Below are 57671 nucleotides of genomic sequence, written 5' to 3'. Positions count from 1 at the left end.
TTTTAGATTAAATTTATTTTTATTGTTATTGCGTAAACAGTTCATGGTTTTCACTATGGTCTGGCAATTTATACCAAACAACATGACAACACCCAAAGGCCAGATTCCACAGGCCGAATATTGCCCACCGCCTCAAAGCCAGCCACAAAAAAAAATGTTCAATCTGACTTTGTGCGACATTCTGCCACATCATGCGACATAATGGTCGCATGATTGGAAATGCGCCACAGACTGAGAAAAACATCAGTTAAACCAAGGTTTTCTGCCTTCACTCACCAAGGCTCCCGAACGCAGTAAGCAGCCCCTCCAGATTTCGTGATATATTTACAACATCAGGAAAAATAGCAGTCCATTTTTGGTCATCCGATCAAAAAAACACGGAAAACCACGGTTTTCCCTCATTTCCACAGCGATCTTTGTGTTGCCGTTCCGAAACAAAACAGCTAGCTTCGAAATATCGGAGCACCCGAACCAAATTTTGGATAAAACCCCAGTATCTGTTGAGAGAAGATTTTCTTTCAGCCGTTTCGTGGGCAACGCCAAAGCGAGGCAGAAGGTTCCTGGCCAAACTCTGAAACCGGGAAAGGTTGATAAACGTGCATAAAGTTGTGAAGCAACAACGGAAACTGAAGCTGGCCCTTTGCATTGGCACTCTGTTTACAATCGTGCCATCCGCTGTCTTCGCGCAGATACCGGATCAGCCACTGAACGATGCGGAACGCCCGTTGGTGTCCCTTGCGCCCGCAGAGCAGGACAAGGTTGTGGAAGAACAGGCCCAGACGGGCAACATCTTCAAGCGCAAACCCGGTGCCAAGCACTCCTACTGGGATAACCTCGAAGGCCACCTGACGGTTGAAGCCGGCATCGCAGGTAACCCGTGGACGAAATCTGGCCGAAACTTTGCACAGTTTTATGTCGACCGCGCCAATACCGTACAGCTCAACCAGATTCTTGGCTCGCTCTCTCATCCTGTTGAAGACGTTGGTCACGGATATGGCATTGGCTTTGTCATCGAAGATCTTTACGGCTCGGATGGCCGCTTTGATCCGACGATTGGCATGGGGTCCGGCGCACTCAATGGCCTGTATCAGTGGGTACCCACTCAGGCACACATTGATGTCAAATTTCCTTGGCTCTTCAAAAATGGCATCGATGTCCAGGTTGGGCAGATGTACGGTCTAATTGGCGCGGAAGGCACGCCCGCCTTGGCCCGTCCCTTCTACAGCTTTGGTTATGCATCGGATTATATCGTACCGTTCGAAATGATCGGTGTCGTCGCAACCATGCATATTACAGATCATTATGACTGGATTCTGGGTATCGACGCCGGTGAATCCACGAGCTTTGGTGCCGCCAGCAACAACAGCCGTCCAAAAGGCTGGTTCGGGTTTGCAGCCCACGACCTGATGGGCGGCAAGCTCAATGCCCATCTGATTGGCCATTTTGGTCCTGAGCAGAACAATCGAACCGCTCGCTGCACGGCTGATGGCTCCATGTGCAGCGCAGGTATTGGCAGACAAGCCAATGACTACGTGCAGGAAAACGCTGATGCTATGATCAGCTACAAACTGAACGATAAAATGACCGTCACAGTTGACGGAACATGGGTCCATGATGACTATCTGCGCGCTGATGCCTATGGCGTTACCACGTTCTTTGCATATGACATCAACCCCAACCTGACTTTTAATGCTCGTGGTGAAATTTTTCGCGACAACACCGGAGCGTTCATTACAGAGTATTCAAGCTACACGTCCTTCACCAAGGCAATCAGCAACCAGCCTTATCCCTACTATAACGCACTTCCCACTACCTACGGCGAGCTGACCGTCGGCGTTACTTATCGTCCTGAATTCATCAACAGGAACGTACATTTTGGCCAATTTACGTTCCGGCCGGAAATGCGACTGGATAAGTCCCTGAACGGCACAAACCCCTTCAACCAAGGCTGCTCCAATGGTGCCCAGCAGTGCACCGTCAACAACGGCACAAACAACATGCTGTGGTTCAACGCCGATGCAATCTGGAACTTCTGATCAGCTCAATCTGATCTAATTCCGGACAAAACAGTAAGGCCAGTCTCGGTTGCCCGAGGCTGGCCTTACGTTTTTATAACTTCGAAAAGTGCTCAAGACAGAAAAGCGCCTGCAGGGCTTTCAGTCCGCCTGCAGGGCTTCGCGCTTCATTTCCAGTTCCAGCCAGCGCTCTTCGCAGGCCGCAAGTTCAGCCTCAGCAGCCTGCAACTTTGCTGTGTATTGTTCAAAGCGGGCAGGATCGCGCCCATACAGGGTTGAATCCTGTAGTTTTTCGCGCAAATCAACAATACGCTTTTCAAGCTGCGCCATTTCTTCGGGCAGGCGGTCTAGCGCATACTGATCCTTGTAACTCAGCTTTTTCGCAGCGCCACGCGTCGGCGTTGCCGCCTTCGAACCGGGGGCAGGGGCCGCAGCTACTACGGGTTCTGCCGTCAAAGGCTTCTGCTGCCGTTGCACCAGCATATCGCTGTAACCACCAGCATATTCAATCCACTCGCCGCCGCCCTGCGTGGCCACCACAGATGTTGCGACACGGTCGAGAAAATCACGATCATGGCTGACCAGCAGCACTGTCCCTTCATAAGTGGACAGCATATCCTGAAGGATATCGAGGGTTTCAAGATCGAGATCGTTCGTTGGCTCATCCAGCACCAGCAGGCTGGAGGGCTTGGCTAGCGCGCAAGCCAGCATCAGCCGACCCCGTTCTCCCCCCGACAGAGCACCCACAGGTGTCCGCGCCTGTTCCGGCCGGAACAGAAAGTCCTTCATATAGCCAATGACATGCCGCTTTTCCGAACCCACCAGCACCATATCTCCCCCGCCTTCGGTCAGGGTATCAGCCAAGGTACGTTGTGGATCGAGTGCGCGACGCTGCTGGTCGAGTGTCACCATTTCAAGCGACGGCCCACGCATGATCCGTCCGCTATCAGGCTCTTCATGGCCGGTCAGAAGTCGCAAAAGCGTGGTTTTACCCGCACCATTGGCACCAACAATCCCTAGCCTGTCTCCCCGCAACACCCGTAGATCGAGATTACGGACGACCTGCTTTTCTCCCCAGGCTTTGTTAACCTCTTCGGCTACGGCAACGAGTTTGCTTGACGGGCCGGCCATCTGTGCATTCAGGGTCACGGTACCGGTGGCTCGCACGGTTTCGCGCCGGGTCGCACGCAGGCCTGCGAGTTCGCGCACTCGCCGCACATTACGTTTGCGGCGAGCGGTTACGCCATAACGCATCCAGTCTTCTTCACGCGCGATCTGCCGGTTGAGCTTGTGAGCATCACGCTCTTCCTGCTCAAGCAACTCCTCACGCCATGCCTCGAAACGGGCAAAGCCTTCATCCAACCTCCGGCTGATGCCGCGATCAAGCCAGACAACCGAGCGGGACAGTGTGGCCAACAAGCGCCGGTCATGGCTGATGATCACCAGTGCCGTGCCAAGCTCAAGCAGCTCGCGTTCAAGCCACTCGATGCTGGGCATATCCAGATGGTTGGTCGGCTCATCAAGCAACAACACATCCGGTGCTGCGGCCAGCACACCGGCTATGGCGCAACGGCGTGCCTCACCACCGGAAAGGGTAGGGGTCTTTTCCTCCCCAGTCAGCCCAAGAGCGCCCAGCATGGCGGCTGCACGCCATTCCTGCTGCGGGTCGGATATCTGGGCCAGCACGTAATCGAGAGTTGTCTGGTAAGCGCTCAGATCGGGTTCCTGCGGCAGATAGCTCAGCCGGGCCCCCGGTTGCAGGAAGACCGTGCCGGAATCAGGCTGGATCTGCCCGGCGGCTATTTTCAGCAGAGTTGATTTGCCCGACCCGTTGCGCCCGACAAGGCACAGTCGCTCACCACGCCCCACGGCAAAACCCGCCCCCGCGAGCAACGGCTTGCCACCAAGGGTCAGGGAGATGTCCTGCAAGGACAGAAGAGGAGGAGCCGCCATGAAATATTGCCTGCCGGAAACGGGTGCTGTGACTACATGCCAGCCCGGCCCGGATGTTTCAGCCTGGGTCAGGCTCGCACTGCTTACGGCCTGATAGGTTGCCACGGCAAGGGTCAGCGGATCAAAAGGCTTCGTTATGACAAAGCAGGGCTCCATGGTCTCCCCGGTCAAAAGGCGCTCAGGGTAGGCCGTTACATAAATGACAGGCACCTCAAACCCGGTGGTAATTTCCATTACGGCCGCCATGCCATCGCCGCCAACGCCAAGATTGATATCCGCCAGCACAAGGCCGGGGCGGGTTTTGAGAGCAATCTGCACGGCATCGGCCTGAGTATGCGCAACCCCCGCAACCTTGTGGCCGCATTGCAGCACCAGTTGCTCGATATCCATGGCGATAATCGGCTCATCCTCGATAATCAGGACGGATGTCTGCACCCCTTTGTGCAGGAGAGCCTGTGCCTCATCCAGTTCGCTCCGGGCGGTATCGGATGAGATTTCCAGCACCTGAGCCGCGACATCCACTCCAACTTCCTCCAGCGTTGTCAGCAGCAGCAACTGGCGCTGGCGGAGCGAAAGCGCACTGGCATACGGCGCGCGGGCGTGAGATGCCGGTTCATATTGCCGTGAAATGGCCCAATAAAGCTGCTGCAGCGGAGAAAGCCCGGCCATAGGCCGCTGCAAGGAGAGACCGCGCAGGCTCTCCGCAACCAGCAGATCTCCCGCTGGCTGGCTGCCCGTTAGCGCCCGTGCGTAACGTCTGCCATAAGGGAGGGCCTGAATCAGGCCGTCCCGTAGCGACTCTGACATGGCGATTCTCCTGCTGCAAAGGGTCAAGACAGTTATATTCGTTGACGCAATGATGACACGGCAAGCACTCTGCTGAAAGAGGTATCCGCTCTGACACATGACACCACCCCGCCGACAGCGCTCTGTGCACAGGCATTTCGGGCCGAACTGATGACCCTTGTACCGGCGTTAAGGGGCTTTGCGCGTTTTTGCGCGCGTGATCCCGCTCTGGCGGATGATCTGGTGCAGGAAACGGTTTTGCGGGCCCTTTCCAACATGCACAGCTACCAGCCCGGACCGGATAGTCATATGCGCGGCTGGTGCCTTACAATCCTGCGCAATCTTTTCTTGCAGCAGATCCGGCGGGGGAAAAAGGAAAGCGCAGTTTTACAGCATTATGCCCACAACGCCGACACGACCAGCCGACATGAAGAAGAGCGGCAGGCCGATAACGTGAACGAGCTCGAACAGCTTTTATGGCGACTGTCTCCCCTGCTACGCGAGGCTCTGGTGCTGATCGGCGCCCAGGAAATGACCTACGCACAGGCCGCCGAAATCTGCGGAGTTGGGTAGGCACGATGAAGGCCCGTGTCTCACGGGCACGGGCAACGCTGCGCATGCTGCTTGATGAAGGGCGTTCAGGGGGCGAGAAAACGCTTACGGAATAGAGAAACGCACAGCTTTCGAAATATTTTTTATCCGCATGTAACCTTTGCTGCGCGCCGGGCATTTCTTTTCCAGAAGGAACGCATTCCGGAGAACACAACAATGTCGGATACCTTTCACGACCAGATCGTTAATATCTTGCCAAAGCTGCGCGTGCAGGCTTTGGCACTGACCCGCAACCGCGCCATGGCGGAAGACCTTGTGCAGGACGCCGTCTGCAATGCCCTGTCCGCACAGACGAGCTTTATTCCCGGCACGAATTTTGGTGCATGGATGCACCGTATTCTCAGAAACCGCTTTATTTCCGACCTGCGCAAAAAGCGTGAGACAACGGATATTGATGATACCCCTCAGTCCCTGCTGGCCGTAGGCGCACGGCATGATGACCGGCTGGCCCTGCAGGAACTCGATGCCGCACTGGCCCGTCTGCCTGACGACCAGCGTGAAGCGCTGGTACTGGGGGTGCTGGAAGGCATGAGCTATCAGGAACTGGCCGAAATTTCCGGTTGTGCCGTAGGCACGGCGAAAAGCCGGGTTTTCCGTGCGCGGCGTCAGCTTGAGACTTGGCTGACAGCAGACACGCCCTCCGCCAGCCGCCGTGAGAGCGTAAAAAATATTTCAAGAAAAACGCTTTCGCATGAAAAAAATTGCCCCAGCCCCGTGCGAAATGGGCTGAATCATGGCACAGTTGAACAAAACAGATCCCGCGCCGTTGTGGCGGGGGTCTGACATTATGGCCAGAGCAGGACTCCTAACCAGAGAAATTGCGGCATTCTGCTCTCACGGTGCAGAGTGGAGCAATTCGGCGCCACCGGATAAGCACGGGCTGGAGTTCAGGTTGAGAACACGCATGACAGACACGCCACCTCCCCGGAAAACACGGAAAAAACAGGGAGATCAGGCCTTTGATGTCTGGCTGAAACGTGGCCTGCACCAATTGTTTGATGATGTTGTTAATGAGCCCATGCCAGAAGAACTGCTTCGTCTTATTCAGGAAGACCGCGCAAAGCAGGACTGACGGTTCTTGAAAATTTTTCTATGCTTGTTTGTCGCCGTCAGGCACTTCATGCAAAGTATGATGCGATGCCCGGACGGTTTTTTAGCACCACCAGCGCGCGCATGCGCGTGTTGATCTGTCTTTCCGCGGTTCCTGTCATGGTTATTGCCGCCACACTGGCGTTACGCAATTACCGTGAACTCATGACTGGCAGCGCCCAGAGAGCTGTCGATGCTATCCAGAATCTGGATCAGCAGTTTCTGCACGACACGGACAGGCTCCGTAGCGCGCTCGAAACCATCGGCAATATGGATCTGACGCCCGACCAGATCGTACATGCCTTAAAACTGGCCGAAACCATTAGCGGACAGCGCTACTGCTCCCTGTCCATTCTGGATGACGGCGGAAAGCCGATTGCTTCCGTAGCGCCGCAAGGCCCTTCCTGCGCAGATGTCGAGCAACTTGCCCCACCCGGGCCGGTGCACGGCACCCTGCTGGAAGCCGTGCAGAAAAGCGGCAACACGGAAGATAATGGCGCATTTCTGCGCATTACGGTGCCTGCCCAGTTTCTCGATGTGCCTGAATCTCATGGCTACCTCATGGGTATTATCCAGATTTCGCGCCCCAGCACCTATCTAAGAAACAGCTCCGGGTGGGAGGTATTCTCGGACAGCGCCAATCCCGTGCAGGCATGGCTGCTCATGCATAACGGAGAGCTGACCCCCGTGTGCACGGATTGCCGGTGGGAAACCCCGCCACCGGATCTTGTGCATGCGCTACAGGCGCAACTGGAACTCAAGGGCCACGGCACTGTCTCGCTTTCATCGCCACAGGGCGGTTATGCACTCGGTGCTATTGCCGGGGGGGCAGATATTCTCATCGCCACCCAGCGAACCCCGCTGGAAAAAGAAGCCCTGCGCAACATGGTGTTCCAGATTGCGGCCATTCTGTTCGCACTTGCGGCAGGCCTTGTGGGGGTCACACTCGCCGCTAATATCGTGCTGGTCTGGCCATTGCGCAGGCTGACCTACTCGGTGCAGAAATGGCAGGTAGAGGGTGTTTTTGACACGCGCATTACCCGTTCCATGCCGCTGGAACTGCAAAGGCTCGGCCAGGCTTTCACCAGAGCGACGCGCCGCCTTTCAAGGCAGGAAAACCGGCTGAAAAAAGCTGTCGCCCATCAGGCTCTGCTGATGAAAGAAATCCACCACCGGGTTAAAAACAACCTCCAGATTGTCGCATCCCTGCTGAATTTGCAGGCCAACCAGATTTCCAACCCCGAGGCACGGGCAGAGTTTGCCCTTGCGCGCGACAGAATTCGCGCTCTGGCCACGCTGCACCGCACCCTTTACGCGGAAGACACACTCACCAGCCTGAACATGGCGGTCTTTCTCAAAGAGCTATGCGAACAGACTCTACATATCGCCGGCGCTTATGAGGAAGGGCGGGTTACGCTCGATATTGCCTGCGATAATTTCTGGATGGACCCGGATCAGGCTGTGCCGCTGGCCCTTATCGTCACCGAAATTGTTACGAACGCCATAAAATATGCCTTCCCCGATGGACGATGCGGCACCATTACCATGCGCCTGCACCGTGATGAGCATCAGGTCACTCTTTATATAGGGGACGATGGCATTGGGTTTGATTTTAATGAGGAGGCCCATACGCAGGGCATCGGCCTGCGACTGATCCGCGGCTTTGTCCGCCAGCTCCGTGGTGTCATGGAGTATTCAAGCCGGGAAGGGGTACAATTCACTCTCACCATTCCCATGAAAGAGAATGAAAGCACCAACGGTTACGATATGCCGTAAGCCCCATCGCCTCTTTCATACCCCCTTTGCACCGGTTTCTGACATTACGGACTGGTGAGGGCATATCGAGGGCGATATAAAGGCGGCCCATGAGTACTGAAAAAGCAGCATTACGCGGCTGGACACGCGCGCAGACACGGCTTGGCAAGGCTGCTGCACGCCCCGTCGTCTGTTACGGGCTGCTCTCCAGCCTTACAGGCATTGGCCAAATCTGGTGTGTGGCCACCATTCTGGGCCACGCACTGACTGGCTGGCGCACAGGCGCGGCTACAGGGGCTTTCCCTGTCTGGCCGTTTGTTCTGTTCCCTGCACTGGCGCTAACAAGAGCGCTTCTTACGATTCGAATGGATATCGGTGCGGCCCGCGCGGGCATAACGGCCCGCCGCCGCCTACGTGCTTCCGTTCTAGCCTCAGTGCTGACAGGAGGGCCGGCCCTTTTGCGCCGGACATCCAGCGGTGCGCTGGCCATGACTGTCGTGGACCGGATTGAAGCGCTGGACGGGTTTTTCGGCCACTGGATCCCAGCTTCAATACTCTGGATCGTAACGCCACTCGTTATTCTTGTGCCCGTAGGGCTTGTGCAACCGCACGCGGCTCTTGTGCTGGGCCTATGTGGTGCTGTGGTGCCGGTTGGGCAGGCATTGTTTGGCATTGGGGCCGCGGTTGCCTCACGCAACCAGTTTCTGGCCATGACGCGCCTTCAGTCCCGCTTTCTGGATCGCGTGCGCGGTATCGCCACGATTGTGCTGGCTGGCCGTGCGGAGGATGAAAGCCGCAAGCTCGCACAGGCCGCCGAGGAACTGCGGGTGCGCACCATGAAAGTGCTGCGGGTTGCATTCCTGTCCTCCGCCACTATTGACTGCGCCATGGTGGCGGCTCTCATCCTGCTTGCGCTCATCGAGGGCAGGATAGCTCTGAGCATGCAGGCACAGAATTTTACCCCAGCGTTTGAGCACAGTGTCACAGCTGGTTTGTTCGCGCTGCTGGTCGTGCCGGAATTTTTCGCCCCTTTGCGGGCCATGGCCCTGGCCTATCAGGATCGTGCCCATGCACAGGGTGCGGCTTCAGCCATTCTCGATCTGCCTGAAGAACAGGCGGTTCCCGCGCCCGATGGTGCCCGCACCGTTCAGGCCCATGGCGTCATGCTGGCGTTCGACAATGTCAGCTTTACATGGGACCCCGCCCGTGGCCCGGCTCTCCAGCATATCAGCTTTACCGTACCTGCTGGCGAAACCCTTGTGCTTGCGGGCGCATCCGGTTCCGGCAAATCCACCATTATGGAACTGCTGCTCGGCTTTATCGAACCTGATGAAGGCCGCGTGCTGCTGAACGGCGCACCGCTGGCCTCCATCGTGCCGGATGCGCTGTCTCGTATGGTGTCATGGATCGGGCAGAAACCCGTTCTTTTTGCCGGAACCCTTCGTGACAATATCCTGTTCGCCCGCCCCGATGCCGACGAACAGGCCCTGAGTGCCGCGATCCGGGCAGCCTCGGTCGATACATTCATCAAAGACCTGCCAGACGGGCTTGAAACCCGCATAGGGGAGGGCGGTTTCGGTCTTTCCGGCGGTCAGGCGCAACGGATTGCCATTGCCCGAGCCTATCTGAAAAACACCCCCGTTCTGCTGCTGGATGAGCCAACGGCTCATCTGGACCCCGCAACGGAAAAAAATGTCTTTGAAAGCCTGCAACGTCTGGCCGTTGGCCGCACGGTTGTTCTGGCGACACATTCTGCCGTGGCTCACATGTTCAAGGGCAGGCGGATTGACCTGCAACAGGGTCAAATCATCAACAGGCAGGGAGCCGTCAAGGTATGAGCGCGGACAGAAACAGCGCCCCGCGCACCAAGGCGGCCCCACTCTCTGACCGTCAGGCCATTCTGAGCATTTTCCATCTCTGGCGTGGCCAATCCATCCGCCTGCTGGTCGGGTGTGGTCTGGCCCTTATGGGCCTGTTATGCGCTCTGCTGCTCATGCGCGCATCAGGCCTACGCCTAGCCGGATGCGTGCTGGGAGAGGTGATTGTCACGGCGGTTCTGCTCAAATGGGTAGGTGCTGGGCGGGTTATCCTCCGTTATGCCGAGCGCCTTTTTGCCCATGACGCCATGTTTCGCGCGCTTGCAGCCCTGCGTGTGTGGTTTTTCCGCTCACTGGCGCGTGGTGCTGCAGCCGGGCTTGGGTTCCGCCGCGCAGGCGACATGCTCTCGCGCCTTGTTTCCGATATCGGCACGCTTGACGGGCTCTACCTGCGCATTGTCATTCCGTTCACCTGCGCCTGCCTGACACTCCCTGTGCTTGTGGTCATGATCGGGGGCAGCAACCCGGCTCTTGCGGCGGTTATCGGCGTGCTATTTGCCTTTTGTGCCTTTGTGGTGCCTTGGGCCGTTGCCCGGAGCGGTCGCGCGGGAGCCGCGCGCCTGACGCATGATCTCGCACACCTGCGGATATCGGTACTGGATCTGGTATCCGGCCTACGCGAAATTCGGGCTTTCGGGGCAGAAGGGCGGATGCTGGCCCATGTTCAGTCGGCAGATTCCACCCTGCTTAAAAGCCAGATGACACAGGCCCGCCGCATGGCCATGGCCAGTGCCGGGTCCTTTCTGGCATCACAGCTTGCCACGTTCCTTATTCTGCTGGCCATTGCCGGAGTGATCTTTCCCATTTCTCCGCTCAGGGGTGTGGCCGCACTGTTTTTGACGGTGGCAGCTTTTGAAAGTGCTGGCACTCTCACACGCGCGGGCCTGCAGGCTGGCGCCATGGGGGCCGCAGCCCGCCGTGTTGTCGAAGTTGCCTCCACGCTCCGCCCATGCCTGCCGCACAGCAGCGTAACGCCCCGAGCGGCACTGATATCCGCTTTGAAGGCATCCGCTTTCGCTGGAATGATGACCGGCCATGGATTTTTGACGGGCTGACGCTGGATATCCCGGCTGGCAGCCGCATTGCCCTGCTAGGGCCATCCGGGGCAGGCAAATCCAGTCTGGCAGCCCTGCTGCTACGCGCCGCAGCCCCGCAGGAGGGACATATTACGCTCGGCGGTATGGATATCAGCCAGATCAACCGGACTCATTGCGCGCACGCATGGCATGGCTTTCTCAGGCCACGCATCTGTTTGACGATACCATCCGCGCCAATCTGCTGCTGGGTAGGCCGGAAGCTTCAGAGGATGACTTGTGGCAGGCCCTGGAACAGGCGGCCATTGCGACGTAGTCCGCAACCTGCCCGAAGGGCTGGATACGTGGCTAGGTGAGGGCGGCTACGCCTGTCTGGCGGGCAGGGGCGGCGTATCGCTCTGGCCCGCACCCTGCTGACCCGCGCCCCCATTCTTGTGCTTGATGAGCCCGCAACCGGGCTGGATGCACAGACCGAGCAGGAATTCCTGTCCACGCTCAATACGGTCACGACCGGCCGTACCGTTATCCTGATTGCCCACCGGCTGACCGGCGTTGAAAAACTGGACAGAATCTGGCGGCTTTCTGGTGGCGTGGCCAAAGCCGCCGTAGCCTAGGCCACAATTTTGGACGATATCCCCCCCGATTCAGGCACGATAGCGGAAGAGTTGCCCGGCCATGCCGGGCCGTGGCGCGATCGGTTTACCGACAAGACGCCACAGGAAGTCCTGCAGGCAGTTTTTGGCTTCCATGATTTTCGCAGCCTGCAAACACAGGCGGTGGAAAGCGTCATGCACGGCCATGATACGCTAGTGCTCATGCCCACAGGCGGCGGCAAAAGCGTATGCTACCAGATACCCGCCCTGTGTCGCTCCGGTATGGGGCTGGTAATTTCCCCCCTGATCGCGCTGATGGATGATCAGGTAGCCGCCCTGCGCCAGCTCGGCCTGAACGCGGCAGCCCTGCATTCCGAACTTGAAGCCCATGAGGCGACACAGATCCGCGCGGACATGGCAACTGGTCGGCTGGATATCCTCTATATTTCGCCCGAGCGCCTGCTCTCTTCAGGCACGCTGGACAGGCTGACCCGTATTCCCCTGTCTGTCATTGCCATTGACGAGGCGCACTGCATTTCCGCCTGGGGCCATGAGTTCAGGCCTGAATATCGCGCGCTGACAGCACTGCCCCGGCACTTTCCCGCCGTACCCCGCATAGCCTTGACTGCCACGGCAGATGAGCGGACGCGCGAGGATATTCTTACCGCACTGGATATGCCTCATGCCGAGGTTCTGGTTTCCAGCTTTCACAGGCCTAACCTGAATATCGCGGCTCTTCCCAAAGGCTCCGAGGTCAAGCAGCTCATGAGCGTTCTCGAACGCCACAGGGATGCGGCCAGCATTGTCTATTGCGGCAGCCGAGCCCGAACAGAGCGTATTGCCGCGTCACTACAGGAGAAAGGTTGGGCGGCCCTTGCCTATCATGCGGGGCTGTCCCCGCAGGAAAAGCGTGCGGCCCTGCTGCGTTTCCGTTCGGGTGAGCCGCTGGTTATTGTCGCCACCGTCGCCTTTGGCATGGGTATAGACCGGCCGGATGTAAGGTCCGTCATCCATCTGGATATGCCAGCCTCGCCCGAAGCCTATTACCAGCAGATTGGCCGGGCCGGGCGTGACGGCCTGCCCTCCGAAACCGTGCTGCTGTACGGGGGAGAGGACATGGCCCGTGCGCGGTACTGGCTGGATCAGTCCGCGGCCCCTGATTCCGAAAAACGCATCATGAGCGCAAGGCTTGAGGCCATGATCGCGCTGACAGAAACAACCGGCTGCCGCACGCGCGCCCTGCTACACTGCTTTGGCGAGGAACTGGAGCAGCCCTGCGGGCATTGTGACAACTGCCTGCACCCGGTTCTGACCTTCGACGGCACCGAGGCAGCCCGCAAACTGCTCTCTGCCGTATACCGGACAGGCGAATGTTTCGGGGCACTCCATGTCATCAGCGTTCTGCGCGGGCGCATGACGGAGGCCGTGCAGAAACATGGCCATGACAAGCTCTCGGTCTGGGGCATAGGCAACAAAGAGAGTGAAATATACTGGCGCAGCATTACACGCCAGTTGATCGCCAGAGGTGCGCTGAAAACCGAAGGCCGCTTTGGTGGTCTGACCCTGAACCAGCCCGTTGCCCGGCCCATCCTGCGTGGAGAGGAAGCCATTCACCTGCGGGCAGACCCCCTGCGCCCCACGGCGGACCAAAACTCCCGGCGTGCGGGTAGTGCGGCAAATGATGGCCCAGTGCTTGAGCCGGAAAGTCAGGAGCTGTTCAACGCCCTGCGCAAATGGCGGCGGGAAGAGGCACAGGAGCAGGAAATTCCGCCCTATGTCATTTTTCACGATTCCGTACTGCGTGATATCGCAATGGAAAAACCGCACGATCTCGATATGCTGGGTGATATAAAAGGCGTAGGCCGCTCCAAACTGGAACGCTATGGCGATGCTGTTCTGGAGGTTCTGGCCACCCATGGGCACTAAGGCCTGACTGACTATGGACGCGTCAGGCCAAACGCCTTATCTCATAGGGTTCTCACGTTTCGCGCCACAACGGGAAACGTTCTGGGCACCAGCCTAAAGGAAAGGGTGTCATCATCATGCGTTGTCCCTTTTGCGGGCACCACGACAGCCAGGTCAAGGACAGCCGCCCCAACGAGGAAGGCTCGGCCATTCGGCGCAGACGGGCCTGCCTGTCTTGCGGGCAGCGTTTCAGCACGGTTGAACGCGTGCAACTGCGCGAGCTTGTCATTGTCAAACATGACGGGCGGCGCACCCCGTTCGAGCGGGAAAAAATTGTCCGCTCCATCCATATTGCCCTGCGCAAGCGCCCCGTCTCTGAAGAGCAGATCGAACAGATTGTAACGGGCATTGTCCGCCAGCTTGAAGCCAGCGGTGAGACCGAAGTGACGACCGCTCAGGTCGGCAAACTGGCCATGGATGCCCTCAAGGAAGTGGACAGTGTCGGATATGTCCGCTTTGCCAGTGTTTACAGGGATTTTCGTGAAGCGCGGGATTTCTCTGAAATTCTGAACCTGATGGAAACCCATCCGCAGCATGACGCAGAAAAAAGCTAGACCTTGCTGCATAAAAGCGCCATGAAACGCACCCACGCGGCAGGAGATACGGATGACAGGATTACAGGACCAACCCCGGCTGACACCAGCCAGCAGGCCACGCACCGCCGCGCGGCTGGCGGCTGTGCAGGCGCTGTTCCAGATTGAACAGAATGGCGACCGTCCGGATAGCGTCATCGAGCAGTTTCTCCTGCATCGTTTCGGCACGACCATGAGCGGAGCAGGCTACGAGGATGGCTGCATCCCCGAGGCCGATACACGCCTGTTCAGCACCATTGTCCGCGATACGGTTTCCTCCCTTACGAGCCTGACCCAGACAATCAGCGAAACGCTGCCTGCGACATGGCCCATCGAGCGGCTTGACCCCGTGCTGCGCGCCCTGCTGATGGCCGCCATTGCGGAAGCCCGTGCTGGAGATGCCCCGGCTCCCGTGCTGATCAACGAATACATGGATGTTGCACACGGCTTTTTTTCTGGAGACGAACCGCGCCTGATCAATGGGGTGCTGGATACGGTCTTCAAGCAGATGAACGCAGCAGACGGGCATGACACGGCAGCGGACACCCAGCCTGACTGACCTTCCGGGAGAGTTCAGCTTTATCCGGCGCTGCTTTGCAGGCCTTGCCGGACCCGCCGCCCTTGACCTGCGCGATGATGCGGCGCTGTACACGCCGCCATCAGGGCGCGAGTTGGTTATGGCGGCTGATGCGATGGTTGAAAACGTGCATTTTCTACCATCGGACCCTCCGGATACGATTGGTGGCAAGCTGCTGCGCTGCAACCTGTCCGATCTGGCCGCCATGGGTGCCCGCCCCGAAGGCTGGCTGCTGACGCTAGCCCGCCCACCCCATATTACCGATGACTGGTTTGAAGCATTCAGCCGCGGGCTAAAAGCGGATCAGGAACAGTTCGGACTCACCCTGATGGGGGGAGACACGACTTCAACCACCGGGCCACTCGTTCTTTCTTTAACGATTATCGGCTCTGTCATACCCGGACAGGCGGTGCAGCGGCGTGGTGCTCAGGCAGGTGACGGGCTGTGGGTTAGCGGCACGATTGGCGATGGGGCTCTTGGCCTGCAAGCGCTGCAGGGCGCTATTCCCGATCCTGACGGCTGGCTGGCCCGACGCTACCACACACCGCAGCCACGCATTGGCCTGCCGCTTTATGGGCTAGCCTCCGCCGCAATGGATGTTTCTGACGGGCTGGTGCAGGATGCCGGGCACCTAGCACGTGAAAACAATCTATGCGTGACCATCCGGGCGGCTGATGTACCCCTTTCGGACGCGGCGCGCGCAACAGGCCCCGCATGGCTGGAAACCTGCCTGACAGGCGGCGATGATTACGAAATTCTCATGGCCATTCCAGCCGAGCGCGAACCCGCAGGGCAGGGGCACACCATCATGCAAACACTGCATGGGCCGGTTCCCCTGACACGTATTGGTGAATTCACGGCCCCCACACATGAGCAGCCGGGGGTGCGGGTTGTCGATGCCGCAGGTACTCCCATGCGTTCAGCCGAGGAGGGTGGAGCCACCTTTAACAGGCGGCTCCATATTTTTGAGCAACGGGCCTCTAGGCCAGCAGCTTTTCATACATCCGATGACGCTTGTAAGGCTGCGGCGCAATGCGTTCAATCAGGGCGCGCAGGCCTTCATGACTTTCCAGCACCCAGCCCAGTTCAATGGTACGATAGGGCAGGGCATGGCCCCGGCGCATCAGCTCATCAATAATCAGAACGGGCAGCATGGCACGCAATGCGGTGCCAAGATATTTCTTGCGCACACCCAGCAGCACCACACGGGCTGAGGTGAACTCATGACGGGCAACGCGGGTACCAGTTGCAGCCAGCCCAGCGGTGAGGGCGCACCACCCAGATCACCCGCAACGTCGAACATATTCGGCACAACGAGTGCAATGGCCGCTGGCTCACCGTCCACTTCGGCCAACACATACTGCTCTGAGCGCAAAATGGGTTTGAGTGCTTTGAGCAGACCCTGTACCTCGCGCTGGGTCAAAGGCACATTGCCCCATGTATCTGACCAAGCATCGTTATAGATATCGCGCAGGATTTCGGCGTCTTCGTTGATATGGTCCATCCGCAGGCCACGCATGCGGATATTACCCATCCGGTCACGCAGGCGCGGCGGCAACTGGTTGGCCTGCTCCGCCGCCGGGCCGGTTTCCATCCGGTAGGACAGCAGATCCATGGCGCGGGCATATCCGGCCTTTTCCACCGCATCGCCCAGCATGGTGGGGTGCCACGGCGTGCTGATCATGGGGATTTCGTTCTGACCTTCCACCATGATACCGGACTGACCGTTGCTGTTCAGGCTCCATGGTCCGCGAATACGCTCGACCTGACGGGTTTTAAGCCATGCTTCCGCCGCCTCAAGCAGTGGGGCAACACACTCAGGGTCAACCGTATCCAGTGCGCCAAAAAAGCCGGTGCGCGGGCCGGGCTGACGCAGCACCAGCGCATCAACCTGAGCGGAAATACGCCCAACCGGCACACCATCGCGCCATGCCAGAAAATAACAACCAAACCCATGGTCGTAAAATGCCGACTTGCGCGGAGAGAGCAGGTCGCGCTCTTCCATGTCGAGCGGCGGCACATAACCGGGCAGGCCATCGTAAAGTCGGCGCGGAAGCTTTATAAAGGTCGAAAGCTGACGAGATCCCGAAACAGGAGATACGGTGATCTGAATCGGGGAAGACATTGCCACTCCGTCATCTGCGGGTAAAAACCACAGGGGTGATGCCTTATTCCGCCTCGATGGGAAAGGAAAAAATATTGAAATCCGATACAACTGCGCCTTATGCCCCCCGCACGATCCTGATTACAGGCGCTTCTGGCGGCATTGGGGCCGAGCTTGCCCGCCTCTACGCGGCACCGGGCCGCACGCTCATTCTATGGGGGCGTAACGCGCAGAAACTGGGTGAACTTGCCACGCTCTGCGGCGGCATGGGAGCCAGCGTCCAGACCAGACAGGTGGATTTGTGCGATGGGCAGGCCGCGCTGAACGCCTATCGTGAGGACGATGCTGCAAGCCAACCGGATCTGGTCATTCTCGGTGCCGGGCTTTCGGATATTCAAACCCCCGGCAGCACAACGGAAAGCCCTGACAAGGTTCTGCAACTGGCTCAGGTCAATTATTCCACACCGGTTGCTCTCGCTACGGCGGCGGCTCAGGGCATGGCGGAGCGTGGGGGCGGACGGATCGCATTCTTTGGTTCAGTCGCTGCCTTTTACGAAATGCCCTTTGCTGCATCCTATAGCAGTTCCAAGGCAGGGCTCGCATTCTTTGCAAAGGCTGCGGGGCTGGGCTGGCGGCAGCATAATATTGCCGTAACGCTGATTGCCCCCGGCTTTGTGGATACGCCCATGAGCCAGCGGCTTGAAGGGCCTCGGCCTTTCCTTGTTTCCGCCAAAAAGGCCGCCCGGCTCTGCGCGCGTGCCATTGAGCGTAAACAGGCCGTGTGCGTGTTCCCGTGGCCTTTCCGTGTGCTGGAAGTGCTCACACGACTGGTACCGCAGGCGCTGCGTGAGCGTATTCTGCTCTCTCTGGCGGTCGGGCAGAAAGACACGCACTGAAAACAGGCATGCTGCACGGGCCGGGTAGCCTTATCCCCGGTCGCGTGCGCTTTCCTGTGCCTCACGCACATACTGGGCATCCTGCGCTGGGGGACGGCCGAACATGCGCCGATATTCCCGACTGAACTGCGATGGACTTTCGTAGCCAACAGCAAAGGCTGCCCCAGCGGCATCGATATGTTCGCTCACCATACGCCGCCGCGCCTCCTGCAAGCGCCGCTGCGTGCGGTATTGCAGGGGGCTCATATTGGTCGCTGCCCTGAAATGCCGATGAAACGTGGAAAGGCTCATACCCGCAATACCCGCCACACTAGCGATATCAAACGGCTCGGAATAATGCTGCGACATCCAGTGTATGGCGCGGCTGATCTGTGACAGCGCACTGCCTGCGGTCGCGATCTGCTTGAGCGCACAGCCCTGATCACCCTGCAAAATCCGGTAAAGCAGTTCGCGCATGATCATGGGCTTGAGGATAGAAATATCCTCAGGCTGGTCGAGCAGACGTAGCAGGCGCAGGAGCGGGTCGGTGATGTTGCTGTTCAACGGGCTCAGCCCCATACCCATGATACAGGCCTGATACGGGTCAACCTGCCTGTCATTGACAACCAACAGCAGTTCCGCGATCTGCGCGGGGTCAAGGGCCAGACACAGCGCCAGATAAGGGCTTTCTGGCGTGGCCTGCGTAATGCAGCCCGCCACGGGCAGATCAACCGCCGTTACCAGATAATGGCTGGCATCGTAGTCGAACACCTTGTCTCGCAGCATGACTTGCTGACGGCCCTGCACAATCACATAGACTTGCGGCTCTGAAACAAAGGTCAGGGGTTCGCTCACAGCCTCGGCGCTGTAGAGAGTCAGTTCAGGAATGGCCGTTGCAACCTGATGCTGCTGGCAATGCCGCCTGACAAGAGACTGCAATGCAGCCAGATTATCCGTCATGCCCTGTCCCTTTTGCCACGGCCTGTCGGGCCACCAGCCATTGATTGCCTGAATCGCGCATATTCTCAAAGCTCAGATATAATAAGGCAACGGTGTGGCGTAAAATCAAACGGATTTTACCGGCTAAAACTCTCCCCCATGACAGGATCAGGCAATAACGGAGCAGAATTTGCCATACCTCATCGGGCGTGAGTGTCGCATGGTGCCAAGGCGTTTACAAAACGGAGAAAAACATCATGGCTTACGCCACAACAAACCCCTACACAGGCGAAACCCTCAAGGTTTTCCCGATGCGACTGATCAGGAAGTGCAGGCTGCACTGGATGGTGCCTACGCCGCTTTTCTGAACTGGCGCGAGACTTCTTTTGCCGAACGGGCAAAGGTCATGACCGCGGCTGCCACCATCCTGCGTGACAATCTGGATGAGTATGCCCGCCTGCTCACCCTTGAAATGGGCAAGCTGCTGACCGAAGCCCGGGCGGAAGTCATCCTTTCAGCCGAAATATTTGAATATTATGCGGAACACGCCGAGCGGCTGCTGAAAAGCGAAGCCCTGCCGGTCAAGAACCCTGAAGAAGGCAAGGCCATACTGGTGCATGAGCCGCAGGGTATTGTTCTGGCCATCGAACCTTGGAACTTCCCTTACTACCAGATCGCCCGCATCATCGCGCCGCAGCTTTCGGCTGGCAACACGGTTCTGCTCAAGCACGCTTCCAACGTGCCGCAGTGCGCTGCCATTTTCGATGATCTGATGAAAAAGGCGGGGCTGCCGGACGGTGCCTTCCGCAACCTGTATCTGGCCCGCCACCACACGGAAACCGTGCTGAACGACCCGCGCGTATGCGGTGTTGCTCTCACCGGCTCCGAAGGCGCAGGCTCCATCGTCGCGGCAACGGCTGGCAAGGCGCTGAAGAAAGCGACCATGGAACTGGGTGGGGCAGATGCCTTCATCGTTCTGGAAGATGCCGACCTTGAAAAAGCCGTCAAATGGGCTGTTTTCGGGCGTCACTGGAACGCTGGGCAGGTTTGCGTTTCCGCCAAGCGCCTGATCGTAGCTGACGCGATCTATGACCGCTTTGTTGAGCTTTACAAGAAAGGCGTTGCCGAACTGCGCGCGGGCGATCCGCTGTCTCCCGAAACCACGCTGGCCCCGCTTTCCTCGCAAAAAGCTGCGGACGACCTGCGCAATCAGGTGGAAGAAGCCCGCAAGCTGGGCGCCACGGTTGAAGTGATCGGCGCACCGGTACCCGAACAGGGGGCGTTCTTCCAGCCGCTTCTGGTCACGGGGCTTGAAAACAACGCCGCGCGCCACTGGGAATTCTTTGGTCCCGTCACCCAGCTTTACCGGGCCAAGGACGAAAACGACGCGATCAGAATCGCCAATGATTCGCCCTACGGCCTCGGTGGGTCTGTCTTTACCCGTGATACCGAGCGCGGCGTGGCCGTTGCCCGGCGCATCTATACGGGCATGGTGTTCATCAACCATCCCACCATGGTCAAGGCTGACCTGCCGTTCGGCGGTGTGGCCCGCTCCGGCCATGGGCGCGAACTGATCGGCCTTGGTATCAAGGAATTCGTCAACCACAAGCTGATTGACGTTGTGGATATCGACGCACCGTTCTGAGCATCTGCTCATGGGGCCGCCCCGCAAGAGGCGGCCCCAAATGATTCGTATTCCCTGAAAGCAGGGATAAAACACAAAATCAGACATCCACCGCTTATGTCGGTGGCAATATCTGTTTTGTAATTTTTGAAGAATGCCTTGCACCGTGGCCTGTCGCCACAACAGTTAAAACCATTTCCATTGAGAAAATGGAGGTCCGGGCGGGAATCGAACCCACATACGCGGATTTGCAGTCCGCTACATCACCATTCTGCCACCGGACCATGGTGCAGTGAGTGCCTTATCCACTGTTCCGCCTGATTGGTCAAGACGTTGTGTTGTGCGTTTTTTTTTCCATTATGTCACATAGTCGTTGCTTCATACCGGCCACCGGGGTTGGATGAAACCGCACAGACCAGAAGGGGCCGCCCATGACGTTACCCGCCGCCACAAGGATTGACCCAGCCGCCAGCACGCAGGATTGGGACGAGGCGCGTAACCTGATGGTGGATGACCAGCTCCGCCCGTCTGAAATCAGCAATCCGCGCGTTCTCAAAGCCATGCGGCTCCTTGCCCGTCAGGCCTGCGTTCCCGCAGCCCAGCAGGCGCTGGCCTATGCGGATGTCAGCCTGCCACTGGGCGCGGGCAGGGTACTGCTGCAACCCTTACTGACAGCCCGGCTTTTGCAGGCTGCCAACCCGCTCCCCGGCCAACATGCGCTGGTTGTCGGAGCCGGCACAGGATACAGCGCAGCACTTCTGGCGTCGCTGGGGCTTACAGTCACGGCGGTGGAATCGGATACGGCCCTTTGCAAGCAGGGGCAGGACTTCTGCGCGGCTCTGCCTGCCGTTCACTGGGTCTGCGGCTCTTTGCAGCAGGGGGACGAAACCCGCGCCCCCTATGACCTGATCTATTTCGATGGCGCCATTACAGCGCTACCTACGTTCTGCCATACCCAGCTTGCAGCGGGGGGCCGGGTCGTCGGGCTGATACACAAGGCGGGCGATCTTTCCGAACTGTTCGTGGCCACTGCTGCCACGGGTGGGGCCGACGGGTTTGTCCTGACACGCCTTTCAGAAGCCCGGTGCCCGCTTTTGCCTGAATTCACCCCCACCCGCAGCTTTGCCCTGTAAGACAGGGCTTACGGTGCCTGCCTGAGTGAACACAAAACCACGCGCCATGGAGCGGGCACCTGAATCATCGCACGGGATGGTGACAAGCCACACGCTCTCACGGTAAAAGACAGCCATCATGTTCGGGTGCAGGTAATCGTTCCCGCAGCCTGAAACACAGGCTGATGACAGGAGCCGGGGCGCGATACCCCTGCCAGACAGATGGCAGGGTAATGTGCTCAGGCAAGAGAATGACAGTCCTGCATGGCGGGGGCAGTACATGCCTGCCGCCTTTTTTACGTGGCTTATGGTTGGATGAAGATGCTCAACAAGACCTTTGAACCCGCTCAGACCGAAAAACGCCTTTACGACCTGTGGGAGAGCCGTAAGGCGTTTTCGGCGCAGCCGGGCAGCGACAGGCAGCCCTTCACCATCATGATCCCGCCGCCCAATGTGACCGGCACCCTGCATATGGGCCATGCACTGACCATGACCCTGCAGGATACCCTTATCCGCTGGAAGCGCATGCAGGGGTTCGATACGCTCTGGCAGCCGGGCACCGACCACGCAGGCATTGCCACACAGATGGTGGTTGAACGCGCCGTTGGTGCGGAAGGCTCATCCAGACAGGCCATGGGGCGCGAGGCTTTTGTCGAGCGCGTATGGAAGTGGAAAGAAGAATCCGGCGGGGGCATTACCCGCCAGCTCCGCAGGCTCGGGGCCTCGCTCGACTGGCCGCGTGAGCGCTTTACCATGGATGAAGGGCTGTCCCGCTCGGTGCGGGAGGTTTTTGTCAGCCTGTTCCGTGATGGCCTGATTTACCGCGACCGCCGTCTGGTAAACTGGGATCCGGTGTTCCGCTCCGCCATTTCCGACCTTGAAGTGGAAAGCAAGGATGTAGCGGGCAACCTGTGGTATATCCGCTACCCCGTGGACGGTCTGGACGATGTGACCATCACGGTTGCAACCACCCGGCCTGAAACCATGCTGGGCGATACGGCTGTAGCCGTTCACCCCGAAGATGAACGCTACACGGCACTCATTGGCCGCTTTGTGCGCCTGCCGTTGACCGGACGCCTTATCCCCATCGTGGCGGATGAACACTCAGACCCAGAAAAGGGGAGTGGCGCGGTCAAGATCACCCCTGCGCATGACTTCAACGATTTTGAGGTCGGCCGTCGGCACGCGCTGCCCATGCTCTCCATTCTGGACGATCAGGCGCGCGTCATTCTTGACGAAATCGATGCTGAACTCACCGCGCAGGACGGGCTGGCCGATCCGGCTTTTGTCCGCTCCCTGTCGGGCCTGCCGCGTGAGGAAGCCCGCAAGGCCATTGTGGCCAAGCTGGAAGAAACCGGCTGGCTGGAAAAAATCGAGCCCCACCGCCATCAGGTGCCTCATGCTGAGCGCGGTGGCGCCGTTATCGAACCGCGCCTGACAACACAGTGGTACTGCGATGCCGGCAAACTGGCTGGCCCGGCCATGGAAGCGGTTACCTCCGGCAAAACGGAATTTGTGCCCAAACAGTGGGAAAACACCTTTTTTGCCTGGATGCGCGATATCCAGCCTTGGTGCATTTCCCGCCAACTCTGGTGGGGGCATCGTATTCCCGCATGGTACGGCCCGGATGAGCATGTTTTTGTCGCACATGACGAAGCCGAAGCACAAAAACTGGCCACACAGCATTACGGAGAAGCCCAGCCCCTGCGCCAGGATGAAGACGTGCTGGACACGTGGTTCTCCTCCGCGCTGTGGCCGTTCTCGACACTGGGCTGGCCCGAACAGACCCCGGAACTCAACCGTTACTACCCGACCGATGTGCTGGTAACGGGCTTTGACATCATCTTTTTCTGGGTCGCCCGGATGATGATGATGGGCCAGCACTTCATGAAGGATGTGCCTTTCCGGCATGTTTTCATCCATGGGCTGGTGCGCGATGAGCACGGACAGAAAATGTCCAAGAGCAAAGGCAATGGTATCGATCCGCTTGAGCTGATCGACGATTACGGTGCCGATGCCATGCGCTTTACCATCTGCGCCCTTACGGGGATCGGTCGCGATGTCAAACTAGGCCGCAAGCGGGTGGAAGACTACCGCGCGTTCATGACCAAGCTGTGGAACGCCGCACGTTTCTGCGAAATGAACGGCGTGGCCCCGCAGCCCGGTTTCGACCCCCATGCAGTGCGCTCACCACTGGGCCGCTGGATCATTGCCGAGGCCGAGACCGCCGTCATCGAGGCCACAAACGCCCTTCAGGCCTATCGTTTCGATGAATATGCCCAGAGCGCGTACCGTTTTGTCTGGAACCGCTTCTGCGACTGGTTCCTTGAATTCGCCAAGCCGGTCTTTACCTCTGACAATGCGGACGAAGCCGCAGAAATCAGGGCCGTAGCGGCTCATGTTCTGGGCATGATCCTGCGTCTGCTCCAGCCTGTGGTGCCGTTCATTACCGACACGCTGTGGCATGAATTCGGCTTTGGTGAAGAAGGCAGCCTGATCAACGCTCCATGGCCGCTGCCCGCACAGCCGCTTGAAGCACAGGATGCCCAGCGCGAATGTGACCATATCATCCGCCTGATTACCGAAATCCGTACCGTGCGTTCAGAAATGAACATTCCGCCTTCGCTTCTGGCGCCGGTGCTGTTCAAGGATGCCAGCGCGGAAACGATGGACCGCGTTAACCGCTGGGCAGACTCAGTCCGCCGTATGGCCCGCATTTCCGAGATCACCACCCTTGAGGGCGAAATCCCTAAGGGTGCGGCCCAGATGATTGTGGATGAAGCCACGCTCATTCTGCCGCTGGAAGGGCTGATAGACCTGAGCGTGGAAAAGGCGCGTCTGACCAAGGATCTGGCCAAGGCGGAAGATGAGGTTTCCAAAACCGACAAGAAACTCGGCAATGAAAACTTCGTCAGCCGCGCCAAGCCCGAAATCGTGCAGGAAATGCGCGAAAGGCTGGAAGTCCAGCAGGGCGAATGCACGCGCCTGCGTGCGGCTCTGGCACGGATTGGCTGAACAGAGACACAACCTTCCATCCCGCATGGCGTTAAGCTCCATGCCCTTCCATGCGGGATGGAACAGGAGTGAAAATGATGGAAACGGCAGTTCTGGGTGGTGGATGCTTCTGGTGTCTGGAGGCTTCTTTTCAGGGGTTGAAAGGCCTTAAAAGCGTTACCCCCGGCTATGCAGGCGGCACTGTCGATCACCCAACCTATGAGCAGGTCTGCTCAGGGCAGACAGGCCATGCCGAAGTCATCCGGCTGGAATGGGACCCCGCCGTGCTTTCTTTTGAAACACTGCTGCGTCTGTTCTTTGTCGTGCATGACCCGACAACCCTGAACAGGCAGGGCAACGATGTCGGCACCCAGTATCGCTCCGCTATTTTCTACCAGACAGCCGAGCAGCAGCAGACAGCCCGCGCAGTCATGGACGAAATCACGCGTGATAACCTGTGGGGGAGGCCCCCTGTTACAGAGGTCGTGCCTGCCGTTACATTCTGGCCTGCCGAAGAAAAGCACCACAACTATTACGCCCGCAACCCGCAGGCGGGCTACTGTCAGGTTGTGATCGCCCCCAAGGTAGCCAAAGCCCGTACCGTATTCGGCTCACTCTTTCGTTGAACTGACCATGCCCCCCAGCACCGAGGGGGCGGCCCGTTATTCCCCGGCTTCATCTTCCAGAAAGAAGCGGTCGCTTTCCTCATCATAATCGAACAGTTCGGCAAAGCGCGCCCAGCCGATAATGGTCTGGAGCGTCTGCCTCGCATAGTCGGGCGACATACTGGCTTCCAGCTCATCCCGAAAGCGCTCGGCCTTGACCGCATGGTTCGGCCGTTCATCCAGCGTGGAGCAGATTGTCTTGACCAGCGGCACGTAATGCCGCAACGCATGACCCATGATGGCCTTGCGTTCCTCTAGGTCACTCAGAACAAAATGCACACCTTCATTGGTCAGCAGGATATCGCCATCTTCAAGCTCGGCCAGAGCCAGAAGCTCAAGCGATTCTCCCAGCGGGAACAGGTCATCCAGCTCTAGCTGGAGCTTTTCCGCCAGAACAGGCAGATCGGCCCGCCCATTCAGAGGGGATGCCGCCAGCGCTTCCATCATCCCGATCATCATCGTAATGGACACGGGCACCAGCGCCCTGAACGAGGGCGCAAGCGGAGCAGCCTGCGCACCACCGGCCAGATCAGCCTCGGAAATAATCGGGGCGCGCTGGGTCATCAGGGCATAAATATGGTCCACCAACTGCCGGAAAGCGGTGTCCTCACGGTTGCGAGGGTGTGCAAAGGGCACATGCAGCACATGCGCAACCCGCCCCGGGTTGGAAGAAGCAATCACGATCCGATCACACATCAGAACCGCTTCTTCGATATTGTGGGTCACGATCAGCATGCTCTGAACCGGCAGTTTTTTCTCTGACCAAAGCTCGATCAGATCCGTGCGCAGGTTTTCGGCTGTCAGCACATCAAGGGCTGAAAACGGTTCATCCATCAACAGCAGGGCAGGGCGCACGACCAGCGCCCGCGCCAGCCCCACACGCTGCTGCATGCCGCCTGACAATTCCTTGGGCCACGCATTTTCGTAACCACCCAGACCGATCAGGCTGATCGCGTTTTCAACCAGCACGTCCCGCTCCGACGCAGGCACACCGTTGGCGTCCAGCCCGAGCGCCACGTTTTCTTCAACGGTCATCCACGGAAACAGCGCGAACGACTGGAACACGACCGCAATTTCGGTAATGGGGCCGGCCAGTTTCTGTCCCTTCCACAACACCTCGCCCGAAGTCGGGGGGAGCAGGCCCGCCAGAATACGCAGCAGGGTCGATTTGCCAGAGCCAGAACGCCCCAGAAGCCCTACGATTTCGCCCGCGTGCAGTGTCAGGTTTACATCGTCCAGCACCTGCACGTCTGCGGCACTATCCTTATGATAGAACTGCCGGACATGCCTGGCTTCCGCCAGAACCGTTCCTTCAGGCATGGCCTGGCTTGGTTGGGTCAGAAACTCCATGGCGTGTACGATCCGGTCAGTTGAGTTTGAGACGCCGTGCCGCGAAATCGGACAACGGTCGCCAGAACAGCGTGTTCAGCAGCATGACCAGCACGCACATGATAACCGTGCCAAGCCCGATCTGGTTGATGTCACCACGCAGGGTTGCCTGCGCAATATAGGCCCCGAGCCCATGGGCCACGAGCGTGACATCGCCCCACTGCGCCATTTCAGAAGCAATGGCGGCATTCCACGCGCCACCTGCCGCTGCTACAGCCCCAACCAGATAGTAAGGCATGATACCGGGCAGCAGTACCCTGCGCCACCAGAACCACCCCCGTACATTCAGGCTGCGACAGACTTCCAGCAGTTCCGCCGGAAGGGATGAGGCCCCGGCAATAACATTGAACAGGATGTACCACTGCGCCCCCAGAATCATCAGGGGCGTGAGCCACACATCCGGCACCAGATTGAAATGTACAATCCCCACCACAAAGACCGGGAAAAACAGGTTGGCGGGAAACGCTGCGCAATATTGCGCCGCCAGTTGCGCCCGCCGTGCCCGCACCGGGTCAAGACCCAGCCACACACCCAACGGCACCCAGATCACAGAAGCCAGCAGCAGCATGCTCATGACACGCAGCATGGTAATGCCGCCCAGCACGAACACATGCCCCACTTCCGCCATAGCATAGGTTTCATAAGTATAGCGGCCGACAAGGAACAGGGCGGCAAGAAAGACCACCACCAGAAAACCCCGCCACAGCCACTCGGATACACCTCTGCCAGAGGATGAAGACGGACGCGCAACCCCCACGGCACGGCCCAGTTTCAGATAGCTGATTTTTCGGGCAGCAAGAAACAGGGCATCCCCAAAGCTGCTGATCAGCCGCGTGCGGCGCAGAAACCGCAAAAACCACGGTTCCACAACCTGCACACCACCATCTCCTCCACCCAGCCGAAAGCGCGTGGCCCATGCCGCCAGCGGGCGGAACAGCAACTGGTCGTAAAGCAGGATAACCGCCATCATGGCGGCTATGGCGGCCCCTATGGCGGCGATGTCTTTCTGATCAATCGCCCGCCCTACGTATGAGCCAATACCGGGCAGAACCACCTCTGTATTCCCGACAGAGATGCTCTCCGAATACACAACCATGAACCAGCCACCGGCCATGGACATCATGGCATTCCACACCAGAGAGGGCACGGCGCAGGGCACATCAAGCCGCCAAAATTTCTGCCATGATGTCAGGCCAAAGCAGCGGGCGCCTCATCCAGTTCGGATGGCACGGCACGCAGGCTCTGATACATGCCCAGCGTCATGTTCCATGCCTGACTGGTGAAAATGGTGAAAATGGCCGCAAGCTCGCCGCCCAGAATACGACCCGGGAAAAGAGCGAGAAAAAACGTAACCGTAAATGCCAGAAATCCGAGAATAGGCACGGATTGCAGGACATCCAGCAAAGGAATGAGTATCTGCCGTGCGCGCGCACTCCGCGCAGCCAGCGTTGCGTAACAGAAGGTAAAAACCAGCGACACGCCCAAAGCAGCGAACATCCGCAACGTCGTGCGCAGGGCATAGCCGGCAGGTAGCTGAACTCGAGATGCACAGGGGTGGCCGTAACCGCCGCCAACGGGCCAAGCATGTGGCGCACGGCTGCCCCTGCGGCAATCGCGCAGGCCGCGACACAGACAAGCAGCAGAACATCCGCACTGTTTACATAACGCTGGCCCAGCGATGAAAACAGCTCCGGTTGCGATGGAAAACCCTGCTGCCGGTCATTCATGAAGAGCGCGTTCCCGTACTGCCAAACCCACCTTCGCCCCGCGCGGTTTCATCCAGACTGGTGCTTTCGCTCCAGACTGCCCGCACGACAGGGGCAACCACCCCCTGAGCGATACGCATGCCGCGCTCCACTATAAAGGGCTCGGCTCCGGCATTCATGACAATAATACCAATTTCTCCACGGTAATCCTCGTCAATCGTGCCCGGTGCATTGGGCAGGACAATACCGTGTTTGAGCGCCAACCCCGAACGCGGGCGTATCTGGAGTTCATACCCCGGCGGCAGAGCGATTTTCAGCCCCGTAGGCACCAGCCCGCGCGCGCCCGGTGCAATAACCATCGGCTGTTCCACCGCCGCCAGAAAATCCATGCCAGCGGCCCCTGATGTCGCATAGGAAGGCAGCGGCAAACCGGCACTATGGGCAAGACACTGAACCTGCACCTGAACATTGCTGCCTGGAGCGATCTCACTATTGCCGGAAAGAGGCATGACTGTTTTTTCCTGTTATCATAAAATTTCACTCGCACCGGGGCTAACGGACATCACGCCACCAACCAGCAACACGCCCGGCCAGTTTTTTGGCAACGTCGTGCTTGCTCATGCGAGGCCATGTTTCCACACCATCAGCAGTAATGAGCATGATCTCATTCTCATCACCGCCCATAATGCCGGTCTGGGGGCTTACATCATTCGCCACAAGCCAGTCACAGCCCTTGCGCGCACGCTTAGCCTGCGCATGCGCCTGCACGGTTTCCGTCTCGGCAGCAAAGCCAATGACAAGACCGGGTCGCCCTGTGCCAAGGGCACAAAGCTGCGCCAGAATATCGGGGTTAGGCACCAGTGTCAGAGCCGGGGGGCGCATATCGCCAGTTTTTTTGATTTTCTGGGAGGCCTCTGTTTCAGGGCGCCAATCCGCTACGGCCGCGGTGCAGATCGCCACATCGCATGGCATGGCCTGCATAACATGTGCCTGCATTTCCTGCGCCGTTTCACACCGCACAAGGCGAACACCCACCGGAGCCGCAAGCGTTACCGGGCCACTGACCAGCGTTACATCCGCCCCCTGTTCGGCCAGAGCCTGAGCAATGGCATAACCCTGTCGGCCAGATGAGCGATTGGCCAGATACCGAACCGGGTCGAGTGGTTCATGCGTAGGGCCTGCCGTCACCAATGCACGCAAGCCCGCCAATGGGCCACTTTTTCGCTCTCTGCGTAGAAAAAAAGCCAGAACAGCGTCCCGTATGGCGGCAGGTGAGGGCAGGCGGCCTGCGCCGAACTCACCACACGCCATCGCGCCCGTATCAGGAGGCAGGATTTCCACCCCGCGTTCGGCCAATACCGCCATGTTCTGCCGGGTTGCGGGGTGCTCCCACATTCTGACATTCATGGCCGGTGCCACCATAACAGGCGCATCGGTGGCCAGCAGCAATGTGCTGGCCAGATCTTCGGCCAGGCCACCAGCCATACGGGCCAGAAGATTGGCCGATGCCGGGCAGACCAGCACCAGATCAGCCAGCGGGATAGGGCGATATGCCCCATTTCCTGTTCTTCAGTCAGGGAGAACAGGTCCTGCGCTACGGTTTCCCCTGTCAGAGCCTGAAGCGTAAGGGGAGTAACAAACTGGCTGCCCCCCTTACTCAACACGCAGCGCACCCTCATGCCTTCGGCCTGAAGCAGCCGGATCAGCTCGGGAGCCTTGTAAGCGGCAATACTGCCGCTAATGACAAGCAGAACGGAGCGGAGCGTGTCAGGCCGTGCCATGGCAGGTCAGATACGCCAGCCTGAATGAATGGCTGCAATCCCGCCCGAGAGTGACTGGTAACGCACATGCGACAGCCCGGCCTCGCGGAACATGCTCGCCAGCGTTTCCTGATCGGGGAACATGCGGATGCTCTCGGCCAGATACTGGTAGCTATCCCTGTCCTTGGCCACCATACCCCCCATGGCGGGCAGCACATTGAAGGACCACGCATCGTAAATGGGGGCGAGCGCTGCGACCTGCACCTTGGAAAATTCCAGACACATGAATCGGCCACCCGGCCGCAAGACCCGGCGCGCCTCACGGATAACAGCCAGCTTGTCCGTGCAGTTACGCAGGCCGAATGCGATGGAAACCCGGTCCACGGACATATCGCGCAGGGGAATAGCCTCGGCATCGACCACGCAGAAAGACAGATCAGACACCAGCCCCTGATTGATGGCCCGATCCCGCCCGACAGACAGCATGCTGCTGTTGATGTCGGTCATGATCGCGGGGCCACCACCACCCTTGAGCCAGCCGAACGTGATATCACCCGTGCCGCCAGCGAGATCAAGCAGGCGCAGGCCCGGCTGGGGGCCCAGCTCGGTCACGAAAATCCGCTTCCAGACCCGATGGATACCGAGAGACATGATGTCGTTCATGACGTCGTATTTGCCAGCAACGCTGTCAAATACCGAGCGAACGAGGTTTTTCTTTTCTTCCTTCCTGACGGAGCGGAAGCCAAAATCCGTTTCTTCCGCCATTACGTCGGCAGAAACAGGGGAGGGCGCATGAGAGTTGTCGGTCATGGGTTTCCTCTATACCCTGCTTTGTAGCCATGCCGGAACTCCCTGAAGTCGAAACGGTGATGCGCGGCATGTCCAATGCGCTGCAAAACCGTGTCATCCAACACGCAACCGTCCATCGCCATGACCTAAGATGGCGGATTCCCGCCAGTTTTTCGCAAACTGTCAGCGGTCGCCGCATTATGGGCTTCCGGCGGCGGGGAAAGTATATTCTTGTCCGACTGTCGGGCGAGGTCTCGATCCTGCTGCATCTAGCATGTCAGGTAAGATCGTTCTCGATTCTGAATCCGCCCCCGCGCCGCACGAACATGTGACCTTTCTCATGCACGAAGGCGACCGCGTGGCCTATGTCGACCCCCGTCGTTTCGGCGCGCTGGGCTGGTGGAAACAGCCGCAGAGGACACACACCCGCTGTTATGCGGCATGGGGCCGGAACCTCTGGAGCCACAGTTTACCGCCGCCACACTGCTGGCGGCCTGTGCAGACCGTAAGGCACCACTCAAATCAATGCTGCTGGACCAGAAAATCGTAGCGGGGCTTGGCAACATCTATGTGGCCGAAGCCCTCTACCGGGCTGACTTGCACCCGGCATTACCGGCAGCCTCCCTCACGCGCCCTGCTGCGGGCAAGCTGGTACGGGCCATACGCGCGGTCCTTAATGAAGCGGTGGAGGCCGGTGGGTCCAGTCTACGTGATTATGTGCGCCCCGAGGGAGATATGGGGTATTTCCAGCACGCATGGCGGGTATACGGGCGTGCAGGCGAACCCTGTCCACGCTGCCCCGGCCCACCTGCCTGCGCGGGCGTGGAACGCATGACCCAGTCAGGCCGCTCAAGTTTCTTCTGTCCACGTCATCAGAAAAGCTGATGAAAGTGTGCTGGCGCACCGAACACGCTTGACGTGACATGCCTGCCTGCATTACAGAGCCGCTTACTCTTGTGGCCGACATGATTGGCCGCCTTCTTTTATATTCAGTGCTGGACAGAACAGAAACTCATGGCGAACATCGCTTCGGCGCGTAAGCGCATCAGACAGACCGCGAAGCGGACTGCACGCAACACGGCCCGTAAATCCCGCATGCGTACCTTCATCAAGAAGGTTGAGACGGCAATCGCCGCTGGCGACCATGACAGCGCGCGTGAAGCCCTGCGCGTTGCACAGCCTGAAATCCAGCGCGCCGCCACCAAAGGTGTGATCCACCACAACACCGTGGCACGCAAGATTTCCCGCCTGTCCGCTCGCGTGAAGGCTCTGGCAACCGCCTGAGCCAACATGGCGGGCCAATAGGCCGGCATGCTTGAGATGCACAGCAAAGCCGAATCATCACATGATGATTCGGCTTTGTTTTTTCTCAAACACCCTTGGGCGCATTCTCCCCAAAAAGGGGCCAGTTTTTCGTTGCCCGAGGCTGCACCGCCGCCTATTCTGGCTGAATGTTTTTTCGGTTACAGGGACACTCCGCGCTGGCGTGGCCGCGCTGGTAAATACCCCCCAGAACCGTTGACCTGAACACCGCGCCGCAACCGGCGTGTTCTATCACCCTTGAACACGCGCGGGATTCGCGCCCCTTACACTGCTCGGGAGCAAAAATGACAATCGGGGTGGACGATGACGAAAGCGCCTTTTCCGGACTGCACAGTGGCGAAGGACTTGAGGAATCGTGCTGCGTATCTGCGCCCGCCTGAAGGATGAGGTTGGTGAAGTCGAATACCGGACATGGCTGACCAAAATTGCCCTTGGCCCTGTCGATGGTGACGAAATCACGCTGCTGCTGCCAACCCGCTTCCTGCGCGACTGGGTGCGTAGCCAGTATGGTGACCGGCTGAGCGACCTGTGGCACCAGGAAGTGCCTTTCCTGCGCCGGGTTGAGCTACAGGTTACCCGTGCGGGCGACCCGGCAGCCCCCACACCGCCCGCAACCCATCTCAGCTCCCCGACGCAGCCCGAAGACAGCGCCCCCGCGCGCCCGGCCGCACCGGATAACCGTAGTGATCTGGTAACCGCACTCGACAGCCGCTTTACCTTCGATACCTTCGTGGTGGGTAAACCGAACGAGTTCGCCTATGCCTGCGCCCGGCGCGTGGCGGAAAAGCCTTCCAGTGCTGGTTTTAACCCGCTCTTTCTTTACGGCGGCGTCGGCCTAGGCAAAACGCATCTGATGCACGCCATCGGCACGGAGCTTCTCAAAACCGGGCAGGTCTCGGTGGCCTATATGTCGGCCGAAAAGTTCATGTACCGCTTTATCGCGGCCATTCGCTCGCAATCCACCATCGAGTTCAAAGAGCAGCTCCGCTCCGTTGACGTTCTGATGATCGACGATCTTCAGTTCCTCATCGGCAAGGACAATACGCAGGAAGAGTTCTTCCACACGTTTAACGCGCTGGTAGATGCCGGGCGCCAGATCGTTGTCTCAGCCGACAAGTCCCCCTCTGATCTCTCAGGGCTGGAAGACAGGCTACGGACACGACTGGGCTGCGGCATGGTGGCGGATATTCATGCCACCACGTTTGAGCTGCGTATTTCCATTCTTGAATCCAAGGCGGCATCGTCTGGCGTGGTCGTGCCCGCCAAGGTGCTGGAATTTCTGGCGCATAAGATCACATCCAACGTCCGTGAACTGGAAGGCGCGCTCAACCGGCTGATCGCCCACGCCAATCTGTTCGGCCGCCCCGTGACGCTTGAAGCCACGCAGGATGTGCTGCACGACCTCCTCAAGGCGCATGACCGGCGCGTAACCATTGAGGAAATCCAGAAGAAGGTTGCCGAGCACTGGAATATCCGCCTGACCGACATGTCCTCCGCACGGCGCGCGCGCAATGTCGCCCGCCCGCGCCAGGTCGCCATGTATCTGGCCAAGCAGCTTACCAGCCGCTCCCTGCCTGAAATCGGTCGCAAATTCGGTAATCGTGACCACACCACCGTCATGCACGCCGTCAGCCGCGTAAGTGAGCTGATGGAGCGCGATGCGGCTTTTGCGGAAGATGTGGAACTGCTGCGCAGAATGCTGGAAAGCTGAAAAAAACTTCGCCCCCTCAGGGGGATTGACTGATTATTGCCGACTGTTACTTTTTTGTGGGATGATGCCGCGCGCTCCAGCCAGAGAGCGCGCCTATGTGCAGGGAACGAGAACCAGATGAAATTTTCGGCGGAGCGCACGACGCTGCTCAAGGCATTGGCTCATATCCAGAGTGTTGCGGAAAAGCGCAACACCATCCCCATTCTGGCCAATGTTCTTATTCAGGCGGCGCAAGGGCAGCTCAGCCTCAAAGCCACGGATATGGAAATCGAGGTTGTGGAGCACGTGCCGGCCAGTGTCAGCCGGGAAGGGGCCACAACGGCTCCCGCCGCCGTGCTGTACGAAATCGTGCGCAAACTCCCCGATGGTGTGGCCGTTGAACTGGACCAGAACGGCGAGGACGGTCAGCTTAACCTGCGCGCCGGGCGCTACGCCACACGCCTGAACGTGCTGGGAGTGGATGATTTTCCGTCCATGGGGGCAGGGGACTTCCCGCATAGCTTCAATCTGGCTTCCGCCACCCTGCGCGGGCTGATCGACCGGACCCGCTTTGCCATTTCAACCGAAGAAACCCGCTATTACCTGAACGGCATTTACCTGCATGCCACGGATGTCGAGGGCGAAGCCCTGCTGCGTGCGGTGGCAACGGATGGGCACCGCCTGGCCCGCGTGCAGGCACCGCTGCCCGCCGGGGCTTCGGGCATTCCCGGCGTTATCATCCCGCGCAAGACCGTTAGCGAACTACGCAAGCTGCTTGACGAGGCCCCGGAAGAAATCGCCGTAGCCTTGTCCGAAACGCGCATCCAGTTCACGGTCGGGGCGGTTGTTCTGACGTCGAAGCTGATCGATGGCACCTTCCCCGAATATGAGCGGGTCATCCCGCGCAACAACAACCGCGTGCTGCGCGTGGGTAAAAAAGACTTCTCCGACGCCGTGGCCCGTGTGGCGGCCATCAGTCAGGAACGCTCACGCCCGGTCAAACTGGCCCTAGAACCCGGCCTGCTGACCCTGTCGGCCTCCAGTGCCGAGCAGGGCATGGCCAAGGAAGAACTGGACGATAACCGGATTTCCTATACGGCTGAAGCGCTCGAAATCGGCTTTCAGGCCCGTTACCTCAACGATGTGACGGATCAGGTTGAAAAAGAAGTCGAGTTCGTTTTTGCCGATAGTGCATCCCCCACCATCGTGCGTGATGTGGATAGCCCGGCGGCACTCTACGTGCTCATGCCCATGCGCGTGTAAGCCTGAAACGACACAGCACACCCCATATGAGCACCAGCCCATCCATTTCCCATGAATGGGCTGGTACATTCGGGTTCAAGACCAGCGGAAAAGCAGAGCCATGCCAAGGCTCCTGAAACTGGCACTTACGCAGTTCCGCAATTATGAACGCCTGACATGGCAACCCGATAACGCCCTTCTGGTGCTAACTGGCACCAATGGCAGCGGCAAAACCAACCTTCTTGAAGCCATATCCCTCCTCTCGCCCGGACGCGGGCTCCGCGCAGCACCCCTTGCCCAGCTCGGTCGCAATGGCAGCGAGGCATGGGGGGTATCCGCCAGTTTTGAAATTGATGGCAGTCCGGTTGAAATCGGCACAGGCGCACAAGCTGGAGCAGACGGCTCACGCCGCAGCTTTCTGTTCAATGGCAGACAGAGCCGCAGCGCCGCAGGGTGGGAGCAGGCTCCATCTGCCGTATGGATTACCCCGCAGATGGACCGGCTGTTCAGCGAAGGGGCATCGGGCCGCAGGCGCTTTCTGGATAGGCTGGTCATAGCCGTAACCCCTCAGCACGCACGCGAACTCGCTGCATATGACCGCGCCATGAGCCATCGCAACCGCCTACTCCAGACCCGTTTTGGCGAACACTCCTGGCTGGGCGCGCTGGAAGCCACCATGGCGCAACATGCCGTGGCCGTAGCTGCTGCGCGCAATGATGTGGTGCATCTTCTCTCACACTACGCCAGCACGGCACTGGGTGCTTTCCCTGCCATACAACTGCGCATGGACTGCCCGATCAGCGACAGGCTTTTGCAACACCCCGCCCTTGCGGTGGAAGACTGGCTCCGCACCCGGCTGGAAAGCCTTCGCGATCAGGACCGCACACGCGGGCGCACAACGTCTGGCGTGCACCGGAGCGATTTCGTGCTCTCGGACCATCAATCAGGCCAACAGGCAGCACAGGCCAGCACCGGCCAGCAGAAAGCTCTGCTACTGGGGGTTATTCTGGCTCACGCACGTCTGGTGGAAGACCGACGCAATGCAGCGCCCCTGCTGCTGCTGGATGAACCCCTCGTGCATCTGGATGCTGGACGCCGCGCAACCCTGCTCGAAAGTGTGCGCGGCTTCCGCACAACAGTCATTCTGACGGGCACGGACGTAGAACCATTCGCCGAACTGAAATCCCATGCCCGTTTCAGCGTTCTGCAGCAGGGCGCTTTTTTGCCAAGCTGAACAAAAACACGCCGTATGTGCTGGTCGCCACTGGCTGCGCGCGGTATAAGATTTTGCAGGTTTCTGTTCTTTCCTTACGGAGCGTACCGTTCTTATGTCAGATGTCTCTCAGCCTATGCCAGCAGCAGTTTCAGACGATTACGATGCTGCCTCGATCTCCGTGCTGAAGGGACTGGATGCGGTTCGTAAGCGTCCGGGCATGTATATCGGCGATACCGACGACGGCTCTGGCCTGCACCACATGGCGTTTGAAATCATTGATAACGCAGTGGATGAGGCGCAGGCCGGTTTTGCCTCCCGCTGTGTTCTGACCCTGAATGCCGATGGCAGCGTAAGCGTAAGGGACAACGGGCGCGGCATTCCCACCGACATGCACCCCGAGGAAGGCATAAGCGCCGCAGAGGTCGTGCTTACACGCCTACATGCGGGCGGCAAGTTCAACCAGAACTCCTACAAGGTTTCCGGCGGCCTGCACGGCGTGGGTGCCGCGGTGGTCAACGCCCTGTCCGAATGGATGGATGTACGGATCTGGCGTAACGGGCAGGAGCATTTTATCCGCTTCACCCATGGTGAGCGTGTAGCCCCGCTTGAAGTCGTTGGCGCGTCGAGCGAAGAAACCGGCACGGAAGTGACCTTCAAGCCCAGCGGCGAGACCTTTCCCCGCACCGAGTTTGATTTTGCCATCCTCGAACGTCGTCTGCGCGAGTTGGCCTTCCTGAACTCAGGGCTTGAAATCATCCTGCGCGATGCACGCACGGCCACCGTGCGCGAAGAGATTTTCCATTACGAAGGCGGGCTGGAAGCCTTTGTGAACTGGCTCGACCGTTCACGCACATCGCTGATCACCCCGCCCGTTACCGGCAGCCTTGAAAATGCTGAAAACGGCATTAAGGTTGAGTTCGCGCTGAGCTGGAACGACAGCTTTCATGAAACCATGCTGTGTTTCACCAACAATATCCCCCAGCGTGACGGTGGCGCCCATCTGGCAGGCTTCCGGCAGGCCCTGACCCGCGTTGTCGGTAAATATGCTGAAAGCCTTGCCAAAAAAGACGCTCAGTCCCTGCAGGGCGAAGACATGCGCGAAGGCCTGACGGCGGTGCTGTCGGTCAAGGTGCCCGACCCCAAATTCTCGTCACAGACCAAGGACAAGCTGGTTTCTTCCGAGGTTCAGCCGGTCGTTCATTCCGCCGTGGCCGATATTATCGGCCACTGGTTTGAAACCCACCCCAAAGAAGCCAAGACCGTCATCTCCAAGGTGCTGGACGCCGCCTCCGCCCGTGAGGCGCCCGCAAGGCACGCGAACTTACCCGCCGCAAAGGCGTGCTGGACGTGTCCTCCCTACCGGGTAAGCTGGCGGACTGTCAGGCCCGCGACCCTTCCAAGGCCGAACTCTTTCTGGTCGAGGGTGATTCCGCAGGCGGAACCGCCAAGCAGGGACGTGACAGACGCTTTCAGGCCATTCTGCCGCTTAAGGGCAAGATCCTGAATGTGGAACGGGCACGTTTCGACAGAATGCTCGGCTCGGCGGAAATCGGCACCCTGATTACAGCTCTGGGCACAGGTATTGGCCGGGGCGAGCCAGAACAGGGTGGTTTTTCCATCGAAAAGCTCCGCTACCACCGTATCGTCATCATGACCGACGCTGACGTGGACGGCTCGCATATCCGCACCCTGTTGCTGACGTTCTTTTTCCGGCAGATGCCCGAACTCATCGAGCGCGGCTATCTGTACATTGCCCAGCCGCCTCTCTACCGCGCCAAGCGCGGCAATGATGAAACCTACCTGAAGGACGATGCCGCCCTTGAGCGCTACCTGCTCGACAAGGCGCTAAACGGATTCAGTTTCGTTTACTCCAGCGGGCGCACCGTTGCAGGCGATACGCTTGAGGCCGATATTCCCTTTATCCGGCAGGCCAGTCAGGTCATCAACCGTCTTGCAGGTCGTATCCCGGCCTGGATTGTAGAGCAGGCAGCCCTTGCCGGTGCTCTCAATGCCGATCTCTCCATCCTGCAACCTCGCGTTGCCACCCTGCAGGAACGGCTGGACGCAGCATCCCCCGAAGGAGAAAAAGGCTGGAAAGTCACAGCCAGCGCCGACGGACTTGAACTGGCCCGCAATGTGCGCGGTGTTGGGGAAATGTACCGCATCGACCCCACAGCCCTTGGCAGTGCGGATGCCCGCTGGCTCAGCGCACAGAACGACAGACTGCACGAAGACTTTGCCAATGGTGTGCGCCTGAAATCAGAAACGGTGGAGCACGCCCTGTCTGGCCCCGCCGAGCTTTTTGCACGCCTGCTCTCGCAGGGGCGGCGCGGTCTGGCGATCAACCGCTTCAAAGGGCTGGGCGAAATGAACGATGAACAGCTGTGGGAAACCACGCTGGACCCATCCATGCGCACCCTGTTGCAGGTTCGCGTTGGCGATCTGGAAGAAGCAGGAGATGTCTTTACAACCCTGATGGGCGACGTGGTGGAACCCCGCCGTGACTTTATTGTTGGTAACGCCCTCAAGGTGGCCAATCTGGACGTCTAAAACGTAAAAGGCCCGCCTCTTATAAAGGCGGGCCTTTTACGAAAAACCTTATGCGGACAGAAACCGCCACCACTTGATTAATCAGGTGGTGGATTTTATCAGGTCATCAATCTGCCTGAAACGCTGCAAAAGAGCGGGCATGCTGGCTAGCGGCAGCATGTTAGGCCCATCGCTAGGCGCATGGTCCGGGTCCTGATGGGTTTCGATAAACAGGGCGGCGACACCAACTGCCAGTGCCGCCCGCGCAACAACCGGGGCAAATTCACGCTGACCGCCTGAAGCGCCGCCAAGCCCACCCGGCTGCTGCACAGAATGCGTGGCGTCAAACACCACCGGGTAACCATCCTGCGCCATAATCGGCAGGCCACGCATATCATTGACCAGCGTATTATAGCCAAAACTTGTACCGCGTTCGCACAGCATAATGTTGCGGTTGCCCGTAGCCGCAATTTTTGCCGCTACATGGGTCATATCCCACGGAGCCAGAAACTGGCCTTTCTTGACATTGATCGCAGCACCGGTTTCCCCCGCTGCGATCAGCAGATCGGTCTGCCTGCACAAAAACGCCGGGATTTGGAGCACATCGACAGCCTGCGCAACCTGCGCGCACTGCTCAGGAGCGTGCACGTCCGTCAGCACCGGAATACCGTAGGTTTCGCGCACACGGGCAAGGATATCCAGCCCGTCACGCAGGCCAATGCCCCGCTGGCTGCTCAGGCTGGTGCGGTTGGCCTTGTCGTAAGAACTTTTATAAATCAGGCCAATACCGAGACTTTCGCACTGTTCTTTCAGTGCTGCTGCGGTTTCCAGCGCGTGCGCGGCGGATTCAATCTGGCAGGGCCCCGCGATCAGCACAAAAGGCTGATCGTTGCCAATGAGCAGATTGCCGACCTTTACGGGTTGGCCGACAGGAGCCGTCATACCAGACGCGCCTTGTTGAGAGATGCCCCCACAAAACCGGCAAACAGCGGATGCGGCGCAAACGGACGCGACTTCAGTTCAGGATGATACTGCACCGCCACAAACCACGGGTGATCAGTATATTCCACAACTTCAGGCAGAATACCGTCAGGGGAAAGGCCGGAGAACTTCAGCCCGGTTTTTTCAAGCTGTTCGCGGTAATGGATATTCACCTCATACCGATGGCGATGACGCTCACGGATAGCGGTAGCACCATATACCTCGGCTGCCCGGGTACCTGGGACAAGCGCTGCCGGATAAGCACCCAGACGCATGGTGCCACCCAGTTCACCACCTTCGCTCCGGCGCAGGCGCTCATTACCACGCGCCCATTCCGTCATCAGGCCAACAAGGGGTTCATCCGTGCGGCCGAACTCGGTTGACGAAGCATCGGGCAGGCCAGCAAGGTTTCTTGCGCATTCAATAACCGCCATCTGCATGCCAAAGCAGATACCAAGGAAGGGAATACCCTTTTCACGCGCAAAGCGAATGGCCTCAATCTTGCCCTGTGAGCCGCGCTCACCAAAGCCGCCGGGCACGAGAACGCCGTGGACATCGCCCAGAGTTTCTTCCAGAAGAGCCGGGTTTTTCTCGATTTTTTCAGAATCGATCCACTGCAACGTCACTTTGACCCGGTGGGCAATCCCACCGTGTAGCAGCGCTTCGTTCAGCGATTTGTAGCTATCGAGCAGCGCTGTGTATTTGCCGACGACTGCAATACGCACTTCGCTTTCAGGGTGGCGAATAGCATCGACAACGCGGCGCCAGTTTTCGAGGTCGGGCTCGTCCTGATACGGCAGACCGAAGTAACGCAGCACCTCGTTATCCATGCCTTCAGCATGATAGGAGAGGGGGCAGGCGTAAATCGTATCCACATCGCGGGCAGCGATAACCGCTTCGGGCCGGACGTTACAGAAGCTGGCGATCTTGCGCCTTTCCGTGGGGGGAATGGGCCTGTCACACCGGCAGAGCAGGATCTGGGGCTGGATACCCACATTCTGCAGTTCCTTGACCGAATGCTGTGTGGGTTTTGTTTTCAGCTCACCTGCCGATGCAATCCAGGGCAGGAGCGTCAGATGCACAACCATGGTCTGGTCCGTACCCAGATCATTACGCAACTGACGGATGGCCTCAAGGAAAGGCAGGCTTTCAATATCCCCCACCGTGCCGCCGATTTCGACCAGAACAAAGTCCAGATCATCGGTATTGGCAACGACAATATCCTTGATGGCATCGGTAATATGCGGAATGACCTGCACGGTCGCGCCCAGATAATCCCCACGGCGTTCACGCAGGATCACATCGGAATAGATCCGCCCCGTGGTGGTATTATCCTCCTTGCTGGCATTCACTCCGGTAAAGCGCTCGTAATGCCCCAGATCCAGATCGGTCTCGGCGCCATCTTCGGTCACGAACACTTCACCATGCTGGTAAGGGCTCATGGTGCCGGGGTCCACGTTCAGGTAGGGATCAAGCTTGCGCAGACGCACCTTGTAGCCACGCGCCTGCAGCAGGGCGCCCAGAGCGGCGGATGCGATCCCTTTTCCCAGAGAGGACACCACGCCACCGGTAATAAAGACAAAACGTGTCATGAGCGAACTTCCTACACGGACAGGAGTGGGTGGATAATGGCAAACGAGATTCGGCCCCCACATGCACGGATGCACACGGAGACCAGAACCGATAGACTTATACCCCACCCGTGCCAGCAGGTGGAGCACATGTTCAAGACTTCAGGGCTTGGGCGCTGCCGGTGCGGGCTGCGGCGCGGAGACCGCACCCTGCGGCGGCTGTGCCAGAATGTCATGCCCGACGCCACTCACTCCACCGCGGTAGAGCAGGGCGAGTGTCAGGGACAGCAGCATGAACAGCCCGGCCAGCACAGCGGTGGTGCGGGTCAGCAGGTTGGCAGTACCACGACCGGACATGAATGCCCCCATGCCCTGGCTGCTGCCAATACCCAGACCGCCCCCTTCGCTGCGCTGAATCAGCACAACGCCAATCAGAGCTACGGTGACACAGAAATGCAGGATCAGCAGGGCTGTAGTCATATCAGGTTCCAGATTCAGTGCAGCGGGTCAGGAGGCCGAAGCCGCGCCCACGATGGAGAGAAACGCATCCGCGTTCAGGCTGGCGCCACCGACCAGAGCGCCCGCCACCTCGGGAATGGACAGGATGGACGGCGCGTTCCCCGCGTTTACGGACCCTCCATACAGGATTTTGACAGCTTTTCCAGTCTCTCCGAACTGACGAAGCAGTTCAGCACGCAAGAAAGCCATTGTCTGGGCGATCTGCTCCTCTGTTGCAGCCCGTCCCGAGCCAATGGCCCAGACCGGCTCATAGGCCAGAACACCGCTAAAGCCTGCGGGCAGGGAGCCTTCGATTTGCCAGCCCAGAACATCCTCATGCTGCCCGGCATCACGCTGCTCAGCCGTTTCACCAATACAGATGACAGGCACAAGTCCCGCAGCGATGGCAGCTACGGCTTTTTCCCGCACTGTTTCATCGAGTTCGGCATGACCCTGCCGCCGCTCGGAATGGCCGAGGATGACATACGACACCCCAAGATCCGCCAGCATGGGGGCCGAGACATCACCCGTATAAGCTCCGCTGACAGCCTGATGGCAGTCCTGCGCGCCAAGGCCGATGGCAGAGCCTGCCAGCAGGTCAGCCACGGGAGCAAGCTGCGTAAAGGGCGGGCAGATCACCACGTCAGCACTACCCTGCGGCAGCCGGTCAACAAGGCTCGCCACCAGTGCCTGCGCAGCCTGCCGTGTGCCATTCATTTTCCAGTTGCCGACGATCATCTGCCTGCTCATACCCTGCTCCCTGTCGCGCGTTAATTCAGTCATGTCTGTCGTTGCGCCCATATGTGGCATCCGCACAAATGCACGGCCCACGCTGTGGCTATCCCTGACAGAACAGGCCATGAACCACAACCGCCGCATCCTGCGCCACGGTTATGGCTGGTCAAGCGCCACGCCTGCGCTTATGGTGCCGCGCCTGAATATGATAATGGCATAGTGTTTGACAAGCGGTGGATCCCCGAGGCGATGATTTCCTACCTGCGGCGAGTTTTTGTTGAATCGTGGCTGGGCCGTGTGACCGCAGCCTTTGTCTTCCTTGCCTTTGTCGGCTGGGGTGCGGGCGATGTCGTCGGCCATCTGGGTGAAGGCCCCGATGTCGCAGCCCGTGTCGGTAAGCAGACCGTCACTGCGGGGGCACTGGCCTCCGCCCTGCAGGCTGAACTGCCCGCAGCGGCGCGCCAGGCCGGGATGAGCGATCCTTCTCAGCTTTCGCCCATCATGCGCCGCCAGATGGCGCTGCAGATTCTCCAGCGCCTGACTGGCCGGGCCGAGGTGCTGGACGCCGCACGGACAATGGGCCTGATTGTCCCCAACTCAGCCGTGCGGGATGAAATTTTCTCGCTCCCCAATTTCAAAGGGCCAAACGGGCAGTTTGACCGCGCGACCTTCAATACTGTTCTTCAGGAACGCCACCTGAGCGAAGAACATGTGATCCAGCTTGTGCGCGATGACCTGACAGTCCGCGCTGTCCTGCTGCCCATGGCTGAAGGCGCAAGCGTGCCGGACATCATGCTCCAGCGTTTCATCACCTTTGGTGCGCGCACGCATGTGGTGGATTTCATCCGCGTGCCGTTCGCTGCACAGCCAACACTCCCCGCACCAGATGAGGCAGCGCTTCGCCGCTATTACGCCAACCATCCGTGCTATTCCGCGTGCCGGAACTGCGCCACGCCCGGATTGTCGTCCTGTCGCCCCAGACCGTTTCGGATACGCTGACGCTGGACGAAAACCGGATAAAGCAGATCTATGATGAGCAGGCCAGCCGTTTCAACGCACCTGAATCGCGTGATGTTCAGCTCATTACCTTCCCGACACAGGAACAGGCACAGAGCGTCAGCACCGCATGGGCTGCATCCGGTGACTGGGCTGCCGCCCAGAAAGCGGCAGGCAACGCCGCTTCGGTGGCAATGCCGGGCACGCGCGCGGCCGCCATTCCTTCCGAAATCCTGCGCACAGCTATTTTCAGTGCTCCGGCAGACAGCGTCAGCAGCCCTGTGAAGACAGAAGCAGGATGGGCGGTTTTCCGGGTTTCGAACATCAAACCGGCTCAGGTCACGCCTTTTGCCACAGCGCGCGAGCAGATTCTTGATGAGTACCGCAAGGCCGCCACACCTTCGGCCATCAGTGAACGCCTGCGACCTCTGCAAGATGCAATCGCAGCCAAAGGGCTTGATGCCATTCCCGATACGTTGGGGGCTGCAGCCATTTCCGGCACGCTCAACGCGCAGGGCCTGACAGCCGAAGGCACACCCGCACCGATTCCGGCATCAGGCCCCCTACGCAATGCGATCATTCATCAGGTTTTTGCCCAGAAGGAAGGGGCTCCTCCGTTCCTGAACGAAGGGCCTGACAATAGCTGGTTTGCCGTGGCCGTGGATACAGTCAAGCCATCCGCCCCGCTGAGCTTCGAGGAAGCCCGCCCGCAGGTTCTCGCCGCATGGCAAGCTGAAAACCGCCGTCACGCGGCCGATCTGGCGGCTACCGCACTCTATACGGCCGCCAAGGCCAAAGGGGCTCTGGGCACAACGCTATCGCCGGGGCGCAGACTACCCGCGGCGCTTCGTTTGCTCTGGCTGCACCCAACAAGAACATCCCCGCTGAGCTCATGACGGCCCTGCCGAACATGAAACCCGGGCAGGCATTTATGGCGGAAGACGACAATGCATTTTTTGTCGCCGTCGTCACGCGGGTGTTCGTACCCAACCCGCCGGCACCCGAGCAGGCTATTAGCAAGCTGCGTGCGAGCCTCTCGCAGGCCATGGGGGAAGATATCGCAGCAAGCTATATCAATGCCCTGTCGCGCAACACTCCGCCCCGCGTCATTCAAACGGGCGTTAACACCGCTCTGTCGGAAGCCGGGTTTGGCGGCAACACACCATGACCATGAAGCTCCATTCCTCCGACTCTCCATCACGCAAGGCGTGCGAGGCGGCTTGGCATAATGGTCAGGCTTCGGTGGTGTTCTCGGTCGAGGCAGCAGATCTGCTGACGCCGGTTTCCGCCTATATCCGTCTAACCCACCTGCATGCCGGGGCAGGGCGGCACAGCCTGCTGCTTGAAAGCGTGGAAGGCGGCATATCCCGTGGCCGCTATTCCGTTATAGCGCTGATGCCAGACCTGATCTGGACCTGCCATAATGGCTGCGTGAGTGTAGAAGCCGATGGCCACACGACCACAGCGGTTGAGCGCCCTCTGGACAGCTTGCGCCAGCTCATTCAGGAAACCCAGCTTACCCTGCAACCGGGGCTCCCCCCCATGATTGCGGGACTGTTCGGGTATCTTGGCTACGACATGGTGCGTCAGATGGAGCATCTGCCAGATGCCCCGCCTGATGACCTGAACCTACCCGAAGCCGTGCTGATGCGGCCCGGCCTGTTTGCCGTTTTTGATACAGTCACCGACGAGCTTATTCTGGCGGCCCCCGTGCGCCCTGCGGCAGGTGAAACCTGTGGCACCGCATGGGATCGCGCGCATGCCCTGCTGGCCCGCGCGCGCAACTGTCTGGCAGGAGCATTGCCCACACAGCCGCCAACACCTGATGTGCCACCTTACCGCGAGCCGGTTTCAACCTTCACGCATGACGAGTTCTGTGATTCCGTAAGGAAAATACAGGACTATATCGCGGCAGGTGACGCTTTCCAGGTCGTGCCCAGCCAACGCTTTTCCACGGCGTTTCCGCTGCCATCCCTCGACCTTTACCGGGCGTTACGGCGGATCAACCCGGCTCCGTTCCTGTTCCATCTTGATTTTGGCGGCTTTTCGCTCGTTGGCTCATCACCCGAAATTCTGGTGCGTCTGCGCGCAGGCAAAATGACGGTTCGCCCTCTGGCAGGCACACGCCCGCGCGGCGAGACCACAGAAGAAGACCAGCAGCTTGAGCAGGACCTTCTGGCCGATGAAAAGGAAATAGCCGAGCATCTGATGCTCATCGATCTCGGGCGCAACGATGTGGGCAGGGTTAGCCAGCCGGGATCAGTCGCGGTCACGGAACGGTTCGTCATTGAGCGTTTCAGCCACGTCATGCACATTTCCTCCAACGTGGAAGGCACGCTGCGGCCAGAGCTTGATGCGCTCGACGCCCTTGTGGCGGCTTTCCCGGCCGGAACCTGACCGGGGCACCTAAAATCCGCGCTATGGAAATTATTGACGAAATCGAGCGTACGCGCCGCGCCACCTATGCTGGCTGTATCGGCTACTTCGGGGCCGGTGGCGACATGGATACCTGTATCGGCCTGCGCATGGCGGTTATCAAGGATGGTGCAATCCACGTACAGGCTGGCTGCGGCGTGGTGGCGGATAGCCACCCCGAAAGCGAATACGAAGAAACCCGCCACAAGGCACGAGCCGTTTTCAGGGCTGCGCAAACCGCCATGGAGCAGGCGCGCGAAGAGGCGGGCAGGGGATAATACCTCGCCCGTTTCGTGTTAATTGACCGCGGCAGTTTAAAAGGCCATCATTTCACCATGATCCTTCTGATCGACAATTACGATAGTTTTACCTTCAACCTTGTCCATTATCTGGGCGAGCTGGGGGAGACGTGTGACGTTGTTCGCAATGACGCCCTGAGCCCCATGAAGCCCTTGCCCTGAACCCGCAGGCCATCGTTCTTTCCCCCCGGCCCGTGCTCCCCCAACGAGGCTGGAATCTGCTGTGACCTGATTGCTGCTGCCGCTGGTAAAGTGCCTGTTTTCGGTGTCTGCCTTGGGCATCAGGCAATAGGGCAGGTTTTCCGTGCCGAGGTTGTCCGCGCCCCCACCCCCATGCACGGCAAGATCAGCCCGGTCTATCACGAGGGCAAGGACGTGTTCGCGGGCCTTCCCAGTCCTTTCAAGGCCACACGCTATCATAGCCTGACACTGGAACCCGCCAGCATTCCCCCGCATCTGGAAGTCACGGCGTGGACGGAAGATGGCGTGATCATGGGTGTGCGACACCGTGAACTCCCGATATCAGGCGTGCAGTTCCACCCCGAGAGCATTGCCTCTGAATATGGGCATGACCTGCTCCGTAATTTTCTGACCATCGCCCGGGAATGGAATGCCGGACAGGCTCATGTCTGACACTCTGAGCGCGGTTACGGCTGACAGCCACGCCCTGTTTACGGCAGTGCTTGAACGGCTGGCCAAACGAGAATCCCTCAGCGCTACACAGGCCGAAGAGGCTTTTGGCGTAATCATGGACGGCGCGGTTTCATCCGAACGCATTGCCGCCTTTCTAATGGCATTGCGTGTGCGTGGAGAAACGCCCGACGAACTGCTGGGGGCGGTAACCGCCCTGCGGCAGCGCATGAACGCGGTGCCAGACCTGCCAGACAACACCGTGGATGTCTGCGGCACGGGGGGGGACAATTACGGGACGCTGAATGTGTCCACCGCCGTTGCTTTTGTTCTGGCGGCTCTGGGCATTCCTGTTGCCAAGCATGGCAACAGGGCGGTTTCATCGCTTTCCGGCGCATCGGATGTGTTGGGTGCGCTTGGCGTACCCCTTCTGGCGGATGCCGCATCCCTTCGTAGCCAGATGCAGTCACATCGGGCCATTTTCCTTGCGGCCCCCAACCATCACCCGGCCATGCGGCATGCGGCGCAGGCACGCAAGGCGCTGGGGCTGCCCACTCTGTTCAACCTTGTTGGCCCGCTGGTAAACCCCGCCGGGGTCCGGCGGCAGCTGGTAGGGGTGTTTTCTCCTTCATGCTACGGCCCGTGGTGGATGTGCTGGGCAGACTGGGTTCCGAACGAGTATGGGCCGTATGCGGCCTGCCGCGCATAGGTCATGGCGGCATTGATGAAATGACGCTGGCTGGCCCCACGCAGGTTGAAGCCCTTGAAGATGGGCGTGCTTATTCCTTTGCGGTTGAGCCGGAAATGGCGGGGCTTGCATACGCGCCAGTGAGTGCCATACAAGGAGGAAACGCACAGCATAACGCGCAAGCGCTTGATGAGCTGTTGCGTGGTGCGCATGGGGCTTACCGGGACACCGTCCTGTTAAACGCGGCCTGCGCCCTTCATGTCGCGGGGCGGATCAGCCTTCTGCACGAAGGGCGGCTTGACCCGCATGCGCTGAAAAATGGTGTGGCGGAAGCCGCGCGCTCGCTGGATAACGGGGCCGCTCTGGCGGTTCTTGATGGGTTACGCGCGGCCGGGTCTGCCGCTCGACCCGAAAGATAAACAGGACAATCATGAGCGATACACCCAACACGTCCACGGTTGCACCTTCAGACGCCGTTTGCGCCGCCGGAGCCGACGAACTGCCTGATGTTCTGGCCCGTATCTGCGCCAGAACGAAACTGGAAGTCGAACACCGCTCCACCCTGCTGCCCCTGAAGGAAATTTCAGCGAAGGTGCAGGAGCAGAAGGACGCACCCCGTGGCTTTGGACGCGCCCTGAAAGAAAAAGCCGCAGACCGCGCCGTGGGGCTTATCGCCGAAATCAAGAAGGCTTCTCCTTCGGCGGGCATCCTTCAAGAGCATTACGACCCGGCTCAGGTCGCACGTAGCTACGAGCAGGCCGGGGCTGCCTGCCTGTCGGTTCTGACTGAAAGCTCATGCTTTCACGGCTCGAATGACGACCTGATCACAGCACGTGCCGCCTGCGCGCTGCCTGTCCTGCGCAAGGACTTCATTCTCGACCCGTGGCAGGTTTATGAAAGCCGCCTGATCGGTGCTGACTGCATCCTGCTGATCATGAGCATCCTGAGCGACGAAAAAGCGCTGGAACTGGTAGACCATGCCAAAGGACTGGACATGGACGTTCTGGTGGAAGTTCATGACGAGGAAGAACTGAACCGCGCTCTGGCGCTGGATACTTTCCTGATCGGCATCAACAACCGCAATCTCAAGACACTGGTGACGGATATCAACACCACCAGCCAGCTTGCGCCGCTGGTGCCGCCTGACAGGATCATTATCTCGGAAAGCGGCATCAAGACCCATGCCGAAATCGAGCAGCTTTCCGCACAGGGCGTAACGGGTTTTCTCGTTGGGGAATCCCTGCTGCGTCAGCCCGACCCCGGAGAGGCCGCGCGCAAGCTTCTGGGCACGGACTGACATGACACAGGCACGGCTGACGCATCTGGACATGGCTGGCCATGCCCGGATGGTGGACGTTTCCGCCAAGCCCGCAACACATCGCAAGGCCGTGGCGTGCGGGGAGATTCTCATGGCCTCCCGCACGCTGGACATGATCCAGTCGGGCGATATGCCCAAGGGCGATGTGTACGCGACAGCGCGTATAGCGGGGATCATGGCGGCCAAGAAAACCGCCGATCTTATCCCATTATGTCACCCTCTGAGCCTAAGCAGCATCAGCGTGGATTTTGCTGCTGGGAATGACAAGGTCGTGATTACCGCCGTTGTTACAACAACGGGGGCGACAGGTGTGGAAATAGAAGCGTTGACGGCTGTGTCAGTCGCAGCACTAACCTTGTATGACATGTGCAAGGCAGTGGATCGCGGCATGCAGATCGACAACATCAGGCTGTTGCACAAAAGCGGGGGACAGTCAGGAGAATATAACGCCAAATAAAGGCGCGGCCCAAGAACCGGATTTTCATGCACTTAACAAAGACGCAGGATAAAATGTCTGTCTTCTCCCAATCAAAGCCAGGTGTCGCATTAAATGGTTGAGTATAGTTAAGGACTCCATTCATGGGTACAACAGACAAACAGGTGGGCAAAGCGGGCCGCAATGAGCCCTCTCTGACCCGCGACCAGTTCATGCAGGCTTACCATGACATGCTGCTGATCCGCCGTTTCGAGGAAAAGGCCGGACAGCTTTACGGCATGAGCCTCATCGGTGGTTTCTGCCACCTCTACATCGGGCAGGAAGCCGTTGTGACCGGCATCCAGATGTGCCTGCGCGATGGTGACAAGCTCATCACCTCCTACCGCGACCACGGACAGATGCTTGCCGCAGGCATGGAGCCGCGAGGCGTCATGGCGGAGCTGACCGGCCGCGCCACGGGATATTCCCATGGCAAGGGTGGCTCCATGCACATGTTCTCCCGTGAGAAGAATTTCTACGGCGGACACGGCATCGTGGGGGCACAGGTTGCGCTGGGCATCGGGCTTGCCTTCGCCAACAAATACCGCGGGACGGATGAAGTCGCCGTTGCGTATTTTGGGGATGGTGCAGCCAATCAGGGGCAGGTTTACGAAAGCTTCAACCTTGCGGCCCTGCACAAGCTGCCCTGTCTCTTCGTGCTTGAAAACAACCGTTACGGCATGGGCACCTCGGTCGAGCGCGCTTCTGCCTGGCACGAGTTCTACAAGAACGGCGAACCCTGGGGCATTCCCGGCAGGCAGGTGGACGGTATGGACGTTGCCGCCGTGCATGAAGCCGCCGCCGAAGCCGTGGCGCATTGCCGCGCAGGGAAGGGGCCTTTCCTGCTGGAAATGATGACCTACCGCTACCGTGGCCACTCCATGTCAGATCCGGCCAAATACCGTACGCGTGAAGAGGTTGAAAACGTTCGCAAGCACCACGACCCGATCGAACACGTTAAGCATATCCTTCTGGAAGCCGGGGTGGAAGAAGCTGCCCTGAAAGCCATGGATACCGAGATCAAGGCCATCGTCAACGACGCCGCGGACTTTGCACAGACAAGCCCGGAACCTGATCCTTCTGAACTGTTCACGGACGTTGTGCTGGAGGCCTGAAAGATCATGGCGACTGAAATTCTGATGCCCGCGCTTTCCCCCACCATGACGGAAGGCAAGCTTTCACGCTGGGTGAAAAAGGAAGGAGACACGGTCTCCGGCGGCGATATTCTGGCCGAAATCGAAACCGACAAGGCCACGATGGAAGTCGAGGCGATTGAAGACGGCGTGCTCGGCCGTATTCTTGTGCCCGAAGGCACCGAAGGGGTTGCGGTCAACACGCCTATCGCCATTTTGGTGGAGGAAGGCGAGGCCGTGCCGGATCAGGCAGGCCAGACGGCACCCGCAGCCACACAGGCAGCGCCGGCCGCAGCACAGCCTGTATCGGCAGCACCTGCTGCTGCGACGCAGGCTCCCCAAAGCTTTGTTTCGCATGAAGACAAGGACTGGGGCCCCACACAGGAAATTACCGTGCGCGAAGCGCTGCGTGACGCCATGGCGGCGGAACTGCGCCGCGATGGTGATGTCTTCCTGCTGGGTGAGGAAGTGGCCGAATATCAGGGTGCCTACAAAATCTCGCAGGGGCTTTTGCAGGAATTCGGTGAGAAGCGCGTCATTGACATGCCCATTACCGAACACGGTTTTACAGGCATGGCCGTTGGCGCAGCCCTGACCGGGCTGAAACCCATTGTCGAGTTCATGACCATGAACTTCGCCATGCAGGCCATTGACATATCATCAACTCGGCAGCCAAGACGCTCTACATGTCTGGCGGGCAGATGGGTTGTCCCATCGTTTTCCGTGGCCCCAATGGTGCCGCCGCGCGCGTGGGTGCCCAGCACTCGCAGTGCTACGGAAGCTGGTATGCGCATGTGCCTGGCCTCAAGGTTGTCGCCCCATGGTCGGCAGCAGATGCCAAAGGCCTACTGCGTGCCGCCATTCGTGACCCCAACCCGGTTGTGGTGCTCGAAAACGAAATCCTGTACGGCCACAAATTCCCATGCCCGGTGGATGAAGACTTCATCCTGCCTATTGGCAAGGCGAAGATCGAACGGCCCGGCAAGGATGTGACGATCGTATCCTTCTCCATCGCGGTGGGGATCGCTCTGGAAGCTGCCGAGCTTCTGGCGGCGGAAGGCATTGAGGCCGAAGTCATCAACCTGCGCAGTCTCCGCCCGCTGGATACCGCAACCATTGTCGAGAGCGTTCGCAAGACCGGTCGCCTTGTGACGGTGGAAGAAGGCTGGCCGTTCGCGGGAATTGGCTCCGAGGTTGCCATGCAGGTGATCGAGCATGCGTTTGACTGGCTGGATGCGCCGCCCGCACGCGTTGCTGGTGTGGATGTACCCATGCCGTTTGCCGCCAATCTGGAAAAACTGGCGCTGCCACAGCCCGAGCACGTCGTCAAAGCCGTGCGCGGCCTGATCTGAGAGGCTGAGACGATGGCAACTGAAATTCTCATGCCAGCCCTTTCCCCCACCATGACGGAAGGCAAGCTGGCGCGGTGGGTCAAGAAAGAAGGCGACACCGTTGCATCAGGCGATGTGCTGGCTGAAATCGAAACCGACAAGGCGACGATGGAAGTCGAAGCCATTGAGGAAGGGATTTTAGGCCGCATTCTGGTGCCCGAAGGGGCCGAAGGGGTCGCGGTCAACACGCCTATCGCCATTCTGGTGGAAGAAGGCGAGGCCGTTCCGGCTGAAGGGGCGCTCAAGTCTTCGACCCCCACGGCTCCTGCTGTACAGAACAGCCCGGTGGCCCCACAGGCACCAGCCCCCACGCCTGCGGCCCCCGCACCGATAGCCGCCAAGGCGGCAACCGGTACCCGTATCGTGGCGTCCCCTCTCGCACGGCGTATTGCCCGACAGAAGGGGCTCGACCTTGCGAACATCAAGGGCTCCGGCCCTAATGGCCGTATCGTCAAGCGGGATGTGGAAAACGCCCAGAACGCACCCAAGGCTGAAGCCGCTGCACCTGCCGCTGCCCTGCCTGCTTCGGGTGGCAGCCGTCTGGTGCCGCACACCACCATGCGCAAGGTCATTGCCCGCAGGCTGACTGAATCCAAGGCTAATGTCCCGCATTTCTATGTTTCCATAGATGTGGAACTGGACGCCCTGATGGCGCTGCGTGCCCAGCTTAACGCACTGGCGGAAGGCGAGGGGGAAGACGGCGTCAAGCTCTCCGTCAATGACATGCTCATCAAGGCTTCGGCAGTAGCACTCAAAAAGGTGCCCACGGTTAATGCCTACTACACCGAAGAAGGCATACTCCTGCATGAAGATGCCGATATCTCCGTCGCGGTGTCTCTTGATGACGGGCTGATTACCCCGATTGTCCGCAAGGCCGATTCCAAGAGCCTGCGCGAGATCAGTCAGGAAGCCAAGTCGCTGATCAGCCGCGCCCGTGCAGGCAAACTCAAACCGGAAGAGTTTCAGGGCGGCACGTTCTCGATCTCGAACATGGGCATGTATGGCGTCAAGGACTTTGCCGCCATCGTCAACCCGCCGCAGGCCGCGATCCTTGCCATTGCCGCAGGTCGTAAACAGCCTGTCGTATCGGGCAACGAGATCAAGATCGCAACGGTCATGACCGTGACCCTGTCGGTTGATCATCGTGCCGTTGACGGCGCAACCGCCGCACAATGGCTGAACGCGTTCCGCACGGCTGTGCAGTCGCCCCTGTCTCTTGTGCTTTAACCAGCACGTAGCGGAGAATCTGATACCATGAGCCAGACCGATTTTGACCTGGTTGTTATCGGTGGCGGCCCGGGCGGCTATGTGGCCGCGCTGCGCGCCGCACAGCTTGGCCTGTCCACTGCTGTGGTTGAAGCCAACCACCTTGGGGGCATCTGCCTGAACTGGGGCTGTATCCCCACCAAGGCGCTGCTGCGCGCCTCGGAAATCAATCATCTACTGCATGACCTTGATGGCTACGGCTTCAAGGCCGAAGCGGTAAGCTTTGATTTTAAAAAAATTGTTGCCCGCTCCCGCGCTGTATCCAAGCAGCTTTCATCGGGGGTTTCGCACCTGCTCAAGAAAGCCAAAGTCCCTGTTTTTGAAGGATTTGGCAAACTCGATGGCGTAACAGCCAACGGCAGGCGCAAGGTGCTGGTCAGCAAGAAAGACGGCGCGCCCCAGACCCTGAACGCCAAGAACGTCATTCTGGCAACAGGGGCCAGAGCCCGTATCCTGCCGGGACTTGAGCCGGACGGACAGTTTATCTGGTCCTACCGCGAAGCCCTTGTGCCGGAAGAAATGCCCAAGCGCCTGCTGGTCATCGGCTCGGGGGCCATCGGTACGGAATTTGCCTCGTTTTACCGCAACATGGGCGCGGCAGTGACTTTGGTTGAAGTCGCCCCGCGTATCCTGCCCGTGGAAGATGAGGAAATCAGTGCCATTGCCCATAAAGAGTTTGAAAAACAGGGCATAAGGATACTTACCAACGCCAAGATTGGTCCCCGCAGAAAGGGGCCGATAGTGTCAGCATCACGGTGGAAGCAGGCGGCAAAACCGAAACCATCACGGTGGACAAGATTATTTCCGCCGTTGGTATTGTCGGAAATGTCGAAAACATCGGCCTTGAAGGCACCAAGATCAAGGTTGACCGCACCCATGTCGTAACCGATGCGCTCTGCCGCACGGGCGAGGACGGGGTGTATGCCATTGGCGATCTCGCAGGCGCACCATGCTGGCACACAAGGCCAGCCACGAGGCCGTCATGTGTATTGAGGCCATTGCTGGGAAAACCGTGCATCCTATTGATGTTACAAAAATTCCCGGCTGCACCTATTGCCGCCCGCAAATTGCATCGGTTGGTTATACGGAAGCCCGCGCCAAAGAAGCCGGATACAAGGTGCGTGTGGGCAAATTCCCGCTTCTGGCCAACGGTAAGGCTCTGGCCATGGGGGAACCCACCGGCCTGATCAAGACCGTGTTTGACGATGCAACGGGCGAATTGCTGGGTGCGCACATGATCGGTGCGGAAGTAACGGAAATGATTCAGGGTTATGTCATCGCCCGCACGGGCGAACTGACGGAAGCGGAACTGTCGGAAACGATTTTCCCACACCCCACCATTTCTGAATCCATGCACGAGGCCGTGCTGGCCGCTTATGGTGGCGCACTGCACTTTTAGTCACACGCCAGACCCGCATGGGCGCATCTCCCGCGCCTGTGATGGCGGCAGACCCCAACTCCGGGGTTTGCCGCCTTGACGGGGCAGGTGGAGCGTTCCAGTTCTGTAAGGCTATTGTTCAAGATTGGGCAGGACCATGCCAACGCGCGTCATAATCGATCACCGTAAAAAAGACGTAGTCAAACTGCGCCACCCGGAAAAGGCACATCGGCCTGACAACCCGATTGCCCGCAAGCCTGAGTGGATCCGCGTCAAAGCGCCCAATCACCCGACCTATCATGAAACCCGCGCCCTCATGCGTGACAACAAGCTTGTCACCGTCTGCGAGGAAGCCGCGTGCTAATATCGGGGAATGCTGGTCGCAACGGCATGCCACCATGATGATCATGGGGGAAATCTGCACGCGGGCCTGCGCGTTCTGCAATGTCAGCACCGGTATGCCACTACCGCTGGATACGGACGAGCCCAACCGCGTGGCCGAAGCCGTAGCCCGGCTGGGCCTGCGGCATGTGGTGATAACCTCGGTGGACAGAGACGATCTGGCCGATGGTGGGGCTGCGCATTTCGCGGCTGTAATCAAGGCCATTCGCGCAGCGGCCCCCGAGACGACCATAGAAATCCTGACCCCGGATTTTACGTAAAAACAAGGCACTGGAAGTTGTTGTTGAAGCGCGGCCAGATGTGTTCAACCACAATCTGGAAACCGTGCCCCGGCTTTATCCCACAATCAGGCCCGGTGCGCGTTACTATCAGTCGCTCAGGCTGCTCGACCGCGTGAAACAGCTTGATCCGTCCATTTTCACCAAATCCGGTCTGATGCTGGGGCTGGGGGAAGAGAAAATGGAACTCGCACAGGTCATGGACGACCTGCGTGTGGCGGATGTGGACTTCATCACCATGGGGCAGTATCTGCAACCAACGGTCAAACATGCGCCGGTTGCACGGTTTGTTACGCCGGACGAATTTGAGGACTATGGTGGTATGGCGCGGGTAAAGGGCTTCCTTCAGGTTAGTTCCAGTCCGCTTACCCGCTCATCCTACCATGCGGACAGCGATTTCGCTGCCCTGCGCGAGGCACGCGCCGCACGCCTGAAGGAGATGCGATAATGCCTAAACACGCAGAAAAGCGTGTTCTGTCTTACCAGCCAGAGCAGATTTTCGATCTGGTAGCCGATGTCGGCCGTTACCCTGAATTTCTGCCCTGGTGCACGGCCGCCAAGGTGCGGACGCAAACTACCTCCGAACTTGTGGCTGACCTGACTATCGGGTTTGGCCCTTTTCGCGAGAGCTTCACGTCGCGCGTCACACTTGAACGCCCCGGCACCATTACTGTGCGGTATGAAAAGGGGCCGTTTCGTTATCTGCGCAATGTCTGGCGCTTCAGCCCCGACCCACAGGGCTGCCTTGTCGAATTTTTTGTCGATTTCGAATTCAGTTCCCGCATTCTGCAAATGGCCATTGGCGTCGTCTTTACAGAAGCCACACGGCTGATGGTTTCGGCCTTCATCAAACGGGCGCGTGATATTTACGGGCCGCCGCAGAGTGCTATGGTTGGCTCATCCATACCGGACAGCAAGCCCGCGACCTGAAACCGCGAAGGGAAACCCCTCATGCGTGTCGTATCAGCCCTAACACCGGCTCTGTTCGCCGTGCTGGCCTACGCAGCCCCGGCGCATGCCGTCCCTGATCCCGCGCCTTATCCTGCTGCACAGCAGAACAGCCCGTGTGGAAAGGAAGAAAGGGCGGATAATGAAACAGACGCCTGAACTGTCGAAGCCTTGACCATATTCAGGCCAGACTGGCCGCCATGGCGCAGGCACGCGCACCGCAAGGCAGCGTCATTGCCGCGGGCACCGGTATGGTGGCACCTGAAAGTATCACCACGCCCCAGCTACCCGGCACAGGGCATTGGTATTCCAGTTCAGAGCGTCCCTGAAAGACAGTCGGCCACCATAGTCAGAGCATAGCGCGCCGCCTGCAGGCGGATTTGCTCCCGTGAGCCCGGAAAAACCTGTTTTGCCGCTTTTGCCGTGACGTTTTTCCTGTCCGCCACGGCGAACCAGACCAGCTACGGGCTTTGCGGCACTGCCGCCGCCGGGTCCGGCAATACCTGAAACAGCAACACTCAGCCGCGCCAGTCTGGCAGCAGATAGGGCCCCATGCGCCATGGCCAGTACGGTCGGCTCGCTCACGGCACCATGCTGCGCCAGTATTGCGTCAGGCACGCCCAGCAGGGTCTGTTTCATGGTATTGGAATAGGTTACCAGCACCTTCCGTCATGTCGGAAGAACCGGGAAAATGGGTGAGGGCGGATGCCACCAGCCGCCCGTGCAGCTTTCTGCCGTTACCACCCGCGCCGCAGCCGCACGCAACAGCCCCAGAACCCGCTCGGCCTCCAGCAGCATCGCCGCATGAAGCGTTGCCTCATCAGCAAGAGGGACTGGGAGGTGGGGATCATGCATTATTTGCGCACCGTCCGCAGGTATGGCAGCGCCCTAAAGGCTTTCACGCAAGCAGCGGCGATTACCCCTGCCACGATATCATCCCCCATAATGCCAACCGCATCATGCCGCCTGTCCAGTGTGCCGACCGGGCCGGGTTTGGTAATGTCAAACAGGCGGAACAGGCCAAAAGCCAACAGAGGCAGAAACCACGCATGCCCGGATGCGGGAGAAGCTTCCGCTGGCTGCGCCGCAGCTTTCTTGTCGTCCGCCGGAAGGCAGCCGAGCAGCGCCAGCCACATACCGGCCACTTCATCAATAACAATCCAGCTGTGATCCTCGCCATCTCCCGCACGATTGGCCGCCCACCAGCCACAACACTTGCCGCCACAGCCGAAGAGGCCAGCAGGCGCGGGCGTTTGAGCATGGGAATACCCAGAACAAGAGCGGCAAAAGACCCCACGGTGCCGGGAGCACGGGGCGACAGTCCACACCCGCCAAACGTGGCGATAAAGCGTGCCGGTGTCATTGGTTCTCTCCCATAGCTCTGTAAATAATCATGTTTTCCCATACGCGCTGAACGTAGTTCCGAGTTTCGGCCAGCGGAATGCTTTCAATCCAGTCAAGCATCACATCATCCTTGGCGCCAT

The 57671-nt window shown here is 59.1% G+C and carries 36 protein-coding genes, 1 tRNA gene and 17 pseudogenes (1 of these 54 only partly in view); 37 read left to right on the top strand and 17 right to left on the bottom strand.

Features of this window, described 5'->3' with window-relative positions; genetic code table 11:
• Window positions 1-644 precede the first annotated feature (644 nt).
• Complete coding sequence (locus tag JCM25143_RS00865) at window positions 645-2036, top strand: outer membrane beta-barrel protein (RefSeq protein WP_408735018.1); 1392 nt, start codon at window positions 645-647, stop codon at window positions 2034-2036.
• A 120-nt stretch (window positions 2037-2156) separates the two neighbouring features.
• Here the strand turns inward: JCM25143_RS00865 and JCM25143_RS00860 are convergent, their stop codons facing one another.
• Window positions 2157-3968: an ABC-F family ATP-binding cassette domain-containing protein gene (locus tag JCM25143_RS00860; RefSeq protein WP_025859694.1), complete on the bottom strand. Its 1812-nt coding sequence runs from the start codon at window positions 3966-3968 to the stop codon at window positions 2157-2159.
• Window positions 3969-4028: 60 nt separating this feature from the next.
• Window positions 4029-4775 (bottom strand): annotated as a pseudogene (locus JCM25143_RS22550) (PhyR family response regulator anti-anti-sigma factor); the annotation flags it as partial.
• A 150-nt stretch (window positions 4776-4925) separates the two neighbouring features.
• Between JCM25143_RS22550 and JCM25143_RS15635 the strand changes: the two are divergent.
• From JCM25143_RS15635 to thiL, 10 genes and pseudogenes are all read left to right on the top strand, one after another.
• On the top strand, window positions 4926-5327 hold the full coding sequence (locus JCM25143_RS15635) for a sigma-70 family RNA polymerase sigma factor (protein WP_234394814.1): 402 nt from the start codon (window positions 4926-4928) through the stop codon (window positions 5325-5327).
• 195 nt (window positions 5328-5522) lie between these two features.
• Window positions 5523-6149 carry a sigma-70 family RNA polymerase sigma factor gene (locus JCM25143_RS00850; RefSeq protein WP_025859693.1) on the top strand — a complete coding sequence of 209 codons (627 nt, stop codon included), beginning with the start codon at window positions 5523-5525 and terminating at the stop codon, window positions 6147-6149.
• Between the two features lie 121 nt (window positions 6150-6270).
• On the top strand, window positions 6271-6438 hold the full coding sequence (locus tag JCM25143_RS22545; protein ID WP_199897784.1) for a hypothetical protein: 168 nt from the start codon (window positions 6271-6273) through the stop codon (window positions 6436-6438).
• 101 nt (window positions 6439-6539) lie between these two features.
• On the top strand, window positions 6540-8231 hold the full coding sequence (locus JCM25143_RS00840) for a sensor histidine kinase (RefSeq protein WP_025859692.1): 1692 nt from the start codon (window positions 6540-6542) through the stop codon (window positions 8229-8231).
• Window positions 8232-8320: 89 nt separating this feature from the next.
• Window positions 8321-10048 carry a thiol reductant ABC exporter subunit CydD gene (gene cydD, locus JCM25143_RS00835; RefSeq protein ID WP_025859691.1) on the top strand — a complete coding sequence of 576 codons (1728 nt, stop codon included), beginning with the start codon at window positions 8321-8323 and terminating at the stop codon, window positions 10046-10048.
• Window positions 10045-11735, top strand: a pseudogene (gene cydC / locus JCM25143_RS15630) (thiol reductant ABC exporter subunit CydC). Before cydD ends, cydC begins: the two are co-directional and overlap by 4 nt.
• A 51-nt stretch (window positions 11736-11786) precedes the next feature.
• Window positions 11787-13640, top strand: coding sequence for a DNA helicase RecQ (gene recQ / locus JCM25143_RS00825; protein ID WP_025859690.1), 1854 nt, complete (start codon window positions 11787-11789; stop codon window positions 13638-13640).
• A gap of 116 nt (window positions 13641-13756) precedes the next feature.
• Window positions 13757-14233, top strand: coding sequence for a transcriptional regulator NrdR (nrdR, locus tag JCM25143_RS00820; protein WP_025859689.1), 477 nt, complete (start codon window positions 13757-13759; stop codon window positions 14231-14233).
• A gap of 52 nt (window positions 14234-14285) precedes the next feature.
• Entirely contained in the window at window positions 14286-14810 is a 525-nt protein-coding gene (gene nusB, locus JCM25143_RS00815) for a transcription antitermination factor NusB (protein ID WP_025859688.1), read from the top strand.
• A pseudogene (gene thiL, locus JCM25143_RS15625) lies at window positions 14779-15776 on the top strand (thiamine-phosphate kinase). The gene nusB and the pseudogene thiL overlap by 32 nt, the downstream one beginning before the upstream one ends.
• A 32-nt stretch (window positions 15777-15808) precedes the next feature.
• Here thiL and JCM25143_RS15620 read toward each other — a convergent pair.
• Window positions 15809-16953 (bottom strand): annotated as a pseudogene (locus tag JCM25143_RS15620) (hypothetical protein).
• 74 nt (window positions 16954-17027) lie between these two features.
• On the opposite strand from JCM25143_RS15620, the gene JCM25143_RS00800 reads away from it, so the two are divergent.
• Window positions 17028-17828: an SDR family NAD(P)-dependent oxidoreductase gene (locus JCM25143_RS00800; RefSeq protein ID WP_234394813.1), complete on the top strand. Its 801-nt coding sequence runs from the start codon at window positions 17028-17030 to the stop codon at window positions 17826-17828.
• A 30-nt stretch (window positions 17829-17858) separates the two neighbouring features.
• Here the strand turns inward: JCM25143_RS00800 and JCM25143_RS00795 are convergent, their stop codons facing one another.
• Window positions 17859-18767, bottom strand: a complete 909-nt coding sequence (locus JCM25143_RS00795; protein ID WP_025859686.1) for an AraC family transcriptional regulator — start codon at window positions 18765-18767, stop codon at window positions 17859-17861.
• A gap of 236 nt (window positions 18768-19003) precedes the next feature.
• Here JCM25143_RS00795 and JCM25143_RS15615 point away from each other — a divergent pair.
• Window positions 19004-20391, top strand: a pseudogene (locus tag JCM25143_RS15615) (NAD-dependent succinate-semialdehyde dehydrogenase).
• A gap of 189 nt (window positions 20392-20580) precedes the next feature.
• Here JCM25143_RS15615 and JCM25143_RS00785 read toward each other — a convergent pair.
• Window positions 20581-20654: transfer RNA gene (locus JCM25143_RS00785), tRNA-Cys, on the bottom strand.
• 147 nt (window positions 20655-20801) lie between these two features.
• Here JCM25143_RS00785 and JCM25143_RS00780 point away from each other — a divergent pair.
• From JCM25143_RS00780 to msrA, 3 genes are all read left to right on the top strand, one after another.
• Window positions 20802-21503 (top strand): protein-L-isoaspartate O-methyltransferase family protein, encoded by a 702-nt coding sequence (locus JCM25143_RS00780; RefSeq protein WP_051542702.1) that lies wholly within the window; start codon window positions 20802-20804, stop codon window positions 21501-21503.
• A 300-nt stretch (window positions 21504-21803) separates the two neighbouring features.
• Window positions 21804-24497 (top strand): valine--tRNA ligase, encoded by a 2694-nt coding sequence (locus JCM25143_RS00775; RefSeq protein ID WP_025859684.1) that lies wholly within the window; start codon window positions 21804-21806, stop codon window positions 24495-24497.
• A gap of 77 nt (window positions 24498-24574) precedes the next feature.
• Complete coding sequence (gene msrA / locus JCM25143_RS00770; protein WP_025859683.1) at window positions 24575-25102, top strand: peptide-methionine (S)-S-oxide reductase MsrA; 528 nt, start codon at window positions 24575-24577, stop codon at window positions 25100-25102.
• A gap of 36 nt (window positions 25103-25138) precedes the next feature.
• Here the strand turns inward: msrA and JCM25143_RS00765 are convergent, their stop codons facing one another.
• The 5 genes and pseudogenes from JCM25143_RS00765 to JCM25143_RS00745 all read right to left on the bottom strand — a co-directional run bounded on the left by JCM25143_RS00765 (window position 25139) and on the right by JCM25143_RS00745 (window position 30806).
• Window positions 25139-26461: an ABC transporter ATP-binding protein gene (locus JCM25143_RS00765; protein ID WP_035370271.1), complete on the bottom strand. Its 1323-nt coding sequence runs from the start codon at window positions 26459-26461 to the stop codon at window positions 25139-25141.
• Between the two features lie 46 nt (window positions 26462-26507).
• Window positions 26508-28257: pseudogene (locus JCM25143_RS15610) on the bottom strand (ABC transporter permease).
• Entirely contained in the window at window positions 28254-28745 is a 492-nt protein-coding gene (gene dut / locus JCM25143_RS00755; protein ID WP_051542699.1) for a dUTP diphosphatase, read from the bottom strand. The pseudogene JCM25143_RS15610 and the gene dut overlap by 4 nt, the downstream one beginning before the upstream one ends.
• A gap of 43 nt (window positions 28746-28788) precedes the next feature.
• Window positions 28789-30017: pseudogene (gene coaBC / locus JCM25143_RS15605) on the bottom strand (bifunctional phosphopantothenoylcysteine decarboxylase/phosphopantothenate--cysteine ligase CoaBC).
• 6 nt (window positions 30018-30023) lie between these two features.
• Window positions 30024-30806, bottom strand: coding sequence for a class I SAM-dependent methyltransferase (locus JCM25143_RS00745; RefSeq protein WP_025859680.1), 783 nt, complete (start codon window positions 30804-30806; stop codon window positions 30024-30026).
• A 29-nt stretch (window positions 30807-30835) separates the two neighbouring features.
• Here JCM25143_RS00745 and mutM point away from each other — a divergent pair.
• From mutM to gyrB, 6 genes and pseudogenes are all read left to right on the top strand, one after another.
• A pseudogene (mutM, locus tag JCM25143_RS15600) lies at window positions 30836-31670 on the top strand (bifunctional DNA-formamidopyrimidine glycosylase/DNA-(apurinic or apyrimidinic site) lyase).
• A gap of 129 nt (window positions 31671-31799) precedes the next feature.
• The gene (gene rpsT, locus JCM25143_RS00735; protein WP_025859679.1) at window positions 31800-32069 is read left to right on the top strand and encodes a 30S ribosomal protein S20; all 270 of its coding nucleotides are present in this window, start codon (window positions 31800-31802) and stop codon (window positions 32067-32069) included.
• A gap of 394 nt (window positions 32070-32463) precedes the next feature.
• Window positions 32464-33819 (top strand): chromosomal replication initiator protein DnaA, encoded by a 1356-nt coding sequence (dnaA, locus tag JCM25143_RS00725; RefSeq protein ID WP_025859677.1) that lies wholly within the window; start codon window positions 32464-32466, stop codon window positions 33817-33819.
• A gap of 117 nt (window positions 33820-33936) precedes the next feature.
• Window positions 33937-35061 carry a DNA polymerase III subunit beta gene (gene dnaN / locus JCM25143_RS00720; RefSeq protein WP_025859676.1) on the top strand — a complete coding sequence of 375 codons (1125 nt, stop codon included), beginning with the start codon at window positions 33937-33939 and terminating at the stop codon, window positions 35059-35061.
• Between the two features lie 100 nt (window positions 35062-35161).
• Window positions 35162-36274: a DNA replication/repair protein RecF gene (recF, locus tag JCM25143_RS00715; RefSeq protein ID WP_025859675.1), complete on the top strand. Its 1113-nt coding sequence runs from the start codon at window positions 35162-35164 to the stop codon at window positions 36272-36274.
• Window positions 36275-36368: 94 nt separating this feature from the next.
• Window positions 36369-38806, top strand: a pseudogene (gyrB, locus tag JCM25143_RS24960) (DNA topoisomerase (ATP-hydrolyzing) subunit B).
• Window positions 38807-38887: 81 nt separating this feature from the next.
• On the opposite strand, the gene kdsA reads toward gyrB, so the two are convergent.
• The 4 genes from kdsA to tpiA all read right to left on the bottom strand — a co-directional run bounded on the left by kdsA (window position 38888) and on the right by tpiA (window position 42585).
• Window positions 38888-39727 carry a 3-deoxy-8-phosphooctulonate synthase gene (gene kdsA / locus JCM25143_RS00705; protein WP_025859674.1) on the bottom strand — a complete coding sequence of 280 codons (840 nt, stop codon included), beginning with the start codon at window positions 39725-39727 and terminating at the stop codon, window positions 38888-38890.
• Window positions 39724-41358, bottom strand: coding sequence for a CTP synthase (locus tag JCM25143_RS00700; RefSeq protein WP_025859673.1), 1635 nt, complete (start codon window positions 41356-41358; stop codon window positions 39724-39726). The genes kdsA and JCM25143_RS00700 overlap by 4 nt, the downstream gene beginning before the upstream one ends.
• A 141-nt stretch (window positions 41359-41499) precedes the next feature.
• Window positions 41500-41817 carry a preprotein translocase subunit SecG gene (gene secG, locus JCM25143_RS00695; RefSeq protein ID WP_025859672.1) on the bottom strand — a complete coding sequence of 106 codons (318 nt, stop codon included), beginning with the start codon at window positions 41815-41817 and terminating at the stop codon, window positions 41500-41502.
• A 27-nt stretch (window positions 41818-41844) separates the two neighbouring features.
• On the bottom strand, window positions 41845-42585 hold the full coding sequence (tpiA, locus tag JCM25143_RS00690; protein ID WP_025859671.1) for a triose-phosphate isomerase: 741 nt from the start codon (window positions 42583-42585) through the stop codon (window positions 41845-41847).
• Window positions 42586-42669: 84 nt separating this feature from the next.
• Here tpiA and JCM25143_RS22995 point away from each other — a divergent pair, with 84 nt between their 5' ends.
• From JCM25143_RS22995 to JCM25143_RS22200, 15 genes and pseudogenes are all read left to right on the top strand, one after another.
• Entirely contained in the window at window positions 42670-43569 is a 900-nt protein-coding gene (locus JCM25143_RS22995) for a SurA N-terminal domain-containing protein (protein ID WP_234394811.1), read from the top strand.
• A complete protein-coding gene (locus JCM25143_RS22990; protein WP_234394810.1) occupies window positions 43494-44462 on the top strand; it encodes a peptidyl-prolyl cis-trans isomerase in 969 nt (322 codons plus the stop codon). The genes JCM25143_RS22995 and JCM25143_RS22990 overlap by 76 nt, the downstream gene beginning before the upstream one ends.
• Window positions 44459-44734, top strand: a complete 276-nt coding sequence (locus tag JCM25143_RS22985; protein WP_035370254.1) for a hypothetical protein — start codon at window positions 44459-44461, stop codon at window positions 44732-44734. The genes JCM25143_RS22990 and JCM25143_RS22985 overlap by 4 nt, the downstream gene beginning before the upstream one ends.
• Window positions 44731-46259 (top strand): annotated as a pseudogene (trpE, locus tag JCM25143_RS15580) (anthranilate synthase component I). The gene JCM25143_RS22985 and the pseudogene trpE overlap by 4 nt, the downstream one beginning before the upstream one ends.
• 57 nt (window positions 46260-46316) lie before the next feature.
• Window positions 46317-46913: pseudogene (locus JCM25143_RS15575) on the top strand (anthranilate synthase component II).
• Window positions 46906-48017, top strand: a pseudogene (gene trpD, locus JCM25143_RS15570) (anthranilate phosphoribosyltransferase). Before JCM25143_RS15575 ends, trpD begins: the two co-directional pseudogenes overlap by 8 nt.
• A gap of 11 nt (window positions 48018-48028) precedes the next feature.
• Complete coding sequence (trpC, locus tag JCM25143_RS00660; RefSeq protein ID WP_025859670.1) at window positions 48029-48895, top strand: indole-3-glycerol phosphate synthase TrpC; 867 nt, start codon at window positions 48029-48031, stop codon at window positions 48893-48895.
• A gap of 1 nt (window position 48896) precedes the next feature.
• Entirely contained in the window at window positions 48897-49373 is a 477-nt protein-coding gene (moaC, locus tag JCM25143_RS00655) for a cyclic pyranopterin monophosphate synthase MoaC (RefSeq protein WP_025859669.1), read from the top strand.
• A 122-nt stretch (window positions 49374-49495) separates the two neighbouring features.
• Window positions 49496-50506, top strand: coding sequence for a pyruvate dehydrogenase (acetyl-transferring) E1 component subunit alpha (pdhA, locus tag JCM25143_RS00650; protein WP_025859668.1), 1011 nt, complete (start codon window positions 49496-49498; stop codon window positions 50504-50506).
• Window positions 50507-50512: 6 nt separating this feature from the next.
• Window positions 50513-51876: pseudogene (locus JCM25143_RS15565) on the top strand (pyruvate dehydrogenase complex E1 component subunit beta).
• A gap of 12 nt (window positions 51877-51888) precedes the next feature.
• Window positions 51889-53142 carry a pyruvate dehydrogenase complex dihydrolipoamide acetyltransferase gene (locus JCM25143_RS00640; protein WP_025859667.1) on the top strand — a complete coding sequence of 418 codons (1254 nt, stop codon included), beginning with the start codon at window positions 51889-51891 and terminating at the stop codon, window positions 53140-53142.
• Between the two features lie 27 nt (window positions 53143-53169).
• Window positions 53170-54580 (top strand): annotated as a pseudogene (gene lpdA, locus JCM25143_RS15560) (dihydrolipoyl dehydrogenase).
• A gap of 136 nt (window positions 54581-54716) precedes the next feature.
• A pseudogene (lipA, locus tag JCM25143_RS15555) lies at window positions 54717-55687 on the top strand (lipoyl synthase).
• Window positions 55687-56169 carry a type II toxin-antitoxin system RatA family toxin gene (locus JCM25143_RS00625; RefSeq protein ID WP_025859666.1) on the top strand — a complete coding sequence of 161 codons (483 nt, stop codon included), beginning with the start codon at window positions 55687-55689 and terminating at the stop codon, window positions 56167-56169. The pseudogene lipA and the gene JCM25143_RS00625 overlap by 1 nt, the downstream one beginning before the upstream one ends.
• A gap of 21 nt (window positions 56170-56190) precedes the next feature.
• Window positions 56191-56346: a hypothetical protein gene (locus JCM25143_RS22200; protein WP_159101566.1), complete on the top strand. Its 156-nt coding sequence runs from the start codon at window positions 56191-56193 to the stop codon at window positions 56344-56346.
• A 155-nt stretch (window positions 56347-56501) separates the two neighbouring features.
• Here JCM25143_RS22200 and JCM25143_RS22540 read toward each other — a convergent pair.
• From JCM25143_RS22540 to JCM25143_RS15540, 3 genes and pseudogenes are all read right to left on the bottom strand, one after another.
• A pseudogene (locus JCM25143_RS22540) lies at window positions 56502-56985 on the bottom strand (CinA family protein).
• A gap of 56 nt (window positions 56986-57041) precedes the next feature.
• Window positions 57042-57550, bottom strand: a pseudogene (locus JCM25143_RS15545) (phosphatidylglycerophosphatase A family protein).
• Window positions 57547-57671, bottom strand: partial view of a lytic transglycosylase domain-containing protein gene (locus JCM25143_RS15540; protein ID WP_051542696.1) — the end only. Its footprint extends 1447 nt past the window's final position; only the last 125 of its 1572 coding nucleotides appear in the window; its start codon lies off the right edge, out of view; its stop codon occupies window positions 57547-57549. The pseudogene JCM25143_RS15545 and the gene JCM25143_RS15540 overlap by 4 nt, the downstream one beginning before the upstream one ends.

The organism is Acetobacter papayae JCM 25143, assembly GCF_000613285.1.
Taxonomy (GTDB): domain Bacteria; phylum Pseudomonadota; class Alphaproteobacteria; order Acetobacterales; family Acetobacteraceae; genus Acetobacter; species Acetobacter papayae.
The sequence above is the reverse complement of the archived record's forward strand: the minus strand, read 5'-3'. Positions and strand labels throughout refer to the sequence as shown.

Bases quoted from the DNA above. Each gene is read 5' to 3' on its own strand.
- JCM25143_RS00860 (WP_025859694.1), bottom strand. From the start codon at position 3,968: ATGGCGGCTCCTCCTCTTCTGTCCTTGCAGGACATCTCCCTGACCCTT.
- JCM25143_RS15635 (WP_234394814.1), top strand. From the start codon at position 4,926: ATGACCCTTGTACCGGCGTTAAGGGGCTTTGCGCGTTTTTGCGCGCGT.
- JCM25143_RS00850 (WP_025859693.1), top strand. From the start codon at position 5,523: ATGTCGGATACCTTTCACGACCAGATCGTTAATATCTTGCCAAAGCTG.
- JCM25143_RS22545 (WP_199897784.1), top strand. From the start codon at position 6,271: ATGACAGACACGCCACCTCCCCGGAAAACACGGAAAAAACAGGGAGAT.
- JCM25143_RS00840 (WP_025859692.1), top strand. From the start codon at position 6,540: ATGCGCGTGTTGATCTGTCTTTCCGCGGTTCCTGTCATGGTTATTGCC.
- cydD (WP_025859691.1), top strand. From the start codon at position 8,321: ATGAGTACTGAAAAAGCAGCATTACGCGGCTGGACACGCGCGCAGACA.
- nrdR (WP_025859689.1), top strand. From the start codon at position 13,757: ATGCGTTGTCCCTTTTGCGGGCACCACGACAGCCAGGTCAAGGACAGC.
- nusB (WP_025859688.1), top strand. From the start codon at position 14,286: ATGACAGGATTACAGGACCAACCCCGGCTGACACCAGCCAGCAGGCCA.
- JCM25143_RS00795 (WP_025859686.1), bottom strand. From the start codon at position 18,767: ATGACGGATAATCTGGCTGCATTGCAGTCTCTTGTCAGGCGGCATTGC.
- JCM25143_RS00780 (WP_051542702.1), top strand. From the start codon at position 20,802: ATGACGTTACCCGCCGCCACAAGGATTGACCCAGCCGCCAGCACGCAG.
- JCM25143_RS00775 (WP_025859684.1), top strand. From the start codon at position 21,804: ATGCTCAACAAGACCTTTGAACCCGCTCAGACCGAAAAACGCCTTTAC.
- msrA (WP_025859683.1), top strand. From the start codon at position 24,575: ATGGAAACGGCAGTTCTGGGTGGTGGATGCTTCTGGTGTCTGGAGGCT.
- JCM25143_RS00765 (WP_035370271.1), bottom strand. From the start codon at position 26,461: ATGCCTGAAGGAACGGTTCTGGCGGAAGCCAGGCATGTCCGGCAGTTC.
- dut (WP_051542699.1), bottom strand. From the start codon at position 28,745: ATGCCTCTTTCCGGCAATAGTGAGATCGCTCCAGGCAGCAATGTTCAG.
- JCM25143_RS00745 (WP_025859680.1), bottom strand. From the start codon at position 30,806: ATGACCGACAACTCTCATGCGCCCTCCCCTGTTTCTGCCGACGTAATG.
- rpsT (WP_025859679.1), top strand. From the start codon at position 31,800: ATGGCGAACATCGCTTCGGCGCGTAAGCGCATCAGACAGACCGCGAAG.
- dnaN (WP_025859676.1), top strand. From the start codon at position 33,937: ATGAAATTTTCGGCGGAGCGCACGACGCTGCTCAAGGCATTGGCTCAT.
- recF (WP_025859675.1), top strand. From the start codon at position 35,162: ATGCCAAGGCTCCTGAAACTGGCACTTACGCAGTTCCGCAATTATGAA.
- kdsA (WP_025859674.1), bottom strand. From the start codon at position 39,727: ATGACGGCTCCTGTCGGCCAACCCGTAAAGGTCGGCAATCTGCTCATT.
- JCM25143_RS00700 (WP_025859673.1), bottom strand. From the start codon at position 41,358: ATGACACGTTTTGTCTTTATTACCGGTGGCGTGGTGTCCTCTCTGGGA.
- secG (WP_025859672.1), bottom strand. From the start codon at position 41,817: ATGACTACAGCCCTGCTGATCCTGCATTTCTGTGTCACCGTAGCTCTG.
- tpiA (WP_025859671.1), bottom strand. From the start codon at position 42,585: ATGAGCAGGCAGATGATCGTCGGCAACTGGAAAATGAATGGCACACGG.
- JCM25143_RS22985 (WP_035370254.1), top strand. From the start codon at position 44,459: ATGACGGCCCTGCCGAACATGAAACCCGGGCAGGCATTTATGGCGGAA.
- trpC (WP_025859670.1), top strand. From the start codon at position 48,029: ATGAGCGATACACCCAACACGTCCACGGTTGCACCTTCAGACGCCGTT.
- moaC (WP_025859669.1), top strand. From the start codon at position 48,897: ATGACACAGGCACGGCTGACGCATCTGGACATGGCTGGCCATGCCCGG.
- pdhA (WP_025859668.1), top strand. From the start codon at position 49,496: ATGGGTACAACAGACAAACAGGTGGGCAAAGCGGGCCGCAATGAGCCC.
- JCM25143_RS00640 (WP_025859667.1), top strand. From the start codon at position 51,889: ATGGCAACTGAAATTCTCATGCCAGCCCTTTCCCCCACCATGACGGAA.
- JCM25143_RS00625 (WP_025859666.1), top strand. From the start codon at position 55,687: ATGCCTAAACACGCAGAAAAGCGTGTTCTGTCTTACCAGCCAGAGCAG.
- JCM25143_RS22200 (WP_159101566.1), top strand. From the start codon at position 56,191: ATGCGTGTCGTATCAGCCCTAACACCGGCTCTGTTCGCCGTGCTGGCC.